46 protein-coding genes and 1 tRNA gene (2 of these 47 cut by a window edge) are annotated in these 57,671 nt (G+C 72.4%); 25 read left to right on the top strand and 22 right to left on the bottom strand.

Going from position 1 to position 57,671, the window contains the following annotated elements; translation table 11 throughout:
• Together Psi01_RS14925 and Psi01_RS14920 are read left to right on the top strand one after the other, a co-directional pair.
• On the top strand, nt 1-872 hold the 3' portion of the coding sequence (locus Psi01_RS14925) for a carbohydrate ABC transporter permease (RefSeq protein WP_204064597.1). It extends 16 nt beyond the left edge of the window; the window shows 872 of its 888 coding nt (coding positions 17-888); the start codon falls outside the window, past its left edge; the stop codon is at nt 870-872.
• Entirely contained in the window at nt 869-1,759 is an 891-nt protein-coding gene (locus Psi01_RS14920; protein WP_204064596.1) for a carbohydrate ABC transporter permease, read from the top strand. The genes Psi01_RS14925 and Psi01_RS14920 overlap by 4 nt, the downstream gene beginning before the upstream one ends.
• Before the next feature lie 57 nt (nt 1,760-1,816).
• On the opposite strand, the gene Psi01_RS14915 is transcribed toward Psi01_RS14920, so the two are convergent.
• Nucleotides 1,817-2,080 carry a Csu type fimbrial protein gene (locus tag Psi01_RS14915; RefSeq protein WP_204064595.1) on the bottom strand — a complete coding sequence of 88 codons (264 nt, stop codon included), beginning with the start codon at nt 2,078-2,080 and terminating at the stop codon, nt 1,817-1,819.
• 187 nt (nt 2,081-2,267) lie between these two features.
• Nucleotides 2,268-3,251: an ArsR family transcriptional regulator gene (locus tag Psi01_RS14910; protein WP_239127681.1), complete on the bottom strand. Its 984-nt coding sequence runs from the start codon at nt 3,249-3,251 to the stop codon at nt 2,268-2,270.
• A gap of 93 nt (nt 3,252-3,344) precedes the next feature.
• On the opposite strand from Psi01_RS14910, the gene Psi01_RS14905 reads away from it, so the two are divergent.
• Nucleotides 3,345-4,571: an MFS transporter gene (locus Psi01_RS14905; RefSeq protein WP_204064594.1), complete on the top strand. Its 1,227-nt coding sequence runs from the start codon at nt 3,345-3,347 to the stop codon at nt 4,569-4,571.
• A 20-nt stretch (nt 4,572-4,591) separates the two neighbouring features.
• Here Psi01_RS14905 and Psi01_RS14900 read toward each other — a convergent pair whose 3' ends face one another.
• Nucleotides 4,592-5,482 (bottom strand): Rossmann-fold NAD(P)-binding domain-containing protein, encoded by an 891-nt coding sequence (locus tag Psi01_RS14900; protein ID WP_204064593.1) that lies wholly within the window; start codon nt 5,480-5,482, stop codon nt 4,592-4,594.
• Nucleotides 5,483-5,553: 71 nt separating this feature from the next.
• Between Psi01_RS14900 and Psi01_RS14895 the strand changes: the two genes are divergently transcribed.
• Nucleotides 5,554-6,498 (top strand): GlxA family transcriptional regulator, encoded by a 945-nt coding sequence (locus Psi01_RS14895; protein ID WP_204064592.1) that lies wholly within the window; start codon nt 5,554-5,556, stop codon nt 6,496-6,498.
• A gap of 76 nt (nt 6,499-6,574) precedes the next feature.
• Here Psi01_RS14895 and Psi01_RS14890 read toward each other — a convergent pair whose 3' ends face one another.
• From Psi01_RS14890 to Psi01_RS14865, 6 genes are all read right to left on the bottom strand, one after another.
• Nucleotides 6,575-7,567: a LacI family DNA-binding transcriptional regulator gene (locus Psi01_RS14890; protein ID WP_373872494.1), complete on the bottom strand. Its 993-nt coding sequence runs from the start codon at nt 7,565-7,567 to the stop codon at nt 6,575-6,577.
• A gap of 100 nt (nt 7,568-7,667) precedes the next feature.
• Complete coding sequence (locus tag Psi01_RS14885) at nt 7,668-8,471, bottom strand: IclR family transcriptional regulator domain-containing protein (protein ID WP_204064591.1); 804 nt, start codon at nt 8,469-8,471, stop codon at nt 7,668-7,670.
• Between the two features lie 54 nt (nt 8,472-8,525).
• Nucleotides 8,526-9,890, bottom strand: coding sequence for a 3-carboxy-cis,cis-muconate cycloisomerase (gene pcaB / locus Psi01_RS14880; RefSeq protein ID WP_204064590.1), 1,365 nt, complete (start codon nt 9,888-9,890; stop codon nt 8,526-8,528).
• 82 nt (nt 9,891-9,972) lie between these two features.
• A complete protein-coding gene (locus Psi01_RS14875) occupies nt 9,973-11,181 on the bottom strand; it encodes a thiolase family protein (protein ID WP_204064589.1) in 1,209 nt (402 codons plus the stop codon).
• Nucleotides 11,178-11,945 (bottom strand): CoA-transferase subunit beta, encoded by a 768-nt coding sequence (locus Psi01_RS14870; RefSeq protein WP_204064588.1) that lies wholly within the window; start codon nt 11,943-11,945, stop codon nt 11,178-11,180. The genes Psi01_RS14875 and Psi01_RS14870 overlap by 4 nt, the downstream gene beginning before the upstream one ends.
• A gap of 44 nt (nt 11,946-11,989) precedes the next feature.
• Entirely contained in the window at nt 11,990-12,838 is an 849-nt protein-coding gene (locus tag Psi01_RS14865; RefSeq protein ID WP_373872493.1) for a CoA transferase subunit A, read from the bottom strand.
• A gap of 177 nt (nt 12,839-13,015) precedes the next feature.
• On the opposite strand from Psi01_RS14865, the gene Psi01_RS14860 reads away from it, so the two are divergent.
• The 8 genes from Psi01_RS14860 (at nt 13,016) to Psi01_RS14825 (ending at nt 22,190) form a co-directional block, all read left to right on the top strand.
• Nucleotides 13,016-13,957: an ABC transporter substrate-binding protein gene (locus Psi01_RS14860; RefSeq protein ID WP_204064587.1), complete on the top strand. Its 942-nt coding sequence runs from the start codon at nt 13,016-13,018 to the stop codon at nt 13,955-13,957.
• Nucleotides 13,954-14,736, top strand: a complete 783-nt coding sequence (locus Psi01_RS14855) for an ABC transporter permease (protein ID WP_239127679.1) — start codon at nt 13,954-13,956, stop codon at nt 14,734-14,736. Before Psi01_RS14860 ends, Psi01_RS14855 begins: the two co-directional genes overlap by 4 nt.
• The gene (locus Psi01_RS14850; RefSeq protein WP_204064586.1) at nt 14,733-15,512 is read left to right on the top strand and encodes an ABC transporter permease; all 780 of its coding nucleotides are present in this window, start codon (nt 14,733-14,735) and stop codon (nt 15,510-15,512) included. The genes Psi01_RS14855 and Psi01_RS14850 overlap by 4 nt, the downstream gene beginning before the upstream one ends.
• Nucleotides 15,505-16,269, top strand: a complete 765-nt coding sequence (locus tag Psi01_RS14845; protein WP_239127677.1) for an ABC transporter ATP-binding protein — start codon at nt 15,505-15,507, stop codon at nt 16,267-16,269. The genes Psi01_RS14850 and Psi01_RS14845 overlap by 8 nt, the downstream gene beginning before the upstream one ends.
• Nucleotides 16,270-16,303: 34 nt before the next feature.
• Complete coding sequence (locus Psi01_RS14840; protein WP_204064584.1) at nt 16,304-18,115, top strand: thiamine pyrophosphate-dependent enzyme; 1,812 nt, start codon at nt 16,304-16,306, stop codon at nt 18,113-18,115.
• Between the two features lie 46 nt (nt 18,116-18,161).
• Nucleotides 18,162-19,613: a benzaldehyde dehydrogenase gene (locus Psi01_RS14835; RefSeq protein ID WP_204064781.1), complete on the top strand. Its 1,452-nt coding sequence runs from the start codon at nt 18,162-18,164 to the stop codon at nt 19,611-19,613.
• 128 nt (nt 19,614-19,741) lie between these two features.
• Nucleotides 19,742-20,941, top strand: a complete 1,200-nt coding sequence (locus Psi01_RS14830; protein WP_204064583.1) for a CynX/NimT family MFS transporter — start codon at nt 19,742-19,744, stop codon at nt 20,939-20,941.
• Nucleotides 20,942-21,083: 142 nt separating this feature from the next.
• A complete protein-coding gene (locus Psi01_RS14825; protein WP_204064582.1) occupies nt 21,084-22,190 on the top strand; it encodes a glycerophosphodiester phosphodiesterase in 1,107 nt (368 codons plus the stop codon).
• Nucleotides 22,191-22,295: 105 nt separating this feature from the next.
• On the opposite strand, the gene Psi01_RS14820 is transcribed toward Psi01_RS14825, so the two are convergent.
• The gene (locus Psi01_RS14820) at nt 22,296-22,805 is read right to left on the bottom strand and encodes a cysteine dioxygenase (protein WP_204064581.1); all 510 of its coding nucleotides are present in this window, start codon (nt 22,803-22,805) and stop codon (nt 22,296-22,298) included.
• A 151-nt stretch (nt 22,806-22,956) separates the two neighbouring features.
• Complete coding sequence (locus Psi01_RS14815) at nt 22,957-23,847, bottom strand: amidohydrolase family protein (protein WP_204064580.1); 891 nt, start codon at nt 23,845-23,847, stop codon at nt 22,957-22,959.
• 191 nt (nt 23,848-24,038) lie between these two features.
• Here Psi01_RS14815 and Psi01_RS14810 point away from each other — a divergent pair, with 191 nt between their 5' ends.
• A complete protein-coding gene (locus Psi01_RS14810; protein ID WP_204064579.1) occupies nt 24,039-25,028 on the top strand; it encodes a LacI family DNA-binding transcriptional regulator in 990 nt (329 codons plus the stop codon).
• 28 nt (nt 25,029-25,056) lie between these two features.
• Here Psi01_RS14810 and Psi01_RS14805 read toward each other — a convergent pair whose 3' ends face one another.
• Both Psi01_RS14805 and Psi01_RS14800 read right to left on the bottom strand, forming a co-directional pair.
• On the bottom strand, nt 25,057-26,571 hold the full coding sequence (locus Psi01_RS14805) for an aromatic amino acid lyase (RefSeq protein ID WP_204064578.1): 1,515 nt from the start codon (nt 26,569-26,571) through the stop codon (nt 25,057-25,059).
• Between the two features lie 77 nt (nt 26,572-26,648).
• Nucleotides 26,649-27,017: a phage holin family protein gene (locus Psi01_RS14800; RefSeq protein WP_204064577.1), complete on the bottom strand. Its 369-nt coding sequence runs from the start codon at nt 27,015-27,017 to the stop codon at nt 26,649-26,651.
• Nucleotides 27,018-27,253: 236 nt separating this feature from the next.
• Between Psi01_RS14800 and Psi01_RS14795 the strand changes: the two genes are divergently transcribed.
• The 3 genes from Psi01_RS14795 (at nt 27,254) to Psi01_RS14785 (ending at nt 28,511) form a co-directional block, all read left to right on the top strand.
• The gene (locus tag Psi01_RS14795) at nt 27,254-27,529 is read left to right on the top strand and encodes a hypothetical protein (protein WP_239127673.1); all 276 of its coding nucleotides are present in this window, start codon (nt 27,254-27,256) and stop codon (nt 27,527-27,529) included.
• A 76-nt stretch (nt 27,530-27,605) separates the two neighbouring features.
• Nucleotides 27,606-28,007 (top strand): OsmC family protein, encoded by a 402-nt coding sequence (locus Psi01_RS14790; RefSeq protein WP_204064576.1) that lies wholly within the window; start codon nt 27,606-27,608, stop codon nt 28,005-28,007.
• Nucleotides 28,008-28,437: 430 nt separating this feature from the next.
• Nucleotides 28,438-28,511 (top strand) — tRNA-Lys (locus Psi01_RS14785).
• A 42-nt stretch (nt 28,512-28,553) separates the two neighbouring features.
• Here Psi01_RS14785 and Psi01_RS14780 read toward each other — a convergent pair.
• Entirely contained in the window at nt 28,554-29,579 is a 1,026-nt protein-coding gene (locus Psi01_RS14780; protein ID WP_204064575.1) for a T3SS effector HopA1 family protein, read from the bottom strand.
• A gap of 148 nt (nt 29,580-29,727) precedes the next feature.
• Between Psi01_RS14780 and Psi01_RS14775 the strand changes: the two genes are divergently transcribed.
• Nucleotides 29,728-29,868: a hypothetical protein gene (locus Psi01_RS14775; protein ID WP_204064574.1), complete on the top strand. Its 141-nt coding sequence runs from the start codon at nt 29,728-29,730 to the stop codon at nt 29,866-29,868.
• Between the two features lie 10 nt (nt 29,869-29,878).
• On the opposite strand, the gene Psi01_RS14770 is transcribed toward Psi01_RS14775, so the two are convergent.
• Nucleotides 29,879-31,090: a T3SS effector HopA1 family protein gene (locus Psi01_RS14770; RefSeq protein WP_204064573.1), complete on the bottom strand. Its 1,212-nt coding sequence runs from the start codon at nt 31,088-31,090 to the stop codon at nt 29,879-29,881.
• Nucleotides 31,091-31,103: 13 nt separating this feature from the next.
• Nucleotides 31,104-43,544: a Tc toxin subunit A-related protein gene (locus Psi01_RS14765; RefSeq protein WP_204064572.1), complete on the bottom strand. Its 12,441-nt coding sequence runs from the start codon at nt 43,542-43,544 to the stop codon at nt 31,104-31,106.
• 302 nt (nt 43,545-43,846) lie between these two features.
• Here Psi01_RS14765 and Psi01_RS14760 point away from each other — a divergent pair, with 302 nt between their 5' ends.
• Entirely contained in the window at nt 43,847-44,092 is a 246-nt protein-coding gene (locus tag Psi01_RS14760) for a hypothetical protein (protein WP_204064571.1), read from the top strand.
• Between the two features lie 100 nt (nt 44,093-44,192).
• Here the strand turns inward: Psi01_RS14760 and Psi01_RS14755 are convergent, their stop codons facing one another.
• The 4 genes from Psi01_RS14755 to Psi01_RS14740 all read right to left on the bottom strand — a co-directional run bounded on the left by Psi01_RS14755 (nt 44,193) and on the right by Psi01_RS14740 (nt 50,418).
• A complete protein-coding gene (locus tag Psi01_RS14755) occupies nt 44,193-45,644 on the bottom strand; it encodes a hypothetical protein (protein WP_204064570.1) in 1,452 nt (483 codons plus the stop codon).
• Between the two features lie 109 nt (nt 45,645-45,753).
• Nucleotides 45,754-47,202: a hypothetical protein gene (locus tag Psi01_RS14750; RefSeq protein WP_204064569.1), complete on the bottom strand. Its 1,449-nt coding sequence runs from the start codon at nt 47,200-47,202 to the stop codon at nt 45,754-45,756.
• A 67-nt stretch (nt 47,203-47,269) separates the two neighbouring features.
• Nucleotides 47,270-48,862, bottom strand: a complete 1,593-nt coding sequence (locus Psi01_RS14745; protein ID WP_204064568.1) for a serine/threonine-protein kinase — start codon at nt 48,860-48,862, stop codon at nt 47,270-47,272.
• Entirely contained in the window at nt 48,859-50,418 is a 1,560-nt protein-coding gene (locus Psi01_RS14740) for a serine/threonine-protein kinase (protein ID WP_204064567.1), read from the bottom strand. The genes Psi01_RS14745 and Psi01_RS14740 overlap by 4 nt, the downstream gene beginning before the upstream one ends.
• 298 nt (nt 50,419-50,716) lie before the next feature.
• Here Psi01_RS14740 and Psi01_RS14735 point away from each other — a divergent pair, with 298 nt between their 5' ends.
• The 3 genes from Psi01_RS14735 to Psi01_RS14725 all read left to right on the top strand — a co-directional run bounded on the left by Psi01_RS14735 (nt 50,717) and on the right by Psi01_RS14725 (nt 55,527).
• Nucleotides 50,717-53,794 carry a M14 family metallopeptidase gene (locus Psi01_RS14735; protein WP_204064566.1) on the top strand — a complete coding sequence of 1,026 codons (3,078 nt, stop codon included), beginning with the start codon at nt 50,717-50,719 and terminating at the stop codon, nt 53,792-53,794.
• A gap of 203 nt (nt 53,795-53,997) precedes the next feature.
• Complete coding sequence (locus tag Psi01_RS43335) at nt 53,998-54,879, top strand: lytic polysaccharide monooxygenase auxiliary activity family 9 protein (RefSeq protein WP_239127670.1); 882 nt, start codon at nt 53,998-54,000, stop codon at nt 54,877-54,879.
• Between the two features lie 69 nt (nt 54,880-54,948).
• Nucleotides 54,949-55,527 carry a DUF305 domain-containing protein gene (locus tag Psi01_RS14725; protein ID WP_204064565.1) on the top strand — a complete coding sequence of 193 codons (579 nt, stop codon included), beginning with the start codon at nt 54,949-54,951 and terminating at the stop codon, nt 55,525-55,527.
• Nucleotides 55,528-55,601: 74 nt separating this feature from the next.
• On the opposite strand, the gene Psi01_RS14720 is transcribed toward Psi01_RS14725, so the two are convergent.
• Nucleotides 55,602-56,123 carry a shikimate kinase gene (locus Psi01_RS14720; RefSeq protein WP_239127668.1) on the bottom strand — a complete coding sequence of 174 codons (522 nt, stop codon included), beginning with the start codon at nt 56,121-56,123 and terminating at the stop codon, nt 55,602-55,604.
• A 76-nt stretch (nt 56,124-56,199) separates the two neighbouring features.
• Between Psi01_RS14720 and Psi01_RS14715 the strand changes: the two genes are divergently transcribed.
• Together Psi01_RS14715 and Psi01_RS14710 are read left to right on the top strand one after the other, a co-directional pair.
• Nucleotides 56,200-56,463: a DUF6458 family protein gene (locus Psi01_RS14715; RefSeq protein ID WP_204064564.1), complete on the top strand. Its 264-nt coding sequence runs from the start codon at nt 56,200-56,202 to the stop codon at nt 56,461-56,463.
• A 31-nt stretch (nt 56,464-56,494) separates the two neighbouring features.
• On the top strand, nt 56,495-56,746 hold the full coding sequence (locus tag Psi01_RS14710) for a DUF4235 domain-containing protein (RefSeq protein ID WP_204064563.1): 252 nt from the start codon (nt 56,495-56,497) through the stop codon (nt 56,744-56,746).
• A 23-nt stretch (nt 56,747-56,769) separates the two neighbouring features.
• Here Psi01_RS14710 and Psi01_RS14705 read toward each other — a convergent pair whose 3' ends face one another.
• On the bottom strand, nt 56,770-57,030 hold the full coding sequence (locus Psi01_RS14705) for a hypothetical protein (RefSeq protein ID WP_204064562.1): 261 nt from the start codon (nt 57,028-57,030) through the stop codon (nt 56,770-56,772).
• Nucleotides 57,031-57,235: 205 nt separating this feature from the next.
• On the opposite strand from Psi01_RS14705, the gene Psi01_RS14700 reads away from it, so the two are divergent.
• Both Psi01_RS14700 and Psi01_RS14695 read left to right on the top strand, forming a co-directional pair.
• Nucleotides 57,236-57,481 carry a BON domain-containing protein gene (locus Psi01_RS14700; RefSeq protein WP_204064561.1) on the top strand — a complete coding sequence of 82 codons (246 nt, stop codon included), beginning with the start codon at nt 57,236-57,238 and terminating at the stop codon, nt 57,479-57,481.
• Nucleotides 57,478-57,671, top strand: partial view of a metallophosphoesterase family protein gene (locus Psi01_RS14695; RefSeq protein WP_204064560.1) — the beginning only. 550 nt of this gene lie beyond the right edge of the window; 194 of the gene's 744 nt are visible here — the first part of the coding sequence; it begins with the start codon at nt 57,478-57,480; the stop codon falls past the right edge of the window. Before Psi01_RS14700 ends, Psi01_RS14695 begins: the two co-directional genes overlap by 4 nt.

Here is a 57,671-nt window from a genome sequence, read left to right as displayed (position 1 = left end):
GGTGGTTGCCCGGCCTGTTGCTGGTGTCGCCGTCGATCGTGGCCATCGCCGTCTTCGTGTACGGCATGCTCGGCTGGAACTTCCGGCTGGCGATGACCGACAAACACGACGAGGTCTCCGAGGGCAGCTTCGTCGGGCTGGAGAACTTCACCGGGATCTGGGACCAGCAGCGCTGGTCCCTGTCGGTCAACCACGCGATCGTCTTCACCGTGGTGTTCGTGGGTGGGGCGCTCGCGCTGGGCTGGCTGCTGGCCTTCCTGATGGAGAAGGGGCTGCGGGGCGAGGGGACCCTCCGGGCGATCTATCTGTTCCCGATGGCGATCTCGTTCGTGGCGACCGGGGTCGTCTGGCGCTGGCTGATGAACTCCGGCATCGGGGAGCGGGCGGTCGGGCTGAACCGGCTCTTCGAGGTCGTGGGGCTGGAGTCGCTGCAGTGGCAGTGGTTCCGGGACCAGGACTGGGGGATGGCGGCCATGGCCATCCCGGCGATCTGGCAAATGTCCGGATATGTCATGGCACTGTTCCTGGCGGGGTTCCGGGGCGTGCCGGATGATCTGCGCGAGGCCGCCCGGGTGGACGGCTGCACCGAGTGGCAGGTCTACCGGCACGTCGTGCTGCCGCTGCTGCGCCCGGTCACCCTGTCGGCGCTGATCATCCTCGGCCACATCTCGCTGAAGGCCTTCGACCTGATCGTCGCGGTCTCCGGCAAGCAGATCATCACCGACGTGCCCGCGGTCTTCATGTGGGTGGCGGTCTTCGACTCCCACGACCCGGCCAAGGGCGCCACCATCGCCGCCTACATCGTGATCGCGGTGAGCATCTTCGTCATCCCCTATCTCGTCTGGTCGCTGCGGAAGGAGAGGCGGTCATGACGGCCACCGCCGTACGGACCCGGGGAGCCCACGAGCGGGCGGCCCGCCGGGTGCAGTGGACGCGCGGCGTCCGGCTGGTCGTGCTGCTCGCCTTCGTCCTGATCTTCCTGACCCCGGTCTACGTGCTGCTGGTCACCAGCTTCAAGCCGCTGACCGAGGCCGACCCGTCCCGGGCCTGGGCCCTGCCGGAGACGTGGACGTTCGAGCCGTGGCGGGTGGCGTGGGAGAAGCTCGCGCCGGGCATCTGGAACAGCGTGCTGCTGACCGTGCCCGGGGCGCTGATCTCGGCGGCCCTCGGCTCGATGAACGGCTACGTGCTGTCGAAGTGGCGCTTCCCCGGGGCGGACATCGTCTTCACGCTGTTCCTGTTCGGGATGTTCATCCCCTACCAGGGCGTCATGATCCCGCTCGTCCAGCTCCTGGTGAACCTCAACGAGATCACCGGGCTGAACGGGGTCTTCTACGGCGGCATCCCCGGCCTGGTCCTCGCGCACGTGGTGTACGGCATCCCGATCTGCACGCTGATCTTCCGCAACTACTACGTCACCATCCCCGACGAGGTCATCGAGGCCGCGCGGGTGGACGGCGCCACGATGCTGCGGACCTACCGGTCGATCATGCTGCCGCTGTCCGGCCCGGCCTTCGCGGTCGTGATCATCTGGCAGTTCACCGCGCTGTGGAACGACTTCCTGTTCGCCGTCTTCCTCACCGGCCCGCAGAGCTGGCCCACCACGGTCATGCTCAACAACATCGCCGGAGCCCAGACCGTCCCCTACAGCCAGCAGATGGCCGCCGCCCTGCTCGCATCGGTCCCCACCATGATCGTCTACGTCCTCCTCGGCCGTTTCTTCATGCGCGGCCTGATGGCCGGTTCCCTGAAGGGCTGAGGCGCGCGAAAAAAGGCCCGCCGATCGGAATGCCGGCGGGCCTTTTCTTTGGAGGGCTCAGCCCTTCTTGTGGCAGTGCCACTTGTAGTGGTAGTGCCAGTGGCCCTTCTTGTGGTAGTGCCCCTTCCACCAGTGGCCGCCCTTGTACCACTTCTTGTACCAGTGCTTGTGCCAGTAGTAGCCGTGGGGGCAGCCGGCGGTCTCGCTGATCGTGACGGCACCGGTGGTGGTGGCGGTGCTCGCCTGGGCGGGAGCACTGGCGGCCAGACCGGCGAGGACCAGCGAAGCGGCGAGGGCGATGCTCGCGAGAAGCTTGCGCATGATCTCTTCCTTCCGTGAGGTGGATCCTCACCATAGGAAGCCGGTTAATTCCGCTCTATGCAGTAATGCGCACTCGCGACATTCGTTTTCGCCGGGCACCGAGCCGATCAATTGAGTTTATCCCTCCGATCCCACGATTCACAGCGACCCCGGGAAAATGCAATTCCCGGTGCGCCGCCGGGCCCGGTCACGGGCCGCCGGGGTCGGCGGCGGCCAGGGCGTCTCCCAGGGCGGTGCGGTGATAGAGGACGCTCCGGCCGGTGCGGGCGCTCGCCACCAGGCCCGCCCGGCGCAGCGCCGCCAGGTGGCCGCCCACGGTGCCCAGGCCCAGGCCGAGCAGGGCGGTGAGCCGGGTGGTGGTGGCCGGGACGGCGAGTTCGAGCAGGACGCGGGCGCGGGTCCGGCCGATCAGCTCGGACAGGCCGTCCGCGGGCTCGTGCGGGATCGCGGCGCCGCGCGCCGGATAGGTGAGCGCGTACGGCCAGGCGTGCTCGAAGTAGGAGCCGACCCCGGTGGGGAAGACCGTCGGCACGAACAGCACGCCCCGGCCGTCGAGGCGGTAGGTCTCGTCGGTGGTGGAGCGGACCTCGATGACGCCGTCGGGGTGCCAGCGCACCTTGGGCGCCAGGTCGTCCAGGGCCGCGGCCCAGCCGTACGCCGCCAGCCGCCCGGCCCGCTGGATGACGTCCCGCTCCAGGATCGCGTGGAAGCGCGGCCAGGCGGGGGCGACGATCTCCTCCCAGGCCCGCCGGAGGGCGTCGGCGAACAGGGTCACGACGTCCGGGGAGAACAGGATCTCCAGGACGGCCTCCGGCGGCCGTGGCATCCCCTCCAGGTTCCGGGCGATCTCGTCGTGCGCCTGAGCGAGCGGCGTGGCCCGCACGACCGCGAGCTCCTCCTCGATCGGCGGGTTCACCCCGGTCGGCGGCGGCGCGGGGAAGTCGGCGTTGTAGCGGTGGTCCCGGAACAGCGCCGTCATCGCCGGCAGCCCCGGCTCGGTGGCCAGCAGGCGCCCGTACGGCTCCCGCACGCGGTCGGCCCAGGCCCGCCACGGCCCGGCCTCCTTCTTGCCGGACAGCACCCAGAGCGCGGTCTTGGTCATGATGAGCTTGGAGACGACGAACCTGCTGGCCATGATGTCCCGGGAGCTGACCTCGATGCGGTAGTTCACCGGCCTCCTTCCGCCCTCGCCTCCTGACGGGTGACGTTTCGGAAATATCCGAAAGCTTAGGGCGGTGTGCCGCGCCGTCCCAGCATCGTGCCCATGGCCTCTACGGAAGACATCTGCGCGGCGGGACGCGGGGCGACCTACCGCGAGCTCTTCGCGGTCGGCGAGTTCCGGGTGCTGTTCGGCAGCTTCGCGCTCCTGGTCGCCGGCGACCAGGTGAAGATGCTGGCACTGGCGGCGCTGGTGCACGCGCGGACCGGGTCGCCCGGCCTGTCGGCGGCGGCGTACATGCTGGGCTTCCTGCCGTACATCGCAGGCGGCACCTTCCTGCTCTCGCTGGCCGACCGGATCCGTCCCCGGGCGTTGATGATCGCCGGAGAACTGCTCCGGGCGGCGACCTGCCTGCTGCTGGCCGTCCCTGACTTCCCGGTCTGGGCGATGCTCGCGCTGGTGCTCGGCACCGGCCTGTTCTCCCCGGTCTTCGGGGCGGCCCGCACCGCGCTGCTGCCCGAGCTGCTGCCGGGCGACGCGTTCGTGCTGGGCCGGTCGGTGCTGACCCTCACGGCCGCCGGGGCGCAGGTCGGCGGGCTAGCGCTGGGCGGCGGCGTGCTCGCCGCCGCGGGTCCCGGCGGGGCGCTGGTGATCACCGCGGGGCTGTCGGCCGGTGCCGCGCTGGTCCTGCGGTTCGGGCTCGGCGACATCCCCGCGCGGGGGAAGGGCGCGGGCGGGGCCGTACGGGAGACCCTGCGCGCCAACCGGGCCCTGCTGGCCGACGCGCGGGTACGCGGGCTGCTGCTGGCCCAGTGGCTGCCGGTGTCGTTCGTGACGGGGGCGGAGGCCGTGTTCATCCCGTACCTGGGCGGTACGGCGGGGCTCGCGCTCGCCGCCGCCTCGCTCGGCCTGGCCCTGGGCAACGTCGCGGTCGGCCGCCTGGTGTCCCCGCGGGGACGGGAGCGGCTGGCCCTGCCCCTGGCGGTGGCGGCGGGCGTGCCGCTGCTCGGGTTCGTCCTGCGGCCGGGGCTCGCGGGCACGGTGGCCATCGCCGTACTCGCCGCGGCGGCCGGTGGCTCCTACAGCCTCGGGCTGCAGCGGCGGTTCGTGGACGTGACGCCCGAACCGATCAGGGGACAGGCGTTCGGGCTGGTGTCGGCGGGGATGATGACCGGCCAGGCGGCGGGCGCCGCGCTGACCGGGCTGGCCGCCGAGCTCACGGCGCCGCACTCGGCGATGGCCCTGGCGGGAGTCGCGGTGATCCTCGGCTCCCTCGTCCTGCGCCGCTCGCTGCGGTGGGACCCGGCCGGGCCTCACGGCGCCCGTGAATGAGGCGGGCCGGGCCTTCGCGGTCAGAGCAGTTCGGCCAGGACCTCGTCCACCGGGGTGGCCGTGACGCCGAGGATCTTCTCGGTGTCGGTGAAGTCGGAGACGTACGGCAGGCCGGGGGTCTCCAGCACCTCGTCGAGCTCCGCCCAGAACGGGTCGGTCAGCGCCAGCAGCGCCAGGTCCCGCTCGGTCAGCTGCTCCAGCCGGGGCGCGGGCGCGCCGGCCAGTCCGGCCAGCCGGGCGGCCAGTTCGCGCGCCGACGGCGTGACGACCGGCACGTGCCAGGCGCGTCCCCAGGAGCGGTCGTCGCGGCCCGCGGCGACCAGCGCGCGGGCGGTGTCGCCGATGGAGGAGTAGCTGTGCGGCAGGTCCGGCTCCTGCGGGACCAGGGCGAACGCGCCGGCCAGCACCCGGGGCTGGACCATGAGGCTGAAGACCGACACCGCGCCGGCGCCGTAGAACTGCGCGGCCCGCACCTCGGTGACCCGGACGCCGGAGGCGGCGGCCTCCTGCCACAGGCGGGCCCGCAACGCGCCCTTCGGCCCGGTCGCCCGCAGCGGCAGCTCCGGGTGGACCGGGCCGTCGACGAGGCCGTAGCCGTACAGGTTGCCCAGCATGACGTAACGCACGCCGGTGCGCGCCGCGGCGGTCAGCATCCCGCCCGCCAGCGCCGGGAACTCCTGGAGCCAGCGGTGGTACGGCGGCGCGGCGCAACCGAACAGCGTGGCCGCCCCCTCCAGCAGTCCGGTGAGCCGGTCGGCGTCGCCGGCGTCCGCGGCCACCCTCTCGACCAGCGGGTGCTCGGGCCCGGCGCCGCTGCGGCTGACGATCTTGACTCGCTCGCCCTCGGCGGCGAGCAGCAGGGCGGTGCGGGTCGCGGCGGCACCGGCGCCGGTGATCACGTGGAAGGTCATGGCCCCACGGTGCCCGACGCCCTAGGCTGGCGGCAGTGGCCCGAATGACAGCTATCCGGAAGATCTGGCCAATGCATCGCATCGTCCTCGTCGTCGTGACGCCCGTCATGAGCTTCGACGTCTCCATCCCGTACATGGTCTTCGGCGGCGTCGAGATCGACGGCGCCCCGGTCTACGACATCCGGGCGTGTACCGCCGAGCCGGGCATCGTGCCCACGGCCGGCGGCCCCGACCTGTTCATCCCGGACGGTCTGGAGGCGGTGCGCGGGGCCGGGACCGTGATCGCGGTCGGCAGCGGCGGCGAGCCCGCCCACCCGGACGCGCTGGAGGCGCTGCGGGAGGCGGCCGCGGCCGGGGCGCGCATCGCCTCGCTGTGCACCGGCGCCTTCGCCCTGGCGCAGGCGGGCCTGCTGGACGGCCGCCCGGCGACCACCCACTGGGCGCTGGCCGCCACGCTGGCCGCCCGCCATCCCACGGTCGAGGTGCGGCCCGACGTGCTCTACGTCGACGACGGTCAGGTGCTGACCTCGGCGGGCGCGGCCGCCGCCATCGACCTGTGCCTGCACCTGGTGCGGCTCGACTGCGGGGCGGCCGCCGCCAACGCGGTGGCCAGGGCCGCGGTCGTCTCCCCGGTGCGGCCGGGCGGCCAGGCCCAGTACATCGAGACCCCGATGCCGCCCGAGCGCGGCACCTCCCTGACGGGGACCCGGGCATGGGCGCTGGCCCGGCTGGACCGCCCGCTGACCCTGAAGGACCTGGCGGCGCACGCCGGCACCAGCGTGCGCACCCTGACCCGGCGTTTCCGCGACGAGACCGGGCTCAGCCCGCTGCAGTGGCTGCTGCACCGGCGCGTCGACCGGGCGCGGGAACTGCTGGAGAGCACCGACCTGGCGATGGACGAGATCGCCTGGCGCAGCGGGCTGGGCAGCGCCGACTCCCTGCGCAAGCACCTGGTCGGCCGGGTGGGACTCACGCCCCGCGCCTACCGGGCGAGCTTCCACCGGCCGGAGCACTGAGGCGGGCGCCGGGTGGCCGGGGCTGAGCGCGGTCTCGGTCCTCCGGCGGTTCCCGGCTCGCGGGACGGGGAGCGGGTCAGGGCGGCGGGATCTCTCCGGAGCCGCGGGGGATCAGGCGGGTGGGCAGCTGGATCCGCTCGGCGGGGCCCGGCTCGCCGGACATGCGGCGGAAGAGCATCTCGGCGGCGGTACGGCCGAGCCCGTCCGGGGCCTGGGCCACCACGGTCACGCCGGGCGTCAGCACGTCGGCCAGCTCGAAGTCGTCGAAGCCGACCAGGGCCGGGCGGTGGCCGGTGCGCAGGGCGGCCACGGTGATCCGGCCGTTGCCGGTGAAGACCGCCGTGGGCGGGTCGGCGGCGGCGAGCATCGCGCACAGCGCGGCCCCGGCCCGGTCGGCGGGACCCATCGCGATCAGGGACTCGTTCGCGGGCAGGCCCGCCTCGGCCAGGGCCCGGCGGTAACCCCGCAGGCGCTCGCTCGCGGTGAAGATGGACGCGCTGTCGCCGAGGAAGGCGATCCGGCGGTGGCCGTGCCGGATCAGGTGGGCGACCCCGGCGTGCGCGCCGCCGGCGTTGTCGCAGATGACGGTGTCGGCCTCCAGCCCGCCCGGCCGGTCGGCGAAGACGGCGGCGATGCCCGCGTCGAGCTCGGGCAGCAGGTAGTCGTGGTCGGTCCCGGCGGGGACGATGATCAGCCCGTCCACCCGGCGCGCGCAGAAGGTGAGCACGAGCTCGCGCTCACGCAGGGGGTCCTCGCCGGAGGAGCCGCTGAGCACCAGCGAACCGTGCCGGAGCGCCACGTCCTCCACCGCGCGGCTCATCCCGGAGTAGAACGGGTCGGCCACGTCCTCGATCACCAGCCCGATGGTGGCCGTCCGGCCACGGCGCAGCACCCGGGCGCTCTCGTTGCGCCGGTAGCCGAGCTGCGCGATCGCGGCCACCACCCGTTCGGCCGTGGCCGGGTTGACTCCGGGCTCGTCGTTGACGACCCGCGAGACGGTCTTGAGCGCCACCCCGGCCGCGGCGGCGACGTCCTTCATCGTGGGACGCCCCCGCATGCTGTCTGCCACCGTCCGATCATCACCCAGGCCGGGCCCCTGGACAACGTTGTCATCCGGTCCCGTCGCCGGGGAGCGCTCTCCAGATCCGGCTCCCACCGTACGGGAACGCTCAGCGGGACAGCGCGGTGCCCCTGGCGCCCGTGGCGTGCAGGTCGGCCTCGACCCGCGCGGCCGTCGCCAGCAGGTGCGGCAGCAGGTCGCGCCGGGCGGACTCGGCGGTGGTACGGCTCGCGTGGGAGGAGACGTTCATCGCCGCGGCCACCCGGCCCGAGCGCTCCCTGAGCGGGACGGCGATCGAGCGCAGTCCCTCCTCCAGCTCCTGGTCGACCATCGACCATCCCTGGGAGCGGACCCTGGCCAGCTCGGCGCGGAGCACGGCGGGCTCGGTGACGGTCCTGGAGGTGAAGGCGCGCAGCTCGGCGCGCTCCAGGTAGGCGTCGAGCTCGTCCGGGGGCAGCCAGGCCAGCAGCACCCGCCCCATCGAGGTGCAGTGGGCGGGGAAGCGGGTGCCGATGTTGATCGTCACCCGCATGATCCTGGTGGTCGCCACCCGGGAGACGTAGACGACGTCCTCGCCGTCGAGCACCGCCACCGAGGCCGACTCGTGGACCTCGGCGACGAGCCGTTCGAGGTGCGGCTCGGCCACCTCGGGCAGGGAGAGGCTGGACAGGTAGGCGTAGCCGAGCTCAAGGACGCGCGGGGACAGGGCGAACAGCCGCCCGTCGGTGCGCACGTAGCCGAGGTCCACCAACGTCAGCAGGAACCTGCGGGCCGCCGCGCGGGTCAGGCCCGTGGCGCGGGCGACCTCGCTGAGCGTCAGCTCGGGCGCGGCCGCGCTGAACGCCCGGATCACCGCGAGCCCCCTGGCCAGCGACTGCACGTGATCCGAGCTGCGGTCAACCGGCTCGACCATCTGCGCCCTCCTCGTTCCGATCGAACCTTAACGCCACCGCAGGCTCCCGCCTCCTCAGGCTCCGGCGGGCCGGTGCCCGTGGCCGTGGCCGTGGTCCCAGCCGCGTGCCCGGGCGAGGGTCCGGTCGACGAAGACCCCGGCCGAGCCGAGGTGGCCCGCGGGGTCCAGCACGGAGTCCAGCTCCCCGGGGGACAGGCCGCCCTCGGGATCGGCGAGGAGGGCGTCGCGCAGGGAGAGGTTCTCCTCGACGGCCCGGGCGCAGGCGGCGTCCACCCGTTCGCGGGCGGCGGGGGAGCCGCCGAGCGCGGCGACGACCCGCTCGGCCATCAGCAGTCCCCGGGTGGCGTCCAGGTTGGCGCGCATCCGGTCGGCGTCGACCGTAAGCCCTTCCAGCACCTCGCGGAGCCAGCAGGCGGCCGAGCCGGTCAGGCGCAGAAGCTCGCCCAGCGTCTCCCACTCGGCCTGCCACGGCCCCGCCGCGCGCTCGTGCTCCTGGGCCATCCCGGCGAGCACCGATCCCACCAGGCCGGGCACCCGCTGGACGCAGGCGAGCACGGACATCGCGCCCACCGGGTTGCGCTTGTGCGGCATGGCGCTGGAGCCGCCCCTGCCGGGCGCCGTCGGCTCGGCCACCTCGGCGACCTCGGTCTGGGCCAGGAGCTTCACATCGGTGGCGATCTTGCCGAGCGTCCCGGCGGCCACGCCGAGGGCGCAGGCCAGCTCGGCGACCGGGCTCCTGTCGGTGTGCCACGGCAGCAGGGGCTCGGCCAGGCCCAGCTCGGCCGCCAGGCGCGGCGGCACCTCGTGGCCGCGCTCGCCCAGGACGGCCAGCGTCCCGGCGGCCCCGCCGTACTGGACGGGGAGGCTCAGCCCGTCCAGCCGGGCCCGCGCCCGGTCCAGCGCGCTCAGCCAGCCGGCCGCCTTCAGCCCGAAGGTGATCGGTACGGCGTGCTGCAGGACGGTGCGCCCGGCCATGGGGGTGTCGCGGTGCCCGGCGGCCAGCCCGGCGCACGCCTCGGCCGAGGCCTCCAGGTCGGCCAGGACCGGCACGAGGGCGCGGCAGGCGACCAGCATCGCGGCCGTGTCGTTGACGTCCTGGCTGGTCGCGCCGTAGTGCACGAACCGCCGTACGCCGGGCTCGACCTGCTCGCGTAGCGCGGCGACCAGCGGGATCGCCGGGTTGCCCGCCGGTCCGGCCCGGTGGCCCAGCCCGGCCACGTCGAAGAGGCCGGGGTCGCAGGCCTTGCCGATCGCCTCCGCCGCCTCCGCGGGGATCAGGCCGAGCCCGGCCTGCGCGGCGGCCAGCGCGGCCTCGACGTCCAGCATCGCCGCCAGCCATCCGGAGTCCGACACCTCCGCGGCCGCCCCACCCCGGGAGAAAGTCCCCGAGAACAGCCCGTCCGATTGCGACGAGGTCATGGTCACCTCCGGCGCGATGCGCGTCGTCGTCGTGAGTCGTTGCCTGGAAAAAGCGGTCCGGGGAACGGCGTCCCCGGGCCCCTCAGGAGGGGATTCCCTCCAGAACCACGGCCAGACCCTGACCGACGCCGATGCAGATGGCGGCCAGGCCGTACCCGCCGCCCCGCCGGTGGAGGGCGTGCGCGAGCGTGCCCAGGATGCGGGCGCCGGAGGCGCCGAGGGGGTGGCCCAGGGCGATGGCCCCGCCGTGCACGTTGACGATCTCCGGGTCGAGGTCGGGCCACTCGGCCAGGCAGGCCAGGGACTGGACGGCGAAGGCCTCGTTGAGCTCGACCGCGCTCAGGTCGGACCACGACAGCCCCGCGCGCTTGAGCGCCGTGCGGGCGGCCTCGACCGGGCCGATCCCGAACAGGTGCGGCTCCACGCCGGTGGCGGCCCGCGAGACGATCCGGGCCAGCGGCGCCCGCCCGGCCCGGGCGGCTCCCGCCTCGTCGCCCAGGAGCAGGGCGGCGGCCCCGTCGTTCAGCGGGGAGGCGTTGCCCGCGGTGACCGTGCCGCCGGGGCGGAAGGCCGGCTTGAGCCGGGCCAGGGACTCCATGGTCGTGTCGGCCCTGATCGACTCGTCGCGCTCCACGGTCACGGTCCCGGACCGCCCGGCGGGGACCTCCAGCGGGACCACCTCGCCGGTGAGGACCCCGGCGTCCCAGGCGGCCGCCGCGCGATGGTGACTGCGCAGGGCGAAGGCGTCCTGGGCCTCGCGGGTGATCCCGTGGCGGTCGGCGAGGATCTCCGCGCCCTCGCCCAGCGCCACCGTCCACCCGGCCGGCATCGCGGGGTTGACCATGCGCCAGCCGAGGGCGGTGTCGTGCAGGGTCTGCGGGCCGCGCTCGAACCCGCGCGAGGGCTTGGGCATGACCCACGGGGCCCGGCTCATCGACTCCGAGCCACCGGCGATCACCAGCGAGGCGTCGCCCACGGCCACCGCCCGGCTCGCGGCGATCGCGGCCTCCAGGCCCGAGCCGCACAGCCGGTTGACGGTGGTGCCGGGGACGGTGACCGGAAGCCCGGCGAGCAGGACCGCCATCCGGGCGACGTTGCGGTTGTCCTCACCGGCGCCGTTGGCCGCGCCGAAGAAAACGTCGTCGACGGCGGCCGGGTCGAGGCCGGGGGAGCGCTGCGGCAGGGCGCGCACCACGTGCGCGGCGAGGTCGTCGGGGCGCACCTCCGACAGCGCGCCGCCGTACCGCCCGATGGGCGTGCGGACCGCGTCGAGGATGAAGACGTCGTTCATGATCTGTGGCCTCCGGTCAGGGCCCGCAGGGCGGCGAGCTCGTGGTCGGCGGGGGGCTCGGTCTCGCGCAGGCCGGGGGCGGCGGCGAGCTCCCAGCCGGTGGCGGCGCGGGCCCGCTCGAGGGTGACGCCCGGGTGCAGGTGGGTGAGGACCAGCTCGCAGGTGACGGGGTCGGGTTCGAGGATGCCCAGGTCGGTGATGACCGTACGGGGCCCGCGGCCGCGCAGGCCCAGGCGCTCCCGGTCGCCGGGGCCCGAGCCGAAGCCGACCGAGGTGACGAAGTCCACGCGGTCGACGAAGGCCCGGGGGCTCTGCCGTACGATCACCGTCACCTCGCCGCAGGAGGCGGCGATCTCCGGCGCCCCGCCCGCGCCGGGCAGGCGGACCTTGGGGTCCTCGTAGGGGCCGATCACGGTCGTGTTGATGTTGGCGTACCTGTCGATCTGGGCCGCGCCGAGGAAGCCGACGTCGATGCGGCCGGGCTGGAGCCAGTAGTTGAAGATCTCCGGCACGCTCACGACGGAGTCGGCGGTGTCGGCCAGCACCCCGTCCCCGATGGACAGGGGAGGCAGGTCGGGCTTGGCGCCGATGGTCCCGGACTCGTAGATGAGCACGAGGTCGGGGGCGTGGGTGCGGCGGGCGAGGTTGGCGGCGAGGCTGGGCAGGCCGATGCCGACGAAGCACGAGCCGCCGCGCAGCCGCCGGGCGGCGGCCACGGTCATCATCTCGTCGGCCGTGTAGGACTGCGGGGAAGGGGCGGACATGAGGAGCTCTCCCGAGGTGGACGTGGACTGGCCTCCCGAGGCGGTCATGGGCGGGCCGCCTCGCGGGTGAGGACGTGCTCGTCCATCCAGGTCAGGAAGCTCTCGCGGTCGCGGGCGATCGCGTCCCAGGCCTGATAGAAGTCGTTGTCGCGGACGGAGTATCCCGCGCTGTAGGAGGGGTGGGAACCGCCCGGCGCCTCTGACACGTGGGTGATCACCCAGCCGGGCAGCGTGACCGCCCCGGGGTGGGGCTCCAGCTCCTCGACGACCTCCTCCACGGTGACCAGGGAGCGCCTGGCCGCGAGCACTGCCTCCTTCTGGACCCCGGTGATGCCCCACAGCTGCACGTTGCCGTGCCGGTCGGCGCGCTGGGCGTGGACGATCGCGACGTCGGGGTTGATCGCCGGGACGGCGGTGAGCTCCTCGCCGGTGAAGGGGCAGGTGATCGGCTTGACGGTGGCGGTGTGCACGGGCAGGTCGGTGCCGCGGTAGCCGCGCAGCACGGCGAACGGCAGCCCCGAGGCGCCGGCGACGTAGGCGTTGGCGATGCCTGCGTGGCTGTGCTCCTCGACCTCCAGCGGGGCGGGCCAGCGGTTCTGCACCGCGTCCCGGAAGCGGTGCAGCGAGCCGACGCCCGGGTTGCCGCCCCAGGAGAAGATCAGCCGGCGGGCGCAGCCCATCCCGATGAGCTGGTCGTAGATCAGGTCGGGGGTCATCCGGATCAGCGTCAGATCGCGGCGTCCCTGGCGGATGATCTCGTGCCCGGCCGCGTAGGGGATCAGGTGGGTGAAACCCTCCAGCGCGACGCTGTCACCGTCGTGGACGAGATTCGCCACCGCCTCGGCGAGCGGGATCACCGTGGCCATCATGCCCCCTTCAGGAGTGTTCGGCATGCGAACTCAAGTTCTTTTAACGAACATACTGACCTGATGTCCGGATCGTCAATTCTCCGGCTGCTGATCCTTGACTAACCGTGAAGGGCGGCGTAGCTTCCGCGATATCGCCCGTTCGTTGAGAGAATCGTCGTTCGCATAGCGAACACACCCCCAACCTCTCCCTCGGGAGGTCAGATGCGCCGTCCGTTCACCGTGCTGGCCGTCGCGCTGCTATTGGCCGCGCAGGCGGCGTGCGGATCTGAGGAGGAGCCCGCGGCGGGCGGGAAGGACAAGGTCAACGCGGGCGTCATCGCCATCGTCGACACGGCCCCGATCCATCTCGGCAAGGCCAAGGGCTTCTTCGACAAGCAGAACATCGACCTGACCATCACCCCCGTGCAGGGCGGCGCCGCCAGCATCTCCGGAGCGGTCAGCGGGCAGTTCCAGTTCGCCTTCGCCAACACCACCTCCCTGCTCACCGCGGTCGAGCAGGGGCTCGACGTCAAGGTCGTCACCAACGGGGTCGCCTCCACCGGCGTGCCGGGCAAGGACTTCAGCGCCGTCCTGGTCAAGCCGGACAGCCCCGTCAAGACCGCCAAGGACCTGGCCGGCAAGAAGGTCTCGGTCAACCAGCTCAAGAACATCGGCGACACCACGATCCGCGCCGCGGTGCGCGACGCGGGCGGCGACCCCGACGGGATCGAGTTCGTGGAGCTGGCCTTCCCCGACGCGCCCGCCGCGCTGGAGAACGGGCAGGTCGACGCGATCTGGGTGGTCGAGCCCTTCGTCAGCCAGGCGCTCAGCCGGGGGGCCCGCCCGGTGACGTGGAACTTCGCCGAGCCAGTCGAGGACCTGACCGTCGCGATGTACTTCACCACCGGCAAGACCGATCCCGACCTGGTCAAGCGGTTCACCGCGGCGATGAACGAGTCGCTGACCTACGCCCAGGAGCACCCGGAGGAGGCCCGCGAGGCCCTGAAGACCTACACCAAGATCGCTCCAGAGGTGATCGCCGAGATCTACCTGCCGAAGTGGGGAACGGAGATCAACGAGGAGTCGGTGCAGGAGATCGCGGACCTCGCGCAGGGCGACGGCGTGCTCAAGGGCGAGGTCGACGTGAACACGCTGATCCCGTGAGGCGCGGCATCGGGTCCCGGATCGGGTACGGCGCGGCGGGGCTGGGCGGGTTGCTGGTGGTGATGGAGGCGGCCTCCCGGCTCGGGCCGGTGGACGAGAGGTTCCTGCCCCCGGCCTCGGAGATCCTGGGCGCCCTGGCGGCGGAGCTGGCCACCGCCGAGCTGTGGATCGCCCTCGGCGAGACCATGTGGGGCTGGGCGCTGGGGCTGGCCATCGCGTTCTGCGCCGCGGTGGCCGCCGGGATGGTGATCGGCTCCGTGCCGGGCCTGCGCGCCGCGACGCACTCCACCGTCGAGTTCCTGCGCCCCATCCCGTCGGTCGCGCTGATCCCCCTGGCCACCCTGCTGTTCGGCGCCTCGCTCGGCTCCACGCTCCTGCTGGTGGTCTACGCGGCGTTCTGGCAGGTGCTCATCCAGGTCCTGTACGGCGTCGCGGACGTCGACGCCGTCGCCCACGACACCGCCCGGTCCTACGGGTTGTCGGCCTGGTCCCGGATCCGCCACCTGGTCTGGCCGACGGCGCTGCCGTACGTCATGACCGGCCTGCGACTGGCCGCGGCCGTGGCCTTCATCCTCGCGATCACCGCCGAACTGGTCATCGGCAGCCCCGGCCTGGGCCTGTCCATCCAGGCGGCCCAGTCCGCGGGCGCGGTGACCACGATGTACGCGCTGGTGGTCCTGGCGGGGCTGGTCGGCGTCGCGGTGAACGTCGGGGTCCGCGCCCTGGAGCGCCGGGTGCTCGCCTGGCATCCCTCGGTCCGGGGGGAGGCGCCCGTATGAACGGGACGGGACGGGCCGTGACGCGGGTGCTGACCGTCGCCGGGGTCCCGGCGCTCCTGGTGATCGTCTGGCAGCTCTACAGCGCGGCCTCGCAGAACTTCTACGTCCCGGCCCCGGGGCGGGTGGCGCAGGCGTTCGCCGAGACCTGGTTCTCGGAGCGGATCCTCGACGACGTGCTGCCGAGCCTGGCCAGGCTCCTGGCCGGGTACGCGCTCGCCGTCGCGGCCGGGGTCGGCGCCGGTGTGGCGATCGGGCTCTCGCCCCGGCTGCGGGCCGCGGCCGAGCCGGTGCTGGAGTTCTTCCGGGCGATCCCGCCCCCGGTGCTGGTCCCCCTGATCATGCTGCTGGCGGGGATCGGCGACGGGATGAAGGTGCTGGTCATCGCCTCCGGCTGCGTCTGGCCGATCCTGCTCAACACCGTCGAGGGCGTGCGGGCGCTGGACGAGGTCCTGTCCGACACCTGCCGGATGTACGGCGTGCGCGGCCTGTCCCGGCTGCGCCACCTGGTCCTGCGCGGAGCCAGTCCGCAGATCATGGCGGGCCTGCGGCAGGCGCTGTCCATCGGGATCATCCTCATGGTGATCAGCGAGATGTTCGCCAGCAGCAGCGGGCTCGGCTTCACGATCGTGCTGTTCCAGCGCGGGTTCCAGATCGCCGAGATGTGGAGCGGGATCCTGCTGCTCGGCCTGCTCGGCTATGTGCTCGCGCTGCTGTTCCGGCGGCTGGAGCGCCGCGTGCTGTCCTGGCACAGCGGCCGGGGGGTCGGCCGTGCTTGAGGTCTCCGGGCTGCGGAAGGTCTACGAGGGCAGGCGCGTCGAGGCGCTGCGCGAGGTGACCTTCCAGGTGGACGCGGGCGAGCTCGTCTGCGTCATCGGGCCCTCGGGGTGCGGCAAGACGACGTTGCTGCGGTGCGTCGCGGGGCTGCTGCCCCCCACGGCCGGGTCGGTGAAGGTGGCGGGCGCCGCGGTGACCGGCCCGCCGCCGCGGATGGCGGTGGTGTTCCAGGAGTACGGCAGGAGCCTGTTCCCCTGGATGACCGTGCGGCAGAACGTCGAGCTGCCGCTGAAGGAGAAGAGGATGCCCGCCGGGCGGCGCGGCGAGCTGGTGGCCGGGTCGCTGGCCGCCGTGGGGCTCGCCGACGTCGCCGACGCCCACCCGTGGCAGCTGTCGGGCGGCATGCAGCAGCGGGTCGCGATCGCCCGGGCCGTCGCCTACGAGCCGCAGGTGCTGCTGATGGACGAGCCGTTCGCGGCGGTGGACGCCCAGACCAGGGCGGACCTGGAGGACCTGGTCCTGGCGCTCTGGCGGGACACCGGGGTGACGACGCTGTTCGTCACCCACGACATCGACGAGGCCGTCTATCTCGGGCAGCGGGTGATCGTGCTGTCCGGCTCGCCGACCGTGGTGATGGAGGACCTCAAGATCGACCTTCCGCCGGAACGCGACCAGCTCACCACCCGCTCCCTGCCCCGCTTCGCCGACCTGCGCGGCCATCTCTACGCCCAGATCCAGCGAGCTCGGGGGGACCGATGACCCGCACCAGGATCCGGCGCGCCCGGGAGGCCCGATGAGGACGGTCAGGGACGCGACCTTCGACGTGCTGCGCCGTACCGGGCTGACCACGGTCTTCGCCAACCCCGGGTCCACCGAGGTCTCCCTGCTCGCCGGGCTCCCCGACGACCTGGAGTTCGTGCTCGCCCTGCACGAGGGCGCGGTCGTCGGCATGGCCACCGGCTGGGCGATCGCCCGCGACCGGCCCGCGCTCGCACTGCTGCACACCACGGCGGGGCTGGGCAACGCGGTCGGCGCGATCGCCACCGCACGGGTGAACCGGGCGCCGCTGGTGGTCCTGGTCGGCCAGCAGGACCGCAGGCACCTGGCCCTGGAGCCGTTCCTGACCGGGCGGCTGGCCGGCCTCGCGGGCGACTACCCCGTCTGGACGGACCAGCCCGTCCGGGCGCAAGACGTGCCGGGCGCGCTGGCCAGGGCCTGCCACGAGGCGGTCACCGCCCGCGGCCCGGCCCTGGTCGTGGTCCCCGTGGACGACTGGTCCGCCCCGGCCGCAGACCCTGCCCCGGCCGCCATCCCCACCCCGGCCGGGGCAGGCCCGGACCCCGGAACCCGGCCCGCCCCGAGTGACGCCCCCGGGATCCGGCCCGCCCCGGGCGACGCGTCCGGGACCCCGCCCGTGCCGTCCGCCGCCTCCGGGATTCCGGCGGCGGACGGCGCCGGGGCCGCCGGGCGGTCGCGGGTCGTCCCCCCGGCCGCGGACGGCGACGCCGTGGTGGCGGCTCCGGCGCGGGTGGTGCGGCCCTCGGGCGTGGCGGACGCCGATCTCGCGCCGTTGCTCGGGCTCCTGGCCACCGCGCGCTCGCCCGTGCTGGTGACCGGGGCGGGCGCGGACTCGGCCGCGGCCTGGCGGGCGCTGACCGTGCTGGCCGAGCGGCTGGGCTGCCCGGTCTGGCAGGAGTCCTTCGGCGCCCGCGCGGGCTTCCCGCAGGACCACCCGCTGTTCGCCGGGATCCTCCCGGCGGGGCGATCCCGGCTGCGCGAGGCGCTGGCCGGGCACGACGCGGTGCTCGCGGTGGGCGCCCCGGTCTTCCGCCAGTACCCCTACGAGCCCGGCCCGCTGGTCGCTCCCGGCACCGCGGTCGCGGTCGTCACCGACGACCCGGCCGAGGCCCACCGCAGCCCGGCCGAGCTGGCCGTCCTGGCCTCCCCGGCGGTCGTCTGCGCCCGCCTGGCCGAGCTGGTGCCCGCCCGCGACGCCGTACCGCCCCGTTTCGCGAAGGCCCTCCCGCCCGCCCCGCCCGCGCCCGGGGAGGAGCTGCGGGCCGCGCACGTCCTGCACGAGCTGGCCGTACGGCTGGCGCCGGAGACCGTGGTGGTGGAGGAGACCCCGTCCTCCCGGCCCGACCTGCACCGGCTGGTGCCGGCCCGGCGCCCGCTGGGGTTCCTGTCGGCGGCGATGGGCGGGCTGGGGTTCGCGCTGCCCGCGGCGGTCGGGGTCCGCATGGCCGCCCCCGACCGGCCGGTGGTCGCGGTCGTGGGCGACGGCTCGGCCCTGTACGGGATCCAGGCCCTGTGGAGCGCGGCCCACTACCGGGTGGGCGCCCTGTTCGTGGTCCTGGCCAACGGCCGGTACGCCGTCATGGACCGGCTGGCCGAGCAGTCCGGCGGCGGCAAGGCGCCGTGGCCGCCGTTCACCGAGGTCGGCATGGCCGCCCTGGCGCGCTCGCTCGGCTGCCCGGCCCGCCGCGTGACCTCCTACGAGGAGCTGGTGGAGGCGCTCGACGAGGTGATCCCGGACCTCGCGGACCGGGAGAGCCCCCTCCTGCTCGACGTCGCCGTACCCCCCGACCCCGATTTCCAGCCGTGACCACCCCGCGCAAGGAGACGCCATGACGATTACCGGTGCCAACCTGATGGACGCCAAGACGTGGACGGGTCTCGTCTACGGGGACGGATGGACCGCCTCGCGGGCGGGTGACGCTGCCGTCGTCGAGCCCGCCACCGGCCGGGAGCTGGGCCGTGCCGGGATCGCCGGGCCCGAGGACGTCGCGGCGGCGGTCGTGCGGGCCGTACGGGCGCAGCGGGAGTGGGCGGCCGTCTCCTTCGAGGAGCGGGCCGCGGTGCTGCGGCGCGCCGGGCGGCTCTTCGAGGAGCACGCCGAGGAGATCCAGGACTGGCTGGTCCGCGAGGCCGGGTCGATCCGTCCCAAGACGGGCGTGGAGACGCACGTCGCCGCCCAGGAGTGCTACGAGGCCGCCGCGCTGGCCTCCCAGCCGCTCGGCGAGATCCTGCCCACGGCCAAGGACCGGCTCAGCCTCGCCCGGCGGGTCCCGGTGGGGGTCGTCGGGGTGATCGCGCCGTTCAACTTCCCGCTGATCCTCGGCATCCGCTCGATCGCCCCGGCGCTGGCACTGGGCAACGCGGTGATCCTCAAGCCCGACCCGCGCACCGCCGTCTCCGGGGGCGTCTCCATCGCCCGGGTCTTCGAGGAGGCCGGGCTCCCGCCGGGCCTGCTCCACGTCCTGCCCGGCGGCGTCGAGACGGGGGAGGCGCTGGTCGGCGACCCGCTGGTGCCGGTGATCTCCTTCACCGGCTCGACCTCGGCCGGCCGCCGGGTCGGCGAGGCGTGCGGGCGGCTGCTCAAGCGCGCCCACCTGGAGCTGGGCGGGAACTCGGCGCTGATCGTGCTGGAGGACGCCGATCTGGACCTGGCGGCCTCGGCCGGCGCCTGGGGGTCGTTCCTGCACCAGGGGCAGATCTGCATGACCACCGGCCGGCACCTGGTGCACGCCTCGATCGCCGGGGAGTACGTCGCGCGGCTCGCCGAGAAGGCCGACCACCTGCCGGTCGGTGACCCCGCCACCGGGCAGGTCGCGCTCGGCCCGCTGATCGACGCGCGGCAGCGCGACAAGGTCCACGCCCTGGTCACCGGGAGCGTCGAGGCGGGGGCGCGGCTGGCCGCCGGAGGCACCTTCGAGGGTCTGTTCTACCGGCCGACGGTGCTGGACGGCGTGCCGCGGACGGCTCCCGCCTACGTCCAGGAGGTCTTCGGCCCGGTCGCCCCGGTCGTGCCGTTCTCCACGATCGAGGAGGCCGCCGCGCTGGCGTCCGACACCGAGTACGGTCTCTCGCTGGGCATCCTCACCCGCGACGCGATGCGCGGCCTGGCCCTGGCCGACCTGATCCCCACCGGGATCGTGCACATCAACGACCAGACCGTGGACGACGAGGCGGTGGCCCCGTTCGGCGGGGTGGGCGCCTCGGGCACCGGGACCCGCTTCGGCGGCGGCCGGGCCAACGCCGAGGCCTTCACCCAGACCAGGTGGGTGACGATGCGGGGTGACATCGCGGGCTATCCCTTCTAGCGTCCATGGGCGCCCACCGGCCGCCCGCCGTACGACGGCGTGATGGTGGGCGTCACGTGGGAAGGCGGGGGAAGCCGGGAGACGGTCCCGTGCGAACGTCGTGCCGGGGGTTGTGCGAAGGTTGAACGGTGTCTGAGCGTCGCAGCGGTCTGTCGGGGGCGCTGCTGGTCGCGGGGTTCGTGCTCGCCTCGCTGAACCTGCGGCCCGCGCTGGCGGGGATCTCGCCGGTGCTCGACGAGATCATGACCGATGTGGGGCTGAGCCCGGCCGGAGGCGGGGCGATCACCACGGTGATGGTGGTCTGCCTGGGCGTGCTGGCCCCGCTCGCCCCGCCGCTGGCCCGCAGGTTCGGCCTGGACCGGGTCCTGCTGGCGTGCCTGCTGGTGGTGGCCGCCGGGGTGCTGCTGCGCGGCGCGGACGGCGTGATCGCGCTGTACGCGGGCGCGGCCGTGGCGGGCGCGGCCATCGCGGTCATGAACGTCGTCATGCCGGGGGTCGTCAAGCAGCACTTCCCGGCGAACGTCGGGCTGTTCACCGGGATCTACGTCTCCGGCCTGGTCGTGGGCGCGGCCGCCGCCTCCGGGCTGACCGTGCCGCTGGAGCACGCCACCGGGTACGGCTGGCGCGAGGTGACCGCGATGGCGGCGGTCCCGGCCGTGCTGGCGGCCGCGGTGTGGCTGCCCCAGGCGCTGCGCCCTCCGGTCGCCGGGACCGCCGCGCCCCGGCCGTTCCGGGTGTTGCTGCGCGCCCCGATGACCTGGGTCATCACCGTCTACATGGGCCTGCAGTCGCTGACGTTCTACATCGTGCTCGCCTGGCTGCCGACGATCTTCAAGGAGGCGGGTCTCCCCGCCGACCAGGCCGGGTACCTGCTGAGCCTGACCAACCTGGTCCAGGTGGCGGCCACGCTCGCGGTCCCGCTGCACGCCGGGCGGGCGCGCTCGCAGGTGCCGCACGTGACGGTCGCGGCCCTGCTCACCGTCGCCGGGTACGCCGGGGTGCTGCTGGCCCCCACGACCCTGCCGTGGCTGTGGATGATCATCCTGGGCGTCGGCCAGGGCGCCTCGATCGCGCTGGCCCTGCTGATCATCACGCTCCGCGCCCCCGACCCCGTCTCGGTGACCGCGCTGTCGGCCGTCGCGCAGTCGGCCGGGTACGTGCTGGCGGCGCTCGGACCGCTGGTGATCGGCGTGCTGCGGGAGGCCTCGGGCGGCTGGACGGTGCCGCTGCTGGCCGGGCTCGGCGCGTGCGGGCTCCAGCTGGCCGCCGGGTTCCTGGCCGGCCGTCCCGTGCCGGTGCAGACCTCCGTGCCCGCCGCCCGGGAGTGAGACGCCCCCGGCGACGCCCCGGGAGACGCTTCCGGCACTTCAGGCTCTCCCCGCACTCGCGTGACCGCCCGGTCACCGAGGTGTCCGGAACCGGCCGTGTGAAGGGCACCCGGAGGTAACCGGGAATCTTTACGTTCCAGTCATGCTCCGTAAACTCCTCGCCGTGGCGCTGACCGTTCTCGCGACCGGTACCGTCGCCGTTGTGCTGCACGAACCCGACCCCGCCTCCGCCGACCGCCGTGCCCGCGAGCCCATCGTCATCGGCCACCGCGGTGCCAGCGCCCACCGCCCCGAGCACACGCTGCTGTCCTACGAGACCGCGATCGCCCTGGGCGCCGACTACATCGAGCCCGACCTCGTCTCCACCAAGGACGGGGTGCTCGTGGCCCGGCACGAGAACGAGATCGGCGGCACCACCGATGTGGACAGCCGCCCCGAGTTCGCGGCCCGCCGTACCACCAAGACCATCGACGGACGGCCGGTGACCGGCTGGTTCACCGAGGACTTCACCCTCGCCGAGCTGAGGACGCTCAAGGCCGAGGAGCGCATCCCCGACCTGCGCCCGGACAACACCGCCTTCCACGGCCTGGCGCAGATCCCGACCTTCGAGGAGGTCGTCCAGCTCGCGCATCGGCACGGGGTCGGCGTCTATCCCGAGACCAAGCACCCCACCTACTTCGACTCCATCGGGCTGTCGCTGGAGGAGCCGCTGCTGGAGGTCCTGAACCGGTACGGCTGGAACGGCCGGCGGGACCCGGTCTTCATCCAGTCGTTCGAGACCGCCAACCTGCGCGAGCTGCGCAGGAAGACGCGGCTGCCGCTGATCCAGCTGATCAACGCGACCGGCGCGCCGTACGACTGGGTGGCCGCCGGCGACCCGCGCACCTACGACACCATGGTGACCCCCGAGGGCCTGCGCGAGGTGGCCCGCCACGCCGACGGCGTCGGCGTGGACACCCGGCGGATCGTCCCGGTCGGCCCCGACGGCCGCCTCCTGGAGCCCACGACCCTGATCAGGGACGCCCACCGGGCCGGTCTGGCGGTGCACACCTGGACCATCCGCAACGAGAACTCCCAGCTCCCGGTGGACTTCCGGCTCGGCGACCCGGCCAACCCGGTCTTCCCGCGCGCCATGGGCGACGTGGCGGGCTGGCTGGACAAGCTCTACCGGCTCGGCCTGGACGGCGTGTTCGCCGACGACCCGGGTGTCGCCCGGGCCGTCAGGGACCGCGTCTTCTCCGACCGCTAGGACGAGTGAATCCTGAAGCGGCAGCGGAGGGTGCGGCGCGTGGCCGGCCGGGCACGCCGTGCCCGCTTCCGGCCTCAGGACATGTCCGTCCAGGCCACGGAGCCGCTAGGCCACTGAGGCGACTTCTTCCATGGGGCGCAGCTCGTCGGCGTAGCTGACCGAGACGCGGCGCATGAGGCCGGTCTCGCTGATGGAGTACTGGCCCATGCGCCACAGCGGCGGTGAGTAGGCGTGGATGGACACGCTGCCGTGCTCGGCGCCGGTCAGCCGGTGGATGTGGTCGGGACCGAAGGAGAACGACTCCCCGGCGGAGACCACCGTCTCCAGATGCTCGCCGCCGATGCGCGGGTTGCACTCCAGCAGCGTGCCGGCCACCACCCGGACGGCGCCGGAGGAGATGTCGTGGTCGTGCCAGCCGGTGTCGTCCTCCGGCCGCCAGCACAGCAGCCAGACGTCCACGTAGGAGTCCCGGTAGAGGGAGGCGTAGTGGCGGCCACCCTCTTCGGGGAACCGGACGTGCTCCTCCCAGCGGGAGGGGTCGGCGGCCAGCTCGTCGACCAGGTCGCGCAGCTCACGCCGGTCGAGGGTGCGCTCGGGCAGGGAGGCGAAGCTCATCGCGGGCCTCCGGAGAGCGTGCCGGCTGCCGGCAGCCCGGCGGACTCGAAGGACGCCAGGGACCCGAAGGACGCGAGGGGCGCTCCGAAGAGCGCGGGAAGCGTTCCGGAGGGCGCAAGGAGCGCACAGCGCTCACGGCCCTGGGACTTGTTCACGTGTGAGACTCCTTCCGGTTCAGCAGGCGGACGGGGTTGGTGACGGCGACGGCGTGCCGGGCGGCGTCGCCGAGGGCGGGGTCGGGGGCGGTGGCGTAGGGCTGGTCGGAGCCGTTGACCACGACGTCGACGCCGAGCTCGCGGACGATCGCGTCGATGGCGCGGGGACCGTAGGAGGAGGTCTCCACGAACACGCCGGGGTCCACCCGCCCGCGGCCCGGACCGCCCCGGTTGATCAGCCGCTCCGAGTGGAGCGGGGCCAGCCCGGCCAGCAGCGCGAAGCAGACCCGCAGCCGCGGGTGCCGGGGGCGGCCGAAGGCGGCGAAGGCGAACCAGGCGGCGTGCATCTGCTGCACGTACGGCACCACCGCGGGCCACCAGCCGGGGATCTCGGAGCGGCCGGCCGGTCCGGGGTGCACGAAGAGCGGCAGGTCGCGCGCTTCCAGCATCTCCAGCAGCGGGGCCGCGGACCGCAGGCCCTCCTCGGTGCCGACGGCCGTCGCGGGCAGCTGCAGTCCGGCCGCGCCCCGGTCCAGGACGGCGCCGAGCCGTGCCGGGTCGGGGTCGGCCAGGCAGGTCGCGGCCCAGGCGCCGAACGGGGCGGGCAGGGCGAGGGCGTCGTCGTGGTAGGCGTCGATGATCGGCCAGGCGTCCCCGGGCGGCAGGTCCTCGACGCCGAGCGGGCTCGACAGGGACACCAGGGCCAGGTCGAGGCCGCTGTTGCGGGCCAGGCGGGCGTCGGGGTCGTGGTCGCGGGGATCGACCTCGTAGGGAGGCTCGCCGTCGAGGTGGAGAGTCCAGCCGTCGAGGCGGGGCGCGGCCGTACGGCGCCGCAGCGCCTCCAGGAACCCCGGCGTCCACAGGTGCTGGTGCACGTCGACGGTCACTTCCACCTCCCTTTATTGTCATTCCCTACCTAGAATACAGGCAATCCCGATGACCTTGTGACATCTTCAAGTGATACGGTTCAGTGAACCGTTTCAGTGAAACGCTTCAGATGACGTCCTGTCAATCGGCGGACGCCCGGGGCACAGGTGGAGGACACCTCCCTGTCGGTCCGGAGGCATAGGCTTGGCTGGTGCCGCAGCCACGCAAACGCGCGACGATACGCGAGGTCGCCAAGGCCACCGGACTGTCCCCCGCCGCCGTCTCCTACGCCCTGCGTGGCATGCAGGTCTCGGAGGAGACCATGGAGCGGGTCCGCAAGGCGGCCGACGAGCTCGGTTATGAGGCCGACCCGATCGCCCGCGCCCTGGCCAGCGGCCGGACCGGGATGATCGGCCTGCTGTGCGGCTCCCTGGAGGACCTCTGGCAGCAGGCGCTGGCCGTCGGCATCGGCCGGGCCCTGAAGGACAACGGCCGCTACGCCCTCATCCTCGACGCGGCGGGCGATCCGGCGCGGGAGCGCAGCCTGGCCGGGCAGCTGCGCGACCAGCGGGTGGACGCGCTGATCGTGCAGCCGGTGGATCCGGCCGGCGAGTTCTGGGCGCCGATGTGCGACGGCCTGCCGGTGGTGGCCGTCGGCGACGCGCTGGCCGGGGCCCGCACGGCGGGAGAGGTCGTCTTCGACAACCGGGCGGGCGTGACGATGGCGCTGGAGCACCTGCTCGAGCGCGGGCACCGGCGGGTCGCGGTGCTGACCCCGACCCGGGCGAGCACCCCCGACCGCCCCGCCGACATGCACGTCATGGCGGAGGCCGGGCGGTTGAGGATGGACATCGAGGTCGTCACCGCCTCGCAGGCGCTGGCGGACGCCACTCTGGCGGCCGACCGGGCGCTGGCCGCCGGGCACCGGGCGTTCTTCTGCTTCGCCGACTCGATCGCCTACGGGGTCTACGCCGCGGCGGCCGAGCGGGGGCTGGCGATCCCGGGCGAGGTGACCGTCATGGGCTATGACGACCATCCGATGTCCGGGCTGCTCACCCCGGGGCTGACCACGGTCGACTGGGACATCGACGGCATCGTCCGCGCCGCCGTGCGGATGGTCGTCGGCGCCGTCGACGGCACACCCCACCGCCGCCGCATCGTCCAGGCGCCCCAGCTCCGCGAGCGCGGCTCGGTCGGCTGAGACGCCTGGCCCGGCAGGTGGGTGCGGCTCAGCCGGGTGGCGCGCCGCCCGTCGAGCGCGGGCCGGACAGCGGCGTGCGCGAGAGACCGAGGCCGGGCAGCAGTGAGCGGGCGAGACCGAGATCGGCGTCGAGGGGACGGTCGGCCATCGCGGGGTCCAGGGGGCTGTCGCAGGGCAGCCCGCGCTGGCGCAGCGCCCTGACGGCGGCCACCAGCTCGCAGGCCAGGACCGCCTCCAGGGGCCCGGCGGCGCGCAGGGCGGCCCGCGCGGCCTGGGGGGCGAAGCTCGCGTGGTCCTCGGTGCCCAGGGAGAGTACGGCGGTGCCGAGGGTGACCGGAGCGGCGAGGTGCCGCAGATCGGCCAGGGCGGAGTGGGCGACGTACTCCAGGATCATCACTCCGGACAGGCCGGGACGCTCGGCGAGGAAGGGCAGCAGGCCGGTGTGGCCCGGGTCGGTCAGGGTGGCGAGCCGGGCGGCGCTCAGGGACGCGGTCTGGACGATCCCGGCCCGCAGGGCGTCGAGCGCCAGGGCGACCCCGGCGGAGTGGAAGGCCCCGTTGTGCCAGGCCCGGCCCCCGGCGATCAGCGGGTTCTCGGGGGAGGCGTTGAGCTCCGCGGTGACGGCCTCCCGCGCCCGGTCGAGGGCGTCTAGCGCGGCGGCGTGGACCTGGGGCATGGTGCGGTAGCCGTACGGATCCTGGACCCGTGGGGGAGCGGTGGGGCCGACCAGCTCACGGAGCCGGGCCGCGACCGCGCGCTGGTTTCCCGGACGCTGCACGGCCTCGGCCAGCGGTTCGGGGGAGGCCTCGATCGCGCGGAAGGAGTGGGCGGCGACGGCGACGGCGGCGTCGAGCAGGACGCGCAGCCGGTGCACGGCCAGTGCGGCGTCGGCGAGGGTGGCCGCGCCGGAGCTGATGAAGGGCAGCGCGTCCTCGGGGGCCAGCGCGAACCGGGGCGCGCCCTGCCCGGCGTCGGGCCGGGGCGCGTCCTGCCCGGCCGGGAGCGGAGGCGTGTCCTCATCGGCCGGCGGGGAGGCGTCTTCCCGGGTGGTCTCCCGGCGGGCCTCAGGGGAGAACGCGCGGCCGGGGGCGACCCAGGCGATCTCGCCGAGGAGGCACAGGGCGGTGGTGGCCAGGGCGGTCAGGTCGCCGGTGCCCAGGGCGCCGTAGGTGCGGATCGGCGGGGTGAGGCCCCGGTTGATCACCTCGGCGAGGACGGCCAGGAGCGCGGGATCGAGACCGGAGCCGCCGGCCAGGAGCTGGTTGAGGCGGACCACGAGGGCGGCGCGGGCCCGCGGGCGGCCGACCCGCGGGCCCGCGCCCCCGGCGTGGCTGCGCAGCAGGTCGAGCCCGGCGGACTCGACCGCGACGCCCTTGTTGGCGCCCACCCCGGTGGTGCGGCCGTACAGCGGCCCCTGGAGTGAGCGGGCGGTCCGCCAGGCGGCCTCGGCGCGCTCCAGGGAGCCCAGCAGGATCCCCGCGCCGTGGGCCGCCCGGTGGACGTCCTGGCAGGTCAGGCCGGTGCCGTCGAGGACGATGGTCATCGCCTCGGCCGTCCTGACCGCTTGGAGCCTCTCACCTGCGCCGGCCGTTCTCCGATGCCCGGGTCGTCCGTACCGGCTCAGTCGCCGAGGACCAGGTCGAGCAGCCAGCTGATCACACCGACGATGAGCGCGCCCCAGAAGGCGGCCCAGAAGCCGTCGACGTGGAAGGGCAGGTCGAGCTGCTCGGCGATCCAGCTCGTGAGCAGGAGCAGGCCGGCGTTCACGATCAGGGCGAACAGGCCGAGGGTCAGGATGTAGAAGGCGCATCCGACGGTCTTGATGATCGGCTTGAGGACCGCGTTGACGAGACCGAAGATCAGGGCGGCCGCGAGCAGCGTCAGGATGTTCTGGGTGGTGGTGCCTCCCTCGACGGTGATGCCGTCCACGAGTTGGGTGGCCGCCCACAGGGCGGCCGCCACGATGAGGATTTTTACGATGATCTTCACGTTGGGGCGTCCTCGCACGGTTCGTCGGATGGGCGGTTGGTCTTCCTGGTCGTGACGGGTATGTCGCCGTCGCCGATATACCAAGACACTAGACAGTCTGGAGGTCATCGTGGCGCTCGACGTACCGTGACCGCGGTGCGCCGGGCGCGGCGGCGGAGAGATGTCCGCTCGGCGTCCACGATTGTGCATGATCGCTCACATCTGTGGGCAGGGTGGCGATGGAGGGGGTGGGTTTGGTGGAAACGGACCAGCTGCAGGAGATGTCGGCCCAGGAGTTGCATGACCGGTCGGTGCGTTACGCGGTGCGCCACGGGGACTTCGGCTTCCTGTGGGAGCTGCTGAAGGTCATTCCGGCGGCCGAGGCGGCCAGCGGCCACGACGGTGAGACGGCCAACGATCTCACCAGGGTCTCCGCCCTGCTCAGCGACGCCATGGCCTCGGGAGAGGGCGAGCTCGGCGAGGCGCTGCGTCCGTTCTACATCGACTACCTGTCCAAGCACCCCGACGCCTGACCCCCGCCGCCCGAGCTGCCGGCTTCGATAGGGTGATCGGAAGTCGGCGGAGGCAGTCGGCGGAGGGGAGTGCACCGTGGCGTCGGTGAAGGTGGAACGGACCGAGGACGGATTCGTCGCGCGCAACGACCGCGGCGCCGAGGTCGTCATGGGCGGCGGTGACGAGCAGGGCGCGTTCACCCCGGTCGAGCTGCTGCTCGCCGCGCTCGGCGGTTGCAACATCGTCACGGTCGAACCCCTCACCGCCCAGCGCGGCCACCGCCTGGTCCGCCTGGCGATGACCGTCCACGCCGAGAAGGTGGAGACCTCGAAGCTGGGACCGATCACGATCACCTACGACGTCGAGCTGCCCGAGGGCGACGAGAAGGCGGACGAGGTGTTCCGGGCGGTCGCCCACCGGGTCGAGGAGCGATACTGCACGGTGAGCCGCGCCCTGAGGGACGAGACCCAGGTGATCCTGGAACTGCCCGGGTCATGAGCGGACCGGTCCCGGCTATACCGGGTCAACTCTGGCTGTAGGCCCAGAATCAACCTGTGTATGACGTGCACGTTGCAATCGGCTCGCTAGTGTTGAAGCAGGTCAAGGAGACCTGTGAGCCCCACGGGGGCGCACGAGGACTTTTACCGGAAAGGACGCGGGGGTTCGCGTCCCTACGCGGAGCCGCCGGAGTCTTGGGGGAGACGAAGGCAGAGCCCGCGAGGTAGAGGCGGGGCCGGACGGTTGGGGGAACCGTCCGGCCCCGTACCTTTTCCTGGGCCGAAGCTCCCGGTGCCGGAGTTCCACGGCCCCGGCCCCGTACCTCCGCCGGGCCCGTACCTCTGCCCGGCCTCGGTTTCCTCCCTTGCGTCCCCGTAACTCCGCGATGTGCTTTCCACCTGGTGAGGCTGCTAGAGTTGACCCGTCGCAAGCGCCGCTAGCTCAGTTGGTTAGAGCAGCTGACTCTTAATCAGCGGGTCCGGGGTTCGAGTCCCTGGCGGCGCACAGACGAGAAATCCCAGCCCACCCCAGTGGGCTGGGATTTCTTCATTTCCCGGACTCCAGCGGCATGTCCGGGATGTGGCGGTGGGGCCGTTCGGGGTCGACGCGGGCCTGCTCCAGCGCCGCGTAGACCAGCCGCTCGAACTCGTCCTTGTCGCGGATGAGGGGGTTGGCCCTGACCACCTGGGCGATGATCTCGGCGCGGGTCTTCGTGAAGCTGCGCTTGAGGGCGGAGACGAAGGTCTTCGGCTCCTCGGCCCAGGCGACGCCGGGGCTGACGATCGAGTAGAACGGGGCGAACCCCTCACCGACGTCCTCGGGGCGGATCGCGCCGTCGATCGCTGAGACGATCTTGTCGCCGACCGGGTCGCTGCTCGTGTCGTCCGGATCGGCGAGGCCGTAGTACAGGACGAGCTTGTCGTGTTTGACCAGCTCCGCGCCGGTCCCGGCAGTCGTGGAGAGATAGATCTTGTACTGCCGGAAGTGCTTCTTCGTCACCGGGTCGGTGAACAGCCCGTTCAGCGCACGGGCGACCCGCAGTCCCGCCTCCTGCGAGTTGACGTTGACGATGATGCGCCGCATCCGCCGCCCCTGGTCGCTGCCGCCGTTCTGGTTGTACACCCGGAAGTAGTCACCCCGGGTCACGGACTCGTCGTCGTTCTCCGGCCCTCTCGGACGTGCGGGCGGGTCGGTCAGGGGGTCGAACTTCTTCCAGCCCCCCTCGTAGTCGGCGAGTTCCTGCCGGTACCTCCGCCACGCGCCGCGGTGCTTCTTGACCCGCTGGCCGACGACGGTGGCGTTCGGCTGGGTTTTGAAGGCGAGCCACTGATCACGCGTGATGGGTTCCCTCATGTAGCCGGAGCTCGCCTTGCCCATCAGGTCGTAGATGCTCTTCTGGAGGGCGTCCGGGGGCCGTTTGAGCCCCGTCGCCGCGTCGTAGTACTGGTCGTAGATCTGGTCGAGCGTCTGCCGGGCCGCCTGGCGGTTCAGCGCATAGCGCTCCTGGTCCGACATGCCCGGCCTGAACGCCGGCCGCCGCCCGGTCGCGACCCGGATGGCCGACTTGCTCACCTTGAGCGGCTCGGACGGCCCGGACAGGCCGGGTGGCCCGTCCGGCCGCAGGCGCTCGGAGGGCGCCCGTGAAGGGAGAAGGCTCAGCGAGTCCCGGGACGACCCGGGCACGGCGCGCGGGACGAGCGGAAGGAACTCGCTCGCGTGCTTGCTGATCTTCTTTCCGCCGTCCCGCCTGCTCTCCTTCCTCGACGAGGACTCCTTCGGCCTGGAGGCCGAGGAGGGCGTGGAGGTCGAGGACGCGGAGGACGCGGGCGGTCGGCGGGAGGGGGCGGGCGTGGGCCGGTGAGGGGGCGTGGTCATTCGATCACCTCCGCGAGGTGCCTGTGGGGCCGTTCGGGGTCGACGCGGGCCTGCTCCAGCGCCGCGTAGACCAGCCGCTCGAACTCGTCCTTGTCGTCGATGTGGGGATGGGTCCGGACCACTTCGGCGATGATCTCGGCGCGGGTCCTCGTGAAGCTGCGCTTGAGGGCGGAGACGAAGGCCTTCGGCTCCTCGGCCCAGGCGATGCCGGGGCTGATGCGCGAGTAGAACGGGGCGAACCCCTCACCGACGTCCTCGGGGCGGATCGCGCGGTCGATCGCGTCGACGATCTTGTCGCCGACCGGGTCGCTGCTCGTGTCGTCCGGATCGGCGAGGCCGTAGTACAGGACGAGCTTGTCATGCTTGATCGGGCGCCCGGCCATGCCGGGCTTCCTGGAGAGATAGATCTTGTACTGCCAGAAGTGCTTCGCCGTCACCGGGTCGGTGAACAGCCCGTTCAGCGCGCGGGCGACCCGCAGTCCCGCCTCCTGCGAGTTGACGTTGACGATGATGCGCCGCATCCGTCGTTTCTTGTTGCTGCTGTCGCCGTTCTGGTTGTGCACCCGGAAGTAGTCGCCGCGGAGGATCGCCTGCTCGTTGTCCTCCGGCCCCGCCGGCGGCGTCGGTGCGGCGGCGAACGGGTTGAAGCGGTCCCAGCTGCTGCGATAGCGGGCGAGCTCGTGCCAGTATCTCTCCCACTCCTGTCTGGCGTTGCCGACCCCCTGGCTGACGACGGTGGCGTTCGGCTGGGCCTTGAAGGCCCTCCACTGCAGGTCTGTTATCGGGACCTTCGCGTAGTCGGAGGGCGCCTTGCCCATCAGGTTGTAGATGCTCTTCTGGAGGGCGCCCGGGGGCCGTTTGAGCCCCGTCGCCGCGTCGTAGTACTGGTCGTAGATCTGGTCGAGCGTCTGCCGGGCCGCCTGGCGGTTCAGGTCGTAGCGCTCCTGGTCCGACAGGGCCACCGGTGTGGCCAGTACGGCGCGCCTGGTCAGGCCTCTGACGACCTTGGCCGACCCGAGCCGGTCGGGTTCCTCGTCCACCACGGCGATGCGCCGCGACGGGTTGACCGTCTCGGGGAACACCGGCGGGTGGACGGACTTGACCGGCGCGGACCCGAACCCGGACCCGGAGCCGGCCGGCTTCTGCTTGCGGACCTGTTTGCGGGAGGACTTCGCCTTCGGCGGCTTCCGGGAGAGGGGCGAGAACATGCGGGCACCTCGCTCACTTCACGCCGGCGCGGTAGGCCAGCACGAGACCGATGGTGGTGAGCGCCGACCTGTCGCCCTCCAGGAGGAGTCTCCACGGAGGCCCGCCGACGTTCAGGCCGGGCGTCCTGAGCAGCCTGCCCTCGTCGAGCGCGAGCCGCTGGTCCCCGTTGAGCAGGAGGCGCGCCCCGGCTCCGCCGTACGAGGCGTAGACGCCGGTGATCTGGCGCCCGCTCATGCCGGGCAACAGCTCGGGCGTGAGCGGCAGGACCAGCTCGGGCTCCCCGCTCTCCTGGAAGTCCGCCCAGGCCTGCGGGAACTCGGCCGCCACGTCGACGAACCGGGCGGCGGGGTACGGCTTGAGCATGCCCCTGACCGCGGTGGCGAACGGATCGCCGCCCTGCTGGGCCGCGTACTTCACCGTGATCGTCACATCGGTCAGATCCGCGCGCGGCCTGCCGGACAGCCGCCACCGGGAGATCGCCCCGGTGCCCTCGAAGGGCAGGTAGCGGTCGTCGTCGAAGCGGAGCTCGAACAGCCCGTTGTTGTCCCGGTACTCCTCCAGGTCGGACAGCGCGATCTGCTGGCTCGGCCGCCAGTCGGCGCGCAGCGAGGCGGGCGGCGAGCCCTTCGGGTCGAGCAGGAACTTGACCGCCTTGGGATCGGGCGACAGCACGACCCTGTTGTCCAGCTGGGTGAGCGTGGCCGGGACGCCCACCGGGCCGTCGGCGCTCTCGAAGGTCACCGACACGGTGCGGATCTGGCGCCGGTAGTGGCCGGGGAAGTCCCGGTCGAACAGCGCCTCGGTCAGCGCGAACTCGCACGTGCCCCCGTCCCGGAAGGCCAGCAGCGCGAGCGGGTCGAGGGCGAGCAGCGAGACCTTCTTGACGATCTCCAGCCCGCGCCGGTCCGCCTCGACGTACGCCTTGCCCAGCCGTTCCAGGTCCAGTGCCAGGCTCTCCCCGGCCTGCAGGCCGCCGCGCCTGCTGTCCCAGTACGTCGGCTGGATGAACGTCTCCGACAGGCCCCGCTCGAACTGGTAGGCGCGCTCGGCCGAGCGGGCCAGGTCGTAGGCGAGGTTGTAGGCCTGGAAGTACGTCCCCGACAGCCGGCCGGCCATCCAGCCGTATAGCTGCGCGCCGGTGAACTTCTCGGTGAGGAACGCGTTGACGGCGTCGAGGTTGGCCGCCTCCCGGTTGAGGATCTCCAGCTCGCGCTGCGCGATCGCCGCCTGCAACTCGGCCGCCGCGATCTGGTGGCCCATCTGGGCCGCGTCGGTCCTGGCCATGCCCAGTTGCAGGCGCCAGTCCTGCTCCTGGCGGTCCTGGTCGGCGCGTACGGCGAGGACCTCGCCGATCGAGCTGAAGCCCTGGCCCAGCGTGGAGGAGACGTCCGAGATCGTGTTGAGGGCGTTGCCGACCTCCTGGCTGCCCTCCCTGATGCCCACGATGAACGGGCCGACGTAGACCTCCGGGCCGGACAGCGCGAAGGCCGCGGCGATCTTGATTCCGCTCGCCACGAAGTTCGACACCGTGGCCAGGGACAACATCGAGATCTGCGCCTGCTGGACCGGGGTCAGGCCCTGGGCGACCAGTTTCTCGTAGTGGCCGACGCGCTCCTCGGCGCCCTTGAGCGCGGCCTGCAGCTCGGCCAGCGTCTCGTTCGCGATCCTGACCTGGGCCTCCTTGACGGCCCTGGTCATCTCGACGATCCCCGCCTCCTGCCGGTTGTTCAGCAGCGACAGCTGCTCGATGTCGCGGCGCTCCAGGTGGCCGAGCAGGTCGCCGCCGTACTGCCGCAGCTGGCCGACCAGGTCCTGCGCCTTGCGGAACAGGAACGCGAAGCGGTGGTCGGGGACCGCCGCCGCGGGCCCGGCGGTGAGCCGGTCGAGCGGGGCGCCCGCCGCCCTGCCGCGGACGAGCGCCATGACGTCGGCGGGCGGCTCGAACAGCGGCACCGGCCGGGCGATGCCCATGATGTCCAGCGACTGCCGGATCTTGCGCAGCCGGTCGTCGACCCGCGTCCAGTACTCGTGGAAGGCGGCGTTGTCCGGCACGTAGAAGTACGGCCTGGCGATGCTCTCGTTCACGGCGCCCGCGCCCTGCAGCATCGCGCCGCCGGCGGTCAGCGCGGCCACGTCACTCGAAGCGTCCTCGGCGGCCGGCGCGGACACACCGCCCGGACCGTCCTCGGCGGTCAGCGCGGCCACGCCGCTCCGGCCGTCGCCGAGCTGCTCGTAGGCGGCCGCCGGGGGCAGCGCCCGCGGCCCCAGGTCGAAGGGGCGCTCGCCCAGCAGGTCGTGGGCGAAGATGTACAGCATCCGCGCCTCGTCGAGGCTCTCGCCCGTGTACTGCCGGAAGAGCATGTCACCCCAGTCGAGGATGTTGTCGATGTAGGCCATGACCACGGCGCGCCGGTAGGCCACGGGCCGCAGGTCCGCGATGGCGTGCGGGTCGAACGGGTCGTCCAGGTAGGCCCGGATCAGGCTGTCCCGGTCGCCCAGCAGGTCGTACTGCCGGCGCAGATGGCCGAGCATCTCGACCAGCTCGCTGTCGGGGAGCGCGGCCCGGACGGCGTCCAGGCCGCTGCCCGCCAGGTCGTCCAGGAACGTCAGCTCCGCCGGCTCCAGCGGCCGGACCTGCTGGAACGCCGGGGCGAGGGCCTCCACCTTCGTCAGGATCCCGTCGTATGCGGTGATCTTCCTGCCCTCGGCCTCCCGCCGGCAGGCCGACACCAGCGCCGGGATGTCGATCGCGAGGAACGGCAGGAAGCGCCAGTAGTCGTTGCGCCGGGTGGGGTCGAAGACGTACTCGTACCACTGCCGGGCGTCCTCGAACCGCTGGGCGCCGTTGAGCGCCTGGGCGATCAGCAGCGGCGCGTGGAAGAAGATCTCCCAGTAGTAGATGCCGTTGGAGCTCTGGAAGTCCAGGTGCGAGCCGGTCGGCACGCCCGCCTTCCAGACCTCGGGCCTGACCTGGATGGTCGTGGCGTCGGTGCGGGTCTGGCTGAACTTGGGCAGCTCGTCGGTCTCCTGGGTGGAGGGCGCCAGGAGCGCGGCGACGCCGCCGGTCAGGAGCTCGCGGTTGAGCCGGTAGGCCGTGCTCGACGTGAGCCGGATGACCTCGTTGGGCAGGGCCGCGATCTCGTACGGCCGCACGACCGTGTCCGTCAGCGGGTACTCGGCGTAGGTCGTCCCCTTGAAGAAGTAGAGCGCCTCGCCCTCCAGGACGCTGTCGTAGCCGCCCTCCGGCAGGCCCCGCCAGTTCCCCTGGACCGGGATCCAGGGGAAGGCGGCGTCCGGATCCCGGTCGTCCATGACCGCGTAGTCGTCCCCGCTGAAGACGTATCCGCGGAAGACAGCCTTGAGCCGCCGGGGGAGCGGCCGGGGATACCCCTCGTCGACGTAGTCCGGGACGGCGCCGTCGCCGCCCAGGGTGTAGCGGTGGAACTCGTCGCCGGAGGTCAGGAACAGCCGGTTGCCCAGGACGTAGGCGAGGTCGACCGTTCCGGTCCGTGTGACGTTCGTCGGGACCCGCCCGAGCGCCCGGGTCGGGCGCGGCGTCCTGTCGCCGGGGACCGTGTACGTCCCGGCCTTGTTGTCGAAGGTCACGGCGCCGTCGCCGGAGGGGAAGGACGGCGCGTCGGCGGAGCGCGCGGGCGCCCTGCCCGCGCTCCGGTCGGGTGTCCCGTCCGGCAGGAACCGGAAGTGCTGATCGTTCCACCCGAAGTGGATCCTGCCGTCGGACAGCCGGGTCGCCCAGTCGACGCGCTGCCATCTCGGCAGGTTCTCGTCGTTGTCCGCGATGAGCTTGGGATAGCCGGGATCCAGGTCGGGGAAGCGGGTGTAGCGGTAGTACTCCCTGCCAGAGAAGAGGTAGACGACGTTGTCGCGCACGAGGGCGGCGTCGACCACCCCGGTGCGGTTCAGGTTGGTGCCGATGACGCCCCAGCGCTCGGCGGTGGGCTTCTTGGTCTGCGCCGAGCTCTCCTTGTCCGGGGGCGTGGCGATGTACCGCTGCGAGGCGTTGTCGAAGAAGTACATCGTGCCATCGCCCGCCCGGAACGCCGCGTCGATCTTCGTCCAGTTCGTCGGGAGCCGGTCGGGGTTCCTGGGCAGCGGAGACCACGGATAGGGCGTGCGGGGCGCGCCGACCGGACGGCACAGGAAGCTGCCGCCCTTGTGGTCGACGCTGAACCACGGCCCGTCGGGGGAGTCTGCCGGCATGTTGAAGCGCACGATCGGCGGCACGGGCTCGGCGAACACCTTCCGGGGGTCCGTGGGCCGCGCGGGCGGCACGGTGCCCTGGGCGCGCAGCGCGTACAGCTCGGGGGTCAGCGAGAACGACGACTTGACCGTGACGGGGCCGGCCGCCTTGGCGACTGTGTAGGTGCACTGGACCACGATCGAGTCGTGGTCGCCCGGCGGGCCGCCGGGCAGGTGCCGCGAGGCCTGGACGTACAGGCCGACGCCGGAGACGGCGCCCTCCTGCGGCGCGTCGGCGGCCAGCAGCTGGGCGGTGCTCCACTCGCCGTTGAGGTTGCGGAACGCGTAGAAGATCTTCACCCGCGGCGTCGGGGCCGGGGCGGACACCTTCTGGCTGTCGCCGTCCTTCCTGGCCACGATCGTGGTGCCCGCCAGGTTGTCGGGTGAGACGTTCTCGACGACCGTCCAGAAGACGAAGATTCGCCCGAACGCGTGCACCGGGTCCACCACGTCGGCGTCGATCTGGACGTCCACCTTCTGCCAGGCGTCCCAGCTCGCGCTCAGCTTCTCGCCGTCGTGGAACTCGGCGCTGCGGAAGTAGTACCGCCGCGGCGAGGTCCGGGTCCGGCCGAAGAGCACCAGCCGGCGTTCCCCCTCGGGGGCGTCGTCGGCGGTGTAGACGTACCCTCCGGCGATGGCCAGGCGGGAGACCTCGGTGTACTCGTCGAGGTACTTCTTGTAGGCCCTCTGCACGGCCTGCGGCGTGATCTCCTCCTGGAGCAGGTCGTTCTCCAGCGTCTGGAACGCCGGGGTCTTGGCGGGCCGCAGCTCCGGGCGCAGATAGTTCTCCGGGTACAGGAAGACCTTCCGGTTCGCCTCCCAGACCCGGTAGTTGCGCATCCACGCCCACCACGTCTTGATCCGCCTGCGGACCTCGGCGCTGTCGCCGGAGACCTCCTCCAGGTCGAGCAGGTAGCGGTGGACGAAGAGCTGGGTGGCGGCGATGGCCTCGCGGACCCGGGAGGTCGTGCCCGCACTTCCCATGTCCACGTCGATCAGGAGCCGCCCGAACAGCTCGCGCGAGCCGGCGTGCCCGCGGTCGGCCAGCAGCGACACGAGCGCGTCGCGCTTGAGCACGTTGAGCTCGTCGTGGATCCGCCTGATCACGACGGGATCCTCGACCAGCGCGGACAGGACGGTGCCCGCCGCCTCCAGGTCGCCGCTCCCGTGGATCTTCGACCAGACGGTCTCGTAGACCTCCCTCGGGCCCAGCCCGATCTTGGCGGAGGCGGCGAACAGGCCGGTGAGCCCGAGCAGGAACTCGATCTCGAACCGGGCCTCCTCCTTCGTCCCGGCGACGAGGAGCTCGCCGTGCCGCCGGGCCCAGCGCAGCTCGTCCATGTCCCAGCCGAACAGCGCCGACAGGTAGTGGTACGGATCCTGGGTCCCGGTCAGCAGGAACGCGGGCAGCCCGTCCGGATGCGCGCGCACCAGCTCGGCGAAGCGGGTGATGACGTTGACGTCGCTCAGCCGGTAGTCGGCGGTGCCGGACCAGCGGTGCCGGAACTCCTGCGGGAAGGTGCGGTCCACCCGGTGGTAGTCCGTGCCGGAGTAGCGGACGTACTGCTCGCCCTTGAGCAGGTAGGTGCGCCCCTCGAAGACGAACGCGCCGTCGGGCCCCGCCTCGAAGGCGGCGGGCAGGTCGCCCCAGTCGTCGCGCACGGTCCGCGGGAACCCCTCCTCCACCAGGTCGGGCATGCCCGGCCGGTAGCGGATGTACTGCCCGCCGGCGAAGGCGTACAGCTCGCCGCCGGGTGCCACGAACGCCGCATCGACGCGCTGGTCGGTGAAGGCGTTGCGGACCGTGCCCCAGCCGGGCTCCTTTCCGAGGAAGTAGCGCATCCGGCCGTCGAGCCCCTTGAAGGCCGCGTCCACCCCGTCCTGGTAGCGCTCGGGCACCGCGAAGTCGGCGTCGTCGCGCAGCGACCTGGGGTAGCCGTCGTCGACGTAGGAGTAGTCCTGGCCCGAGTAGCGGACGTACTGGTCACCGGAGAACAGGAACGTCCTGCCGTCGTCGGTGAAGGCCGCGTCGACCCGCCCGGCGACGGTGTTGCGGATCCGCCCGACGACCTCCAGCGGGAAGCTCGCCGTGAGCTCGCGCGAGGCCACGTGGCAGCCGCCGCCCGCGAACGCGTACACGTTCCGGTCGTTGGCGATCACCGCGTCGAGCGGACGGGTGAGCGCCTCCTCGAAGGACTCGGGGAAGCTCCTGAAGGCCTCCTCCCTGCGGAGGTTGCCGGCCGTCTTCTTCGGATAGCCCTCGTCGACGTAGCGGTAGTCGGCCGTGGAGTAGCGGACGTACCGGTCCCCGGAGAACAGGAACGTCGTGCCGCGCCAGGTGAACGCCGTGTCCACGGTCGTGCCGAACGGGTTGGCCGACAGCCCCCACCGGTCACGGATCATGGCGGGCGCGCCGAAGGACCCGTTCTTGTAGGCCGCGTACCGCGTGCCGAAGAAGAAGTAGGTCGTCCCGTCCCGGGCGGTGAACGCCGTGCGGAGCGTGTCCTCGGGTTCCATCCCCTGGCGGTAGCCCCGCCAGATCCGCTCGATCGGCCGGGGGCGGGACCAAGTGCCGGTCTTCTCGTCGTAGGACACGCACCGGTCGCCGCCGAGCAGGATCATCGTGTCGCCCTCGAACAGGACGGCGTCGGGCACCGGGAAGCCCTGCGGGGACTGCCAGAACGTGGCGTCGGCGACGGCCGGGTACCCCTCGTCGGGGACGGCGTAGTCCGCACCGGAATAGCGCAGATAGCGCCGCGTGCCGCCGGCGTCGGGCTTCTCGAACAGGTAGGTCGTCGTCCCCCGCACGTAGGCCAGGTCGACGCTGGTCAGCCCGGCCCAGCGGTCGCCGATGAGCTGCGGCTCCCCGCCCGGCTCGATCACGAACTGGTCCCCGCTGAACAGGTAGACCCGGCTGTCCCGGCCGACGAAGGCGGCGTCGACCGCGCTGTCCAGGTAGATGGTGTTGCGCGGCCGGCCCCACTCCTCGGCCAGCGGGTAGGGGTGGCCGAGCTGGGTGTTGAAGCACAGCGGGCCCTTGAACAGGTAGGTGGTGCCGTCCGCGCCGCTCAGGACCGCGTCCAGGCCGGTCCGGAACTCCGGCGGCACGGTGCGCAGGGTCCTGGGCCGGTACGGCGAGGCCGACGGCTGCCGCTCCTCGATCGAGGTGCGCCTGAGCCAGCCCTCGGGCCCCTCCGTCATCACCGAGCCGTTCTCGATGAAGGCGCAGCTCACGCCCTGGTAGCCGGGGTAGGCGCGGTACGGGGCGCGGGACACGGCGTGTCCCCGCTCGCCGCGGAAGAGGTAGGCGGTGCGCCGGTCGGAGAAGGCCGCGTCGACCCCGTCGAGCGTCACGCCCAGCGCGGCCAGCCCGGGTTCGGTGCCCAGCGAGGCGACGTCGCGCGGGTAGCCGTACTGCACGACCGCGTAGTCGCCGCCCTCGTAGCGGACGTACTGGTCCCCGGAGAACAGGTAGGTGTAGGTCCGGGCCGTGTCGACGCCGTCGACCTGCTCGGTCACGTCCATGACCAGCGCCGCGTCCACCCGGCCCGTCCGGGCCAGGTTGTTGGCCACGTTCCCCCAGAACGCGCCCACCCGGGCGGGATAGCGGTCGTCGACCCTCGTGTAGTCGCCGGTGGAGTAGCGCACGTACCGGTCGCCGGAGAACAGGTAGGTCCGGCCGTCCCGGCCGACGAAGGCGGCGTCGATCCGGTCGAACGGGATGCTGTCCCAGTGCTCGCGGATGCTCAGCGGCTCCGACCACCAGCGGTGGATCGCGTCGAACCAGACGTACCGGTCGCTCGAGAACAGGTACGTCCGGTCGTCGGCGCCGGTGAACACGGCGTCCACCGGGCTGAGGCCGAGGTTCCACCAGTCGTCGGAGAGCGGCTTGGGGAACCCGGCGTCCGGCGTCCGGTAGTCCCGGGTCGAGTAGCGCACGTAGAACCGGGCGCCCTCGCCGTACACCTTGATCCGCAGGCCCTCGCGCCTGACGGTGATCGGGATGCCCTCGTCGGTCTCCAGGCGCCACTCCGGCGCCTTGCCGGTGATCCGCACCGGCGTGAGGCCGTGCTCCTGGAAGCGGTTGCGCAGCCGGGGGGAGACCCGGTCGGCGTCGAGCTCGCCCTCCCACTCGACCGGCAGCTCGAACAGCTTCCCGCCGGCGCCGAACAGGTAGGCCGTGCCGTCCATGACGAACGACGCGTCCACGCGGGTCAGCCCGCCCCAGTCGGCCGCGATCGAGCGCGGGTAGCCGGTGTCCACGACCGTGTAGTCGTCCCCGGAGTAGCGCAGGTAGGTCTCGCCGCCGAACAGGTACGTCCTGCCGTCGAGCCCGACGAACGCGGCGTCGACCGTGCCGCCGGGCAGGGCGGGCGGCAGCACGCCCCAGCGGTCGGCGGTCCTGACGACCTTGGCGCGGGCCCCCGTCATCGCGACGGTCCGGCCGTTGCGGAACAGGTTCAGCACGCCCGCGGTGTCGACGAAGGCCGCGTCGATCGACCCCTCGAACTCGGCGGGCACGTCGTGGATCAGCCGGGGGTGTCCCTCGTCGGCGAGGACGCCGGGGTTCTCGATGCTGTCGGAGTAGCGGATCACCTGGTTGCCGGCGAACAGCCGGGCGGCGGTCCCGTCGGAGTACGCCGCGTCGATCCGCTCCGCCCCGGTGAAGGTGTTGCGGACCCTGCCCCACTTCTCGGAGATCGGCGCGCGCGTGTCCCCGCACTGCCAGGTCGTCCCGGTGAAGAGGTGGATCCTGCCGTCGGGGGACTGGAAGGAGGCGTCCACCGGGTCCTTGACCGCCGAGCCCCACCACTCCGACGCGCTGCGCGGGAAGCCCTCGTCGACCGCGGAGTAGTCGCCGCTGGAGTAGCGGACGTACTGGTCGCCGCTGAACAGGTAGGTCCTGCCGTCCTTGTCGACGTAGGCGCTGTCGATGCGCGCCGGGTCGTCGAAGGCGTTGCGCACCTTGCCCCAGACCTGCTCCCCGGGCGCCCAGCGGGTGCCGCCGGGCTCGCGGGTGAAGACGCGGGAGAGACCGTCGGTCCCGTGCCCGACGAGCCACTCGGTGGCGTCGGTGTAGGTGAAGGCGGCATCGATCGCGACCAGGTCCGCGAGCGCCGGGGACAGCGCGGTGAGCGGCCTGGGCACGGGGCTGAGCGGGGCGTAGGTGGCCCGCGGGTAGGTCCAGTACCCGCCCTCGCCGAACGCGTAGACGTTGCCGTCGAAGCTCTCCAGCACCGCGTCGAAGCGCTCGATCCCGGCGGGGAGCGCGAGGGGCTCGGGGAACTTGCCGGCCAGGTCCTGGTCCCGGAAGACCACGGCGATCTCGGTGGGGTCCAGGCCGAGCTTGCCCGCCAGCAGGGCGAAGCGCCGCACCCTGCGGTAGGTGAGGCGGAAGTGCGGGTCGGCGGGCACCGCGACGAGGTCCTCGCCGTCCGTCAGGACGGGCGCGGCCAGCACGTCCATCGGGCGGTCCGTGATCGCCTCGCAGATGGCGGCGACGGTGGCCGGGGGCACGCCGAAGGCGTCGGCGAGCGTGCCGTACAGCGCCTGCCGCTGCTCGGCGGCGCAGCCGGTCAGCAGGCCGAGCACCTCGTCCATGGCGGCCGACAGCTCCCGGGCCACGGAGTGGATCAGGAAGAAGATGTCGGCGCCGAAGTCCTGGAGGCCCTCCAGGGTGAAGCCGAGGACGTTGTTGACGTTGCCGAAGTAGTCGATCCGGTCCCAGGGCACGGTGAGGCCCTCGGTGATATGGCCCTGATCCACCAGCAGCGCGAGGACCCGGTCGGTCTCCTCCTCGAAGCCGAGGTCGAGCAGGGCCTCGCGGGACAGCCGGTACGGCGCCTCGTCCGCCTTGACCACGGTGATCTGGTCGTCGACGACGGCCCGTTCGGTCGCGGTGAAGTCGCCGTCCCTGCCCTCGAGCACGCGGTGGCCCATCGCGCGGTCGGCGATCTCGGAGAAATCATCCGGCGTGAACGTGTACAGGTCACGCCGATATTCGGCTATTTGCGCCTGGATCGTGTCCAGAATGGATTTCCGGCGGGGATGGAACTCCAGTGCCAGCCCGAAATCGGTCGGCTTCAGGGAAATCAGGGCTGATTTGTCGACGTAATTATTGTTCTGGTCGATGTAGCCGTTGAAGCGCAGGCTTTCGAGCAGCTTCTCGTCGTCGATCTCGGGGGCGAGCGGGCCCTCGCGGAACGCCGTGATCCGGTCGTTCAGCACCTCGAAGACGTCGTCCCGGACGTCGGACAGGTCGACGTTGACGGCGAACCGGTCCAGGTTGGCGGAGTCCAGGAAGAAGTCCGGGTCCGTCAGGTCGCCGTCCTCGGTCAGGTGGCCGTTGTGGATGAGGTTGTCGTACAGCTCGGCCTGCTGCGCCCCGGTCATGGTGTTGACCGCGGCCAGGTCGGAGGGGAAGAACGACGCGGAGCCGTTGACGACGGCGCCGATCGACTTGAAGAGCAGCTCGGCGTACGGGCCGAAGTCCCCGGCGAGCCGCGGGCCCACCGCGATCAGGGTCCCGTCCGCGCGGAGGTGACCCTGGTGGACCAGGTTCGAGAAGATCTTGGCGGCCAGCCGCTCGCCCAGGCCCAGGCCCAGGAAGTCCTCGGCCGCGACGACGCCGAAGTCGGTGACCGCGTCGTAGGCCGCCGGCCGGGCCCCGGCGAGGTCGAGGCGGAGCAGCCGGTCGTCGCGCGGGCTGACGACGGTGTCGTCGTAGGCGGTCAGGACGTCGTGGACGACCTTCGCCGCGCGCGGGCCGAACCGGTCGGAGACGAACAGCGCGGGGGAGAACGCGACCTGCTGGAGGGCCTGGTTGAGCGCGTTGACCTCCTCGGGGTTCTCCGCGGAGGGCCGCCCGCCGAGGATGTCGACGAGCTCGGCGCCGCCGAAGCCGCCGGATTGCATCCACGCCACGACGGCGAACAGCGTCTGCACCAGCCACAGGCTGCCCTCGTCGAGCAGCGCGAAGCAGTCCCGGGTGGCGGGGGGCGTGTCGTCGAGCACCGCGAACGTCGTGTACCTGTGCAGCGAGGGGTCGCTCTCCAGCGCGACGAGCACGTCGAAGAACTCGCCGGTGGAGACGCCGAGCGCCCTGGTGAGGCGGCCGGTGCGGCGCAGCAGGCCGATCTGGGACGGCCCGACGACCCCGCGGTCGAAGGGGCTCGGCTCCGACTCGGCGTACCGCGCGCGGTAGCGCGTCACGGTCTCGACGATGTCCGCCTCCGACACGTCGATCGCGGCCGACAGGCGGAAGCGGTAGTCCCGGTTGCGCGCGGCCAGGATGTCGCCCGAGCCGGTCTCGACCCCGGCCGGTCCGACCGGCGCGACCAGGTCGCACACCTCGGGGACGGACAGGCCGTGGACGCGCCCGAGGTGGATCACGACCGCGACGGCCCGCAGCGCGGCCGGGTCCAGGCGGTCGGCGCAGCACGTCGTCAGCACCTGGTTCAGCTCGGTGATGGTCAGGCCGGTCAGCCGGGCGAGGTGCACGACCCGGTTGGCACGCTCCAACCACGGCAGGCCGATTCCCTGAAGCGTGCGGCCGTCCTCGCTCAGGGTGACGCCGGCGAGCTCGCGCACCTGGTCGCCGGACAGTCCAGCCGCGTCGGCGAAGGTCTCCACGTCGGCGAGCCCGGCGGTCGCGGGGACCCCGTACGCCCTGGCGACGTCGGCCTCGCCGGACAGCACGGTCGTCACCAGCGCGACGTCCTGCCGGGAGAGCCCGAGGTACTCGCGCGCCACGATGTCGCGGTCCACGTGCGAGGCGAACAGGCGATACAGCTCCTCCGGGGTGACCTGGAGGAAGGCGAGGTACTTCTTCAGCCGCTCGTTGTTGAGAGAGAACGGCTTGCGCCCGGTGCGCAGGGCCTCGTAGGGGTCGCTCCCGGCGAGCTGCTCCAGCACCTCGTTGACGATGTCGAGGTAGGGCGTCTCGGTGAACGTGTTCTGCGCGTCGAGGACGATCTTCTTCAGGTCAGGCCGCCGTTCGAGGAGCGACGGCCGGCCCAGGGCCCCCTCCAGGAGCTCCAGGAGGTCGACGAAGTAGGCGGCGGGTGAGTAGACGGACCGGGCGTCGTCCTCGTCCCGGAAGTCCAGATCCCCGAAGAGCTGCTCATAACTGGGTGAAGAGTCGTCCCGGAACACGTCGTCCCCCCTCAGGAACCCCGACACAAGACGCCTCATGTTTGGGTAAACCTGAGTCCCCGAATACTCGCTAAAAGGTGACAATCGTAGTTTTCAGAAATTCGGCATGGGCAATAGAAGATCTCCCTCCGGCTCCCGCCGGTAGATCGCCGAAGCGGCGGGCCGGCGGCCGGAGTCCGAATTAAATCGCTGGTGTTCCCCGGTGTGGAACCCCGAAAATGTCAGTGCCGTTCGAGATGATGAAGGCGTGAAGGAGACTTAAACGATCAAGGGGGCCCCGGAGTCCTGAGGGACTCGGAGATCCCCGGGGAGAGAGGCATACGATGCCTACGATGATGAGCGTGTCCGAGCTGGCACAGGTTCTCTTCACTTCCGCGTTGCAGGCGTCCGAGGACCCGACGCCGGAGCAGGTGCGCGTCGCCATCGAGGGCAGGCTGCGCTCCTGCCACGCGGATCTCGCCGACTGCGCCGCGTGTGTCGCGCAGGAGGCCGGTGACCACCCCGAGACGTACGCGACCCGGATGCGCTGGGCCCTGAGCATGGCCGGCCGGGTGGACCCGGCCGCCTTCGCCCTGGCCGCCGCCTGACCTGCCGCCGGATCCGCCCGGCCCCGGCGCCCGTTCCGCGCCGGCCCCCGCGACGGGCCCCGCGACGCGGCCGAGTCCCGCAGCCCGGCCGCGGCGGAGATCAGCGGGGCGGATTCTGCTCGAAAGCCCGGATGATCGCCTCCGTGAGCTCGGGAAGTCCGGCCAGGGCCTGCTTCTCCGGCATGAGCACGGACGCGCGGGAGGTGACCGAGGTGTCGCGCGGCCGGTCCGCGCCCGCGTAGCCGACCTCGATCACGGTGGCGCCGGAGAGGACGAGGGCCCCGCCCACCCCCGCGTGCACGGTTTTGTTCCTGACCTGCCTGTACTGGTAGTACGCCCGCTCGCCCAGACCCTCGACCTCGGCGAGCCTGCCGAAGGACAGCTCCGCGGACTCGCGGCCCGCCTTCGCGCGCTTCTGCCCCTTGGTGAGCTGTTCGTCGTAGTACCGCCTGGCCCCCTCGGGATCCGGCCCTCCGGCCCGGTCGGCGAAGGTGGTGAACTCGGCGTAGACGGTGCGCATGCGCAGGCCCTTGGCGGTGCGGATGTTCACGCTCTCCCACCAGCAGACGATGGTCGTGCGGTCGGGCTGCCGCGCGCGGTTGGCGCCGTTCTCCGGGCGGGGGACCAGCCTGGTGACGGCCGGGGCCACGGCGGTGCAGGCCACGGGGACGGTGATGCCGACCTGGGTGGGCGAGGGCGAGGGCGAGGCGGTGGGTGAGGGCGTGGCGGCGGCGGTCGGGGCGGGGGTGGCCGGATGCGTGTACGGCCGGCCCTCCTGCCAGGCGGTGACGGCCGCCGACGCCTGCCGGAGCAGGAGCTCGGCCTCCCGCAGCGCCTCTTTCTCGTCGACGGGCCGGTTGGCGTCGGCGAAGCCGCCCCTGGGGTACTGGTCGGCCTTGTAGGTCACCTCGATGGTGACCTCCCCGGCCCGGCCGTACCCCTCGCCGGTGGCGTAGGTGTTCTTCTTGGACCGGGTGTAGCGCACGTGGCCCTCGTCGCCGGCCCCGGTGAGCGGCACCGCGGGGGAGTAGGCGAAGCCCTTGACGGGTTCGGACGCGGCCCGCCTGTCCGCCCGCAACCGGAGGTCGTAGCTGGTGGTGGCGGCGTTCCTGGCGCTCCTGCCGTTGGAGGCCTTGTGCCGGATGAGCCTGACCGTGATCGCGGTGGTCCGGGTGAACTCCGCGGAGGCGTCGGAGACGCTCTCCCAGGCGCACTCCCAGACGCTCTGCTCGGGCGAGTTGCGGTTCTGGCGGTCGATCTCCGCGTGCGGCACGAGCCGGTCGAGCTCGGCCTTGCCGACCATGGAGCAGGCGTCGGGATCCCCCGTCGGGGAGGCGGCCGCGGGGACGGCCGGGGAGGCGGCCGGAACGGGGCCCGCCGCCGGCGGATCGGGCCGGGTCGTCAGATAGAGGGTCACTCCGCCGGTGACGGCCAGGGCGGTCGCGGCGGCGGCCGCCGGCACCGTCCAGCGCCGCCGGGCGGCGGGGGACTGCGGGGTGGCGAGCCCCCACCGGACCGGTGCGGTCGGGGGCTCGGAGGCGTCGGGGTTCACGGGATCTCCGATGTGTCTGTCCAGAACGGGCCCGGTCTCGGCCGGGACGGGGCCATGGGGCCGGGTGGCTGTTGCCGCGGAGGGCGGGGGCGGCACCCGGCCGGGCCGGTCAGCTGAGGCCGTTCTCCTTGAAGCCCTTCACTATCGCCTCGGTGACCGGGAGGACACCGGCGACCGCCTGCTTCTGCGGCATGAGGACGGACTTGGCGTAGTTGATCGGGGTGTTCTTGGGGCGCTCGGAGCCGCCGTGGGTGACCTCGATCACGGTCGTGCCGATGCGGACGGCGCTGTCGGCGACCCCGACGTGCGCGCTCGGGGTGCGGTTCTTGCGGTACTGGTAGTGCCCACCGTCGCCCCAGCCCTCGGGCTCGTTGACCTTGTAGTAGAACAGCCCCTGGAACCCGCTGCCCTCCCACTGCTTGGCCTTGGCGCGCAGGTCGATGTAGTACTGCTTGGCCGCCCCGAAGTCCGGGCTCCCGGCGCGGTTGGTGAACTGGGTGATGCTGATGTAGACCGTGCGCAGTCCGAGCCGCCCCTTCGCGGCGGGGATCTCCCTGTTGTTCCACCTGCAGGTGGTGATCGTCTTGCCGCCGTCCTGCGTGCGCTCGAAGGCGGCCTTCGCGCCGGGGATCAGCGGGGTCGCGATCGGCTCCACCGCGGCGCAGGCCTTGGGCATGGCGATCGGGACCGGCGTCGGCGTGACGGTCGGCGTCGGCGTCGGGGTGGGCGAGGGGGTCGCGCGGGCGTACGGCCTGCCCTGCCGCCAGGCCGCGGCCGACTGCGACACCTGGGTGAGCAGGAGCTTGATCTCGCGCAGCGCGTTCTCCTCGTTGACGGACTTCTTGCCGGTGGTGGTGAACAGCGGCAGGTCCTTGCGCACCTGGCCGGCCTGGTACTTCACCTTGATGGTGAGGTCCCCCACCCGGCTGAAGCCCTGGCCGAAGGCGTTCTGCGACTTGCCCTTGTACCAGGTGTACTGGGAGTGGGCCTCGTCACCGGCCCCGGCCACCGGCACCACGTCGGAGAAGTAGCTGTCCTTGAGGGGGTGGGTGGCGGAGTATCGGCTGCTCTGCAGGTCGATGCCGTACTGCTTGCGGGAGACGGTGTCGGCGGTCTCGCCCTTGTGCCCGAGGTGCTGGGTGATCTCCACGCTGATCTCGCGGGAGCGGCTGTACTCCCCGAAGGAGTAGTCGAGGTTCTGCCAGCTGCAGCTCCAGGTGATGGAGGGGAACTCGGAGGTCCGCCTGTCGTTGGTGGCCTCGGTTATCTTCGCCTGCGGGACGAGGCGGTCGCTTTCGGCGGAGTCGATCGTGGCACAGGCGTCGATCGGCCCCGACGGGGAGGCGGCCGCGGGGACGGCCGGGGAGGCGGCGGAGGAGGCCGGACCCCGCGTCTCACCGGGCCGGTTCACCATGTACAGGGCGACGCCGCCGGTGGCGGCCAGGGCGGTCACCCCGGCCACGGCGGGCACCAGCCAGCGCCGCCGCGGCGCGGGGGAGGGCGCGGTGGTGTCCCACCTGACCGGGGTGGTGGGCGGTTCTGGATTATGGGGGTTCACGGAATCTCCTGTGCGGGAATGGGGGAGCGGGACCGTGAGGGAGGAGGTCTCATCTGTGAGATCTCCCTCATCCCCCGGAAGTTCGGACCGTTTTTCCGGAGGTGCCGAGTCCCGCCGCGACCAGTTCGGCGGCCCGGCGCACGGTCCGCTGGTCATCGGGGGTGACCCCGCCGTCCTCGGCGCGGGTCCAGACGACCTCGACGATCAGGTTGTCGACCCGGAGCGTCGTCGAGCATATGGTCCTGGAGATGTTGCGGCCCACCCGCCAGTAGTCCTGGGTGAAGGCCCCGTCGCCGACCCCGGGGACGTCCCGGACGGGCGACCACGTCTGACGGCCGAACTCGGTGTCGGTCCCGGTGGCCGCGGCGGCCTCCTTCTTCCTGCGTTCGAACAGCATCCGGGCGGTCTCGCCCGCGCTCTTGCCGCCCTGGGGCGGTACGGCCTGGGCCTGCACGCTGAGCCAGCGGTAGTTGCCGGTGCCCTTGGTGTGCTGCCAGGTGCACTCGTCCACCCTGGTCATGCGCGGATCGAAGATCTCCCCGATCAGCCCGCGGGCCTGCTCGGCGGTGAGCAGACCGCACGCCTCGGGAGTGGCGGCGAACCGGCCGCGGTCCGGCACCGGCTCCTCGGCCGTGACCGTGCGGACGGTGACCACGGCGCCGGCGGCCAGCGCGACCGCCAGCACGGCGGCCCCGGCCCACAGCGGTCCCCGGCGGCGGGGCGCGGCCGGGGGCGGCGGGGTGACGAGTCCCCGCCGGACCGGTGTGGTGGTGGGCTCGAAGACGGAGGGGTTGGCGGAGCGCCCGGCGGAGGGCCCGGCCATGACGGGCCGCGGGCCGCTGAACCCGCCGCTGTGGCCGCCGGCGACCCGGTCGGCGCGGACGATGTCGTGCAGCACCTGCCGGATCGCCGCGGCGTCCGGACGCCGCTGCGGGTCCTTGGCGAGCATGCCGTGCAGGAGCGAGCCGAGCGCGGGCCCCGCCCGGACCGGATCCGGGGGCTCGCGCATCAGCACGGCGGCGGCGACGGCGGCGGGGTGGTCGTTGTGGAAGGGCGCGCGGCCCTCGACGGCCGTGTACAGCGTCGCCCCGAGCGACCACAGGTCGGAGGCCGGTCCGGCGGGCTCCTCCCGCAGGCGCTCCGGGGCCGTGTACCCGGCCGAGCCCGCACGGCTGGCCGTGCTGGCCTCGCCGGTCATCGGCACGGCGATGCCGAAGTCGCTGAGCATCGCCGTGCCGTCCTCGCCGAGCAGGACGTTGGCGGGTTTGACGTCCCGGTGGAGCAGGCCGTGCGCGTGCGCCGCCTCCAGGGCGTCCAGGACGCTCAGGCCGATCGCGGCGACCCTGGCCGGTGCGAGGGGGCCCTGCCGGTCGATCACCCGGTCGAGGGAGCTCCCGCCGGCCAGGTCCATCACGATCCACGGCTGCCCGTCGTCGGTGACCACGTCGTGGACCATGACGATGGACGGGTGGCTCACCCGGGCGGCGGCCCTGGCCTCGGTGATCGCGCGCTCGGCGAAGGCCTCCCCGCCGCGCAGCCGCTTGACGGCGACGTCGCGGCGGAGCATCTCGTCGCGGGCCCGCCAGACCGTGCCCGCGCCGCCCTCGCCCAGCCGTTCCAGCAGCCGGTACCTGCCGGCCAGGATCCGCTCCTCGTTCATGCCCGGCTCCGCAGCGCGGCCTCGGCCCACCGGGCGGCCTTGAGCGCGTTGTCCCTGATGTCGGCGTCGGTGGGCTTGGCCGAGAGGGTGGAGTAGCGGGCCTCGATGACGAGGTTGAGCGCCCGGAAGTGCACGACGCCGGTGTGGGTCTGGCCGAGCTCGGACTTCAGGTCGTAGGTGAAGGCCCCCTCTCCCAGCCCCTGCACCGGCTGCCCCGCCGTCGAGACGGCGGTCAGATCCTTCATCCCTATCTCCTCCCACTCCCACGGGATGCCGCTGCCCGGCTGGGAGTGGTCACGACCCTGGCTGACCAGGAGGTTCTGCGCGGCCTGGGGGGTCATCATCCATGGTTGCGGCGTGTCGCCGTCGGTGTGCGGGATCAGCGCGATCCCGGTGTCGGCGGTGGTCCAGGTGCAGCCCTCGTCCTTCGGGCGGCCCTGCGGCGGCTGGGGGGCCCGCGTGATCTCGCGGACCTGGGCGGGCGTGAGCAGGGAGCACAGATCCACCGGCTGGGTGAACGCCGTCTTGTCGGCCTCGCCTCCGGCCAGCGTCAGCGTGATCCACACCGCGGCGGCCACCACGCACGCGGTGGCGCCCAGGGCGATCCACAGCAGGAACCGGGGGCGGCGGGGCGCGGTCTCGCCGGGATCGGTGTCGGGCCGGTGCGGCGGGCCGGAGAGGCCGGGGTCCGTGCCGGGGACCCGGCTGTCCGGAGCGGGCGGCGGGGCCCACACCTCGGGGATGTGACCGTCGGCGACCTGCGTGAGCATCCACCGCGCCGTGTCGGGGTCCGGGCGCCGCTCCGGCTCCCTGGCCATCATCGCCATCAGGACCGGCCCGAGCGGGCCCGCCAGCCGCGGCGGCGTGATCTTCCCGGCCAGGGCCTTCGACAGCCGCACCACCGGCTCGCCGTCGAAGGCGGCCACGCCCTCGACGGCGTAGTAGAGGGTGGCCGCCAGCGACCACAGGTCCGAGGCCGGGCCGCCCCGCTCGCCGTCGAGGCGCTCGGGGGCGATGAAGCCGGGCGAGCCGATGAGCAGTCCCGTCTGGGTGAGCGTCTCCTCGCCGGTGAGCTTGGCGATGCCGAAGTCGGTCAGCACGGCGCGCCCGGTGTCGGTCAGGAAGACGTTGCCCGGCTTGACGTCGCGGTGCTGGATCCCGCGGGTGTGCGCGGCGGCCAGGCCGTCCAGGAGCTGCGCGCCGAGCGCGGCCACGTGCCGCGGGGGGAGCGGCCCGTGCTCCTCCACGACGTCGGCGAGGGTACGGCCGCGCAGCAGCTCCATGACGATCCACGGCTTGCCGTCGTAGGCCGCCACGTCGTGGATGGCCACCACGGAGGGGTGGCGCACCTGGGCGGTGGCCTGCGCCTCCCGTACGGCGCGCGCGACCATGTCGGCGCGCCGGGACTCGTCGGCCCCGGGGGGCAGGGTCAGCTCCTTGACCGCCACCTCGCGGTGCAGCATCTCGTCCCGGGCCAGCCAGACGGTTCCCATTCCGCCGCTGCCGAGCTGGCGCAGTAGACGGTAGCGCGCCGCAAAGTCCTCCCTGTCGGGCATATCGGGAGGATAGCGGAATCACTGATCATGCTCAGCGGGTCGCTCTACGTGACATGTGACGGGGCCGGGAGGGGTGAGCGCGGGACCGGTCCATCCCCCGCGGAGCAGGCATACCCATGGTCACCCGGGAAGGCCCAAAAGTCCCGCTGACCACATGTGGTCACGGGCATCGAGGGCGTTGACACCTTTCCGTCAGACGCGCAGATTTCGCACATTCCTTTGGTTCGGGGGAGGTGCGGAGGTTGCGATGAAACGTGCGAGATTAGCCGTTCTCGCCGTCACGGCCATGCTCGCGAGCATGGCCGTCTCACTGCCCGCGGAGGCGGTCCCGGACCCGCCGGGCGCGGGTGACGGGGTCCACGTCTACACCGGAGAGCTCACCCGGGAGCAGCTCGCGACGCTGGTGCGGTCCGGCGTCGACCGCGAGGAACTGCGGCTCACCAAGACCGCGGACGGAAAGGTCGCCGTCGAGGTGATCCTCGGCACGGCGCAGGCCGAGCAGCTCGCCAAGAGCGGTCTCGCCCTGACCGCCCGGCAGGCCGCGCAGCGCAAGGCGGCGGCCAAGGGCGACGGCGTGTTCAAGCCCTACAGCGGCGCGGGCGGCATCCAGGAACAGATCGTCACCGCGGCGAACGCCAAGCCGAACATCGCCAAGGTCGTCGACATCGGCACGACGGTCAAGGGACAGAAGATCACCGCGATCAAGGTCACCAAGGACGCCCGCAAGCTGCGGGACGGCTCCCGCAAGGCGACCCTCTACATGGCGGCCCAGCACGCCCGTGAGTGGATCACTCCGGAGATGGTCCGCCGGCTGCTGCTGCACTATCTCAACGGCTACGGCACCGACGCCGAGATCACCAAGCTCGTGAACACCACCGAGCTGTGGTTCATCCCGGTGGCCAACCCCGACGGCTACGACTACACCTTCACCGAGGGCAACCGCCTGTGGCGCAAGAACCTGCGCGACAACAACGGCGACGGCCAGACCACCAGCGCCGACGGCGTGGACCTCAACCGCAACCTCGCCTACAAGTGGGGCTACGACAACGAGGGCTCCTCGCCCAACCCGGCCAGCCTGACCTACCGCGGCCCGAGCCCGCAGTCCGAGCCCGAGACCAAGGCGGTCGACGACCTCACCCGGCGGGTGCAGTTCACCTACCTGATGAACTACCACTCGGCCGCCCAGCTCCTGCTGTACGGCGTGGGCTGGCAGCAGGCCACCCCCTCGCCCGACGACCTGATCTTCGAGGCGCTGCTCGGCGACGACGCGACGCCCGCCGTACCGGGCTACGACCCCGACATCGGAGCCGAGCTCTACACCACCAACGGCGAGACCGACGGGCACATGGCCAACAGGCGCGGCGCGCTGCCGATCACGCCCGAGATGAGCACCTGCGAGGTCGCGGTCGAGAGCGTGCCGGACGACGAGTGGACGCTGGAGGACTGCGAGGGCGGACAGGGCTTCACCTTCCCCGACAGCGAGGCCCTGATCCAGGCGGAGTTCGCCAAGAACATCCCGCTGGCGCTGTCCGTCGCCAAGTCGGCCTTCACCCCCGACCGGCCCGTCTCCCCGGTCGGCCGTACCGTGCCGGACTTCCGGCCCGACAGCTTCACCGTCTCCTACGGCGACCCGCAGCCGGTGGCGGTCATCGCCCGCCGGTCGCTGCTGGCCAAGACGATGCGCTTCCGGATCAACGGCGGGCCCGTCCAGGTCCGGCCGGTGGGCGAGTGGGACGGCGGCGAGCGCTACGGCGACGAGAACGACGAGTACTTCGCCGAGTACCGGGCCACGGTCCGGGGTGCGAAACCCGGGGACAAGGTCGAGGTCTGGTTCACCGGGTTCAAGGTCGGCGCCGGGACCGTGGAGAGCCAGCGCTTCACCTACACGCTGCAGAAGAAGAGCAACGCCAAGGTGCTCGTCCTGGCCAACGAGGACTACACCGGCTTCAACCCCGACTACCCGGACTCGGTGACCGCGCCGAAGTACGCCGCGCAGTACGCGCAGGCGCTGCGGGCGGCCGGTTACTCCTCCGAGACCTGGGACGTCGACAAGCAGGGCGTGCCGCACCACCTCGGCGTGCTCGGCCACTTCAAGGCGGTGTCCTGGCATCTGGGCGACGACCGGCTCGCCATGGAGCAGCAGGACGTGGTCACCCAGACGCCGCTCGGCCCGCTGCCGGACGCGGACGTCAGGAGGTCGCAGCAGGACCTGACCATCTCGGTGCGCGACTATCTCAACGAGGGCGGCAAGCTGCTGCACACCGGTGAGACCGCCGCGTACTACGGGATCCTGGGCACCTCGCTCGGCGGCATCTACTACGGCCTGGACGGCGCGCCGGACGCCGACTGCGTGGTCACCACGTTCGACGGCTTCTTCGAGGAGTGCCTGCTGCTGGCCGACGACTTCGCCCAGTACTACATGGGCGTGTACGGGCGGACCTCGCGCAGCGGGCCGACCGGGGTCACCGGCACCGGCGTCCCGCTGACCGGCACCTCGGCCACCTTCGGCGGCCCGGCCGTGGCCGACAACCCGCTGAACGAGGCCGGCAGCCTGCAGGTCACCAGCGACTTCCTCCCGCCGGACCAGTTCCCGCAGTTCAGGAGCTCGGCCTCGGCGGTCTACCAGGGCGCGACCGGGCCGTTCGACCCGGCCGAGGGCGACTGGTACGTCGCGGGCCCGCACAGCGACGACTCCTACATGAGGCTGACCCGCACGGTCGACCTGTCGTCGGTGACCGCGGCCCAGCAGCCGAGGCTGGCGTTCCAGCTCTCCTACAACACCGAGGACAGCTACGACAACGTCATCGTCGAGGCCCACACCGTCGGCCAGGAGGACTGGACGACGCTGCCCGACCTGAACGGCGGGACCGACACCGGCGTCCCGGCCGAGTGCGAGGCCGGCTTCCTGCTGGACGAGCACCCCTGGCTGACCCGCTATCTGACCCCGGGCAACCCGTGCCAGCCGACCGGCACCAGCGGGGCGTGGAACAGGTTCACCGGCGACTCGGAGGGCTGGCAGCAGGTGGCCTTCGACCTGTCCCCGTACGCGGGCAAGCAGGTCGAGGTCTCCATCAGCTACGTGACCGACCCGGGCACCGGCGGGGTCGGGGCGTTCGTCGACGACACCAGGATCACCACCAGCGGCGGGACCCTGGAGTCCGAGGGCTTCGAGTCCGGACTCGGCGCCTGGTCCATCCCGGGCCCGCCGCCCGGCAGCCCGACCGGGGCCGGTGACTTCGCCCGGGCGCAGGCCGACAAGACGGCCGCGGTCACGACGCGGGACACCGTGTTCCTCGGCTTCGGCCTGGAGCAGATCGCGAGCGACGCCGAGCGGGTCGCCATGCTCAGGAAGATCATGAGACATCTGATCGGTTAGGAGGGTCGACCGGCCGTACGGCGCGCCGCGCCGTACGGCCCTGAGGGGGCCGGGCGCCGTCGCGGTGCCCGGCCCTCTCGCGTGTCGTGTGCGGATGTCTGGCCGGAGACAAAAATTCTTAGTAAGGTTTCCTATTAATAACGTGCTATCCGTCGGCCGTTGGACATGTTCGACCTCCCTGTCCCCCCGTTGGAGGAGTCCACGTGCACCTGCGTCACAAACTGATCACCGGAGCCGTCGCGCTCACGGCCGGATCCCTGCTGGCCCTGCTCCCGTCGGCCCCCGCGGGCGCCCACGGGTCCATGTCGAACCCGCCCAGCCGCGCGTACGTCTGCAAGACCGAGGGCCCGGACAGTCCCAAGTCGGCCGCGTGCAAGGCCGCCGTGGCGGCCGGCGGCACCCAGGCCTTCTACGACTGGCACGAGGTGTCACTGTTGACCGCGGCCGGACGGCACCGCGAGATCATCCCGGACGGCAAGCTGTGCAGCGCCGGGCGTGACAAGTATCGCGGCCTCGACCTCCCCCGCGCCGACTGGCCGGCCACCCGGGTCAGCCCCGGCCCGCTGACGATCACCTACCACGCCACCGCGCCGCACGCCAACAGCAACTTCGAGTTCTACATCACCAAGCCCGGCTGGAACCCGACCCAGCCGCTGCGCTGGTCGGACCTGGAGCACATCAGGACCTTCAACAACCAGAACCCCACCACCTACACCAACTGGACCATCAACCTCCCGCAGCGCACCGGCCGGGCCATGATCTACTCGATCTGGCAGCGCGTCGTGGGCAGCGACGAGGCCTTCTACACCTGCAGCGACGTCGACTTCGGAGGCGGCGGCAGCACGCCCACCCCGACCCCGACCGTCACCCCGACCCCGACCCCGACGCCGACGCCGACGCCGACCGTCACCCCGACGCCGACCCCGACCGTCACGCAGCCGGGCGGCACCTGGGCGCCGAACACCGCCTACGCGGTGGGCGCGCGGGTGACCTACGGCGGTGCGACCTACCAGTGCCAGCAGGCGCACACCTCCCTGCCGGGCTGGGAGCCGCCGAACGTGCCGGCTCTCTGGAAGCGCGTCTAGGTCGTGTAGGACGTCCGTTCCCGGGTCCCGCCTGTGGCGGGACCCGGGATCCCCACGCTGGAGGATCCGATGAAGCGTGCCGTCCCGGTCGTCCTGGCCGCCCTGCTGTTGTCCGGCTGCGGCGTCTCCGGCGGTGAGTGGGCCAGGGGCGTGGTCGCCGAGCGCGCCTCCGAGGCCGCCACCGGCCGGGACTTCAACCCGGCCGACGTGATGTTCCTGCAGATGATGGTCGTCCACAGCGGCCAGGGGGCGGAGATCGCCCGCCTGGCGCGCGGGCGGGCCGTCCGCGACGAGGTCGGCACCCTCGCGTCGGCGATCGCCGCGACGCAGGAGGCGGAGACGGCCGAGATGGCCCGCCTGCTGCGGGACTGGGACCAGCCCGCGACCGCGCCGGCCGACGAGCACACCGCCCACGGCGGCATGCCCGGTACGAGCCGCCGGGAGATGCAGGCCGCCGAGAAGGCCGCCCCGGCCGACTTCGAGAAGGTGTTCCTGGACATGCTGATCGCGCACCAGGACGACGCCGTGCAGATGGCGAGGGTGGAGGCGGCCGACGGGCGCAACCCCGGGGTGGTGCTCATGGCCAGGCGGATCGAGGCCTCCCGCACGGCGCAGATCCAGCAGATGCTGACGTTCCTCGGCCAGTAGGCCCGCCCCGCCGTACGACCGGAGCCCGGGTACGGCCCGCGGCGTCGTACGGGCGTACGCCGCCCGCCGTACGGCTACCGCTCGTCCAGGGCGGCGAGCACCCGGGCGGCGACCTCCTCGGCCGTGAGCTCGGAGACGTCGAAGGTCAGGTCGGCCACCTCGGCGAAGAGCGGTCCCCGCGCGGCGCGCTGCTTGACGAGCATCGCTTCGAGGTCGGGCTCGAAGTGCGGGCGGTGCGCGCCGGAGCGCATGCGCTCGGCGAGGACCTCCGGCGGGGCGTCCAGCCAGACCACCACCGCCTCCCGGTTCAGCGCCTCGCGGCAGTCCGGGGTGTCCACCGTGCTCGCCGCCGCGGCGATCACCACGGCGGGCCGCTCCGCCAGGGCTTCGCTCAGGTGCGCCGCCTCCCGGCGGTGCAGCACGGCCTTGCCCACCGCCGCGACGATGTCCGCCGCCGTGGCCCCGCCGTACAGCGCCGCGATGTCGGGATCGCTGTCGCGCAGCTCGCGTCCGAGCTCCGTGGCCAGCAGTCGCGCCACCGACGACTTGCCCGCTCCCATGAGCCCGGTGACGACGATCGGACGGTCAGGTACCACGGTGGCCTCCGGCGGCGACGTTTGAGATCTGTGTGGGGGATAGGGAGGAGGTACTGGCTCGAAGGAGGGAAGACCCATGACCATCGCAGGCGGCATCGTCCTCATCATGCTCGGCGCCATCTTCACATGGGCGGTCGAGTTCGACCTCGCCGGGTTCGACATCAACGTCCTCGGTGTGATCCTGATGCTCGGCGGCCTGGTGTGGCTGCTGTTCGCGCTCTACCGCCTCAACGCCGCCCGTCGTGCCCTGGCCTCCAGCACCACGGTGGTGACCGAGGACCCGGTGACCCACCAGCGCGTCTACGAGGAGCGCCGGTACGACGATCCCCCGGTCGTGTGAGTTCCCGGAGAGGTGAAACGGAGGAAGGACATTGAGCAAGGTCGTATCCCGTGGTGTGAGCGCCGCGAGCGGAATGCTCGGCGGTGTCATCGCCGGAGCCATCTTCAAGCAGGTCTGGAAGTTCGCGTCCGGCAAGGACGACGCGCCCCAGGCCAACTCGGAGGAGTACGGCTGGGGTGAGGTGCTCCTCGCCTCGGCCATCCAAGGTGCGATCTTCGGCGTGGTCAAGGCCGCGATCGACAGGTCCACGGCACGGAGCATCCACCGGGCCACCGGAAAGTGACCCGCCGGGGAACCCCCGGCGGATCAGCGCCTGCGGTGGTGGACCGCCGCGTACGCGCCGGCCCCTCCGGCCAGCACCAGCAGGACCAGCGCTATCACCAGGCGGCGGTGCCGCAGGAGCCGAGCCCGTGTATCACCGGGCCGGTGCCTGCGAGCGCCGCCGTCTTCGTCGTCCGGCATCCGCCACAGGTGGGCCATCCCGACGGGAGGACGGTCCTCCCGTGACCCGGCCGCCGGCCGGTTCGCGTACTCGCCCATGCGCATCACCGCGTCTTCTCGGCTCACCCGGACGGCGTACCCGTTGAGGTGATGGTCACTCTCGGCGTACGGCCACGCGCGGCGGGTACTTCCGTGAGGACGGAAACGGCCCTGGTCACCGGGCGCTCCTCGCCGCCCCTTCCGGTCGCCGCCTCTTCCCCCGTGGTCTCGGCCTGTTTGACCTCGGACTTCACGGGAAGGCGAGCTGTTTTGAGGCGAAAGGAGTTCGAACATGGAGGCTCCGCAATACGTCGCCGCGCGGGTGCAGAGCGCGCTGGCGGAGGATGACCGCACCCACGAGCTCGGTGTACGGGTGGATGTGCGCGGAGACCAGCTGTTCCTGCGCGGCCGGGTGGGGTGTGAAGAGCGGCGTGAGCTGATCGCCGACGTGGCCGGCGAGGCCGCTCCCGGCCTGGTCGTGCACAACGAGATCAGCGTCGTCGACGTCCGGGAACCGGGAGGAGAGGAGAAGCTGTGAGCCAGCTGCGAATCGCGGCGGTCGGTGACGTGCACCTGGGGGAGGACCTCCGGGGACGCTATCGCTCGCGCCTTTCGGGCATCGAGGAGAAGGCCGACGTCCTGCTGCTGGCCGGAGACCTCACCCGCCACGGAACCCTGGAGGAGGGCGAGGTGGTGGCCGAGGAGTTCCGCGACCTGCCCGTCCCGGT

Source organism: Paraplanobispora siamensis, from assembly GCF_016863175.1.
Classification (GTDB): domain Bacteria; phylum Actinomycetota; class Actinomycetes; order Streptosporangiales; family Streptosporangiaceae; genus Planobispora; species Planobispora siamensis.
Note: the sequence above shows the minus strand (reverse complement) of the source record. Positions and strands in the feature narration are given on the sequence as shown.

Coding starts and splice junctions, on each gene's coding strand:
- Psi01_RS14920 (WP_204064596.1), top strand. CDS start 869: ATGACGGCCACCGCCGTACGGACCCGGGGAGCCCACGAGCGGGCGGCC.
- Psi01_RS14915 (WP_204064595.1), bottom strand. CDS start 2,080: ATGCGCAAGCTTCTCGCGAGCATCGCCCTCGCCGCTTCGCTGGTCCTC.
- Psi01_RS14905 (WP_204064594.1), top strand. CDS start 3,345: ATGGCCTCTACGGAAGACATCTGCGCGGCGGGACGCGGGGCGACCTAC.
- Psi01_RS14900 (WP_204064593.1), bottom strand. CDS start 5,482: ATGACCTTCCACGTGATCACCGGCGCCGGTGCCGCCGCGACCCGCACC.
- Psi01_RS14895 (WP_204064592.1), top strand. CDS start 5,554: ATGCATCGCATCGTCCTCGTCGTCGTGACGCCCGTCATGAGCTTCGAC.
- Psi01_RS14885 (WP_204064591.1), bottom strand. CDS start 8,471: ATGGTCGAGCCGGTTGACCGCAGCTCGGATCACGTGCAGTCGCTGGCC.
- pcaB (WP_204064590.1), bottom strand. CDS start 9,890: ATGACCTCGTCGCAATCGGACGGGCTGTTCTCGGGGACTTTCTCCCGG.
- Psi01_RS14875 (WP_204064589.1), bottom strand. CDS start 11,181: ATGAACGACGTCTTCATCCTCGACGCGGTCCGCACGCCCATCGGGCGG.
- Psi01_RS14870 (WP_204064588.1), bottom strand. CDS start 11,945: ATGTCCGCCCCTTCCCCGCAGTCCTACACGGCCGACGAGATGATGACC.
- Psi01_RS14865 (WP_373872493.1), bottom strand. CDS start 12,838: ATGCCGAACACTCCTGAAGGGGGCATGATGGCCACGGTGATCCCGCTC.
- Psi01_RS14860 (WP_204064587.1), top strand. CDS start 13,016: ATGCGCCGTCCGTTCACCGTGCTGGCCGTCGCGCTGCTATTGGCCGCG.
- Psi01_RS14850 (WP_204064586.1), top strand. CDS start 14,733: ATGAACGGGACGGGACGGGCCGTGACGCGGGTGCTGACCGTCGCCGGG.
- Psi01_RS14840 (WP_204064584.1), top strand. CDS start 16,304: ATGAGGACGGTCAGGGACGCGACCTTCGACGTGCTGCGCCGTACCGGG.
- Psi01_RS14835 (WP_204064781.1), top strand. CDS start 18,162: ATGGACGCCAAGACGTGGACGGGTCTCGTCTACGGGGACGGATGGACC.
- Psi01_RS14825 (WP_204064582.1), top strand. CDS start 21,084: ATGCTCCGTAAACTCCTCGCCGTGGCGCTGACCGTTCTCGCGACCGGT.
- Psi01_RS14820 (WP_204064581.1), bottom strand. CDS start 22,805: ATGAGCTTCGCCTCCCTGCCCGAGCGCACCCTCGACCGGCGTGAGCTG.
- Psi01_RS14805 (WP_204064578.1), bottom strand. CDS start 26,571: ATGACCATCGTCCTCGACGGCACCGGCCTGACCTGCCAGGACGTCCAC.
- Psi01_RS14770 (WP_204064573.1), bottom strand. CDS start 31,090: ATGTTCTCGCCCCTCTCCCGGAAGCCGCCGAAGGCGAAGTCCTCCCGC.
- Psi01_RS14765 (WP_204064572.1), bottom strand. CDS start 43,544: ATGAGGCGTCTTGTGTCGGGGTTCCTGAGGGGGGACGACGTGTTCCGG.
- Psi01_RS14745 (WP_204064568.1), bottom strand. CDS start 48,862: ATGAACGAGGAGCGGATCCTGGCCGGCAGGTACCGGCTGCTGGAACGG.
- Psi01_RS14740 (WP_204064567.1), bottom strand. CDS start 50,418: ATGCCCGACAGGGAGGACTTTGCGGCGCGCTACCGTCTACTGCGCCAG.
- Psi01_RS14735 (WP_204064566.1), top strand. CDS start 50,717: ATGGCCGTCTCACTGCCCGCGGAGGCGGTCCCGGACCCGCCGGGCGCG.
- Psi01_RS14725 (WP_204064565.1), top strand. CDS start 54,949: ATGAAGCGTGCCGTCCCGGTCGTCCTGGCCGCCCTGCTGTTGTCCGGC.
- Psi01_RS14715 (WP_204064564.1), top strand. CDS start 56,200: ATGACCATCGCAGGCGGCATCGTCCTCATCATGCTCGGCGCCATCTTC.
- Psi01_RS14700 (WP_204064561.1), top strand. CDS start 57,236: ATGGAGGCTCCGCAATACGTCGCCGCGCGGGTGCAGAGCGCGCTGGCG.